Source organism: Helicobacter pylori SA37A (assembly GCF_000476015.1).
Classification (GTDB): domain Bacteria; phylum Campylobacterota; class Campylobacteria; order Campylobacterales; family Helicobacteraceae; genus Helicobacter; species Helicobacter pylori_DB.
Map to the genome: position 1 here is coordinate 1 of NZ_CBOO010000006.1, position 57,671 is coordinate 57,671.

The 57,671-nt window shown below is 39.7% G+C and carries 58 protein-coding genes and 2 pseudogenes (1 of these 60 running past the window's edge); 22 read left to right on the top strand and 38 right to left on the bottom strand.

Annotated elements, in window-relative coordinates:
• Positions 1-780 (bottom strand): hypothetical protein, encoded by a 780-nt coding sequence (locus QT76_RS03930; protein ID WP_033616679.1) that lies wholly within the window; start codon positions 778-780, stop codon positions 1-3.
• 123 nt (positions 781-903) lie between these two features.
• Between QT76_RS03930 and QT76_RS03935 the strand changes: the two genes are divergently transcribed.
• The 13 genes from QT76_RS03935 to QT76_RS03995 all read left to right on the top strand — a co-directional run bounded on the left by QT76_RS03935 (position 904) and on the right by QT76_RS03995 (position 10,993).
• Positions 904-1,392, top strand: coding sequence for a peptidylprolyl isomerase (locus QT76_RS03935; protein WP_033616680.1), 489 nt, complete (start codon positions 904-906; stop codon positions 1,390-1,392).
• 17 nt (positions 1,393-1,409) lie between these two features.
• Positions 1,410-1,640, top strand: a complete 231-nt coding sequence (locus tag QT76_RS03940; protein WP_000906444.1) for a carbon storage regulator — start codon at positions 1,410-1,412, stop codon at positions 1,638-1,640.
• Positions 1,640-2,443 (top strand): 4-(cytidine 5'-diphospho)-2-C-methyl-D-erythritol kinase, encoded by an 804-nt coding sequence (locus QT76_RS03945; protein ID WP_033616681.1) that lies wholly within the window; start codon positions 1,640-1,642, stop codon positions 2,441-2,443. Before QT76_RS03940 ends, QT76_RS03945 begins: the two co-directional genes overlap by 1 nt.
• The gene (gene smpB / locus QT76_RS03950) at positions 2,440-2,898 is read left to right on the top strand and encodes an SsrA-binding protein (protein WP_000766473.1); all 459 of its coding nucleotides are present in this window, start codon (positions 2,440-2,442) and stop codon (positions 2,896-2,898) included. Before QT76_RS03945 ends, smpB begins: the two co-directional genes overlap by 4 nt.
• A gap of 2 nt (positions 2,899-2,900) precedes the next feature.
• Positions 2,901-3,353, top strand: coding sequence for a TonB-system energizer ExbB (gene exbB, locus QT76_RS03955; RefSeq protein ID WP_000661841.1), 453 nt, complete (start codon positions 2,901-2,903; stop codon positions 3,351-3,353).
• Positions 3,354-3,363: 10 nt separating this feature from the next.
• Positions 3,364-3,765 carry an ExbD/TolR family protein gene (locus QT76_RS03960; protein WP_000755082.1) on the top strand — a complete coding sequence of 134 codons (402 nt, stop codon included), beginning with the start codon at positions 3,364-3,366 and terminating at the stop codon, positions 3,763-3,765.
• A 71-nt stretch (positions 3,766-3,836) separates the two neighbouring features.
• Entirely contained in the window at positions 3,837-3,971 is a 135-nt protein-coding gene (gene rpmH, locus QT76_RS03965) for a 50S ribosomal protein L34 (RefSeq protein ID WP_001868466.1), read from the top strand.
• Positions 3,931-4,416 (top strand): ribonuclease P protein component, encoded by a 486-nt coding sequence (gene rnpA, locus QT76_RS03970; RefSeq protein WP_033616682.1) that lies wholly within the window; start codon positions 3,931-3,933, stop codon positions 4,414-4,416. The genes rpmH and rnpA overlap by 41 nt, the downstream gene beginning before the upstream one ends.
• Entirely contained in the window at positions 4,403-4,756 is a 354-nt protein-coding gene (yidD, locus tag QT76_RS03975; RefSeq protein WP_033616683.1) for a membrane protein insertion efficiency factor YidD, read from the top strand. Before rnpA ends, yidD begins: the two co-directional genes overlap by 14 nt.
• A 5-nt stretch (positions 4,757-4,761) precedes the next feature.
• Complete coding sequence (gene yidC / locus QT76_RS03980; protein WP_033616684.1) at positions 4,762-6,402, top strand: membrane protein insertase YidC; 1,641 nt, start codon at positions 4,762-4,764, stop codon at positions 6,400-6,402.
• Complete coding sequence (locus QT76_RS03985) at positions 6,402-7,196, top strand: Jag N-terminal domain-containing protein (RefSeq protein ID WP_033616685.1); 795 nt, start codon at positions 6,402-6,404, stop codon at positions 7,194-7,196. Before yidC ends, QT76_RS03985 begins: the two co-directional genes overlap by 1 nt.
• Positions 7,189-8,541, top strand: coding sequence for a tRNA uridine-5-carboxymethylaminomethyl(34) synthesis GTPase MnmE (gene mnmE / locus QT76_RS03990; RefSeq protein ID WP_033616686.1), 1,353 nt, complete (start codon positions 7,189-7,191; stop codon positions 8,539-8,541). Before QT76_RS03985 ends, mnmE begins: the two co-directional genes overlap by 8 nt.
• 205 nt (positions 8,542-8,746) lie before the next feature.
• The gene (locus tag QT76_RS03995) at positions 8,747-10,993 is read left to right on the top strand and encodes an outer membrane beta-barrel protein (protein WP_033616687.1); all 2,247 of its coding nucleotides are present in this window, start codon (positions 8,747-8,749) and stop codon (positions 10,991-10,993) included.
• 16 nt (positions 10,994-11,009) lie between these two features.
• On the opposite strand, the gene QT76_RS04000 is transcribed toward QT76_RS03995, so the two are convergent.
• The 8 genes and pseudogenes from QT76_RS04000 to dnaE all read right to left on the bottom strand — a co-directional run bounded on the left by QT76_RS04000 (position 11,010) and on the right by dnaE (position 19,398).
• Positions 11,010-11,198: a hypothetical protein gene (locus QT76_RS04000; RefSeq protein ID WP_033616688.1), complete on the bottom strand. Its 189-nt coding sequence runs from the start codon at positions 11,196-11,198 to the stop codon at positions 11,010-11,012.
• Between the two features lie 609 nt (positions 11,199-11,807).
• Entirely contained in the window at positions 11,808-12,719 is a 912-nt protein-coding gene (locus tag QT76_RS04005) for an LPP20 family lipoprotein (RefSeq protein ID WP_033616689.1), read from the bottom strand.
• Between the two features lie 9 nt (positions 12,720-12,728).
• Entirely contained in the window at positions 12,729-13,070 is a 342-nt protein-coding gene (locus tag QT76_RS04010) for a hypothetical protein (RefSeq protein WP_033616690.1), read from the bottom strand.
• Positions 13,071-13,077: 7 nt separating this feature from the next.
• Entirely contained in the window at positions 13,078-13,605 is a 528-nt protein-coding gene (locus tag QT76_RS04015; protein ID WP_000795976.1) for an LPP20 family lipoprotein, read from the bottom strand.
• A 23-nt stretch (positions 13,606-13,628) separates the two neighbouring features.
• Positions 13,629-14,261 (bottom strand): penicillin-binding protein activator LpoB, encoded by a 633-nt coding sequence (gene lpoB / locus QT76_RS04020; RefSeq protein ID WP_000243392.1) that lies wholly within the window; start codon positions 14,259-14,261, stop codon positions 13,629-13,631.
• Positions 14,262-14,623: 362 nt separating this feature from the next.
• The gene (locus tag QT76_RS04025) at positions 14,624-14,938 is read right to left on the bottom strand and encodes a thioredoxin family protein (RefSeq protein WP_000895155.1); all 315 of its coding nucleotides are present in this window, start codon (positions 14,936-14,938) and stop codon (positions 14,624-14,626) included.
• A gap of 55 nt (positions 14,939-14,993) precedes the next feature.
• A pseudogene (locus tag QT76_RS04030) lies at positions 14,994-15,766 on the bottom strand (pseudouridine synthase).
• A complete protein-coding gene (gene dnaE / locus QT76_RS04035) occupies positions 15,763-19,398 on the bottom strand; it encodes a DNA polymerase III subunit alpha (RefSeq protein ID WP_033616691.1) in 3,636 nt (1,211 codons plus the stop codon). Before dnaE ends, QT76_RS04030 begins: the two are co-directional and overlap by 4 nt.
• 158 nt (positions 19,399-19,556) lie before the next feature.
• Here dnaE and QT76_RS04040 point away from each other — a divergent pair, with 158 nt between their 5' ends.
• Complete coding sequence (locus QT76_RS04040; RefSeq protein ID WP_033616692.1) at positions 19,557-20,609, top strand: cytochrome-c peroxidase; 1,053 nt, start codon at positions 19,557-19,559, stop codon at positions 20,607-20,609.
• Between the two features lie 191 nt (positions 20,610-20,800).
• On the opposite strand, the gene QT76_RS04045 is transcribed toward QT76_RS04040, so the two are convergent.
• From QT76_RS04045 to QT76_RS04065, 5 genes are read right to left on the bottom strand one after another with little or no spacing between them, the layout of a single operon-like run.
• Complete coding sequence (locus QT76_RS04045) at positions 20,801-21,388, bottom strand: META domain-containing protein (protein ID WP_033616693.1); 588 nt, start codon at positions 21,386-21,388, stop codon at positions 20,801-20,803.
• An 18-nt stretch (positions 21,389-21,406) separates the two neighbouring features.
• Complete coding sequence (locus QT76_RS04050) at positions 21,407-22,084, bottom strand: hypothetical protein (protein WP_033616695.1); 678 nt, start codon at positions 22,082-22,084, stop codon at positions 21,407-21,409.
• Between the two features lie 2 nt (positions 22,085-22,086).
• The gene (locus QT76_RS04055) at positions 22,087-22,902 is read right to left on the bottom strand and encodes an MlaD family protein (protein WP_000439506.1); all 816 of its coding nucleotides are present in this window, start codon (positions 22,900-22,902) and stop codon (positions 22,087-22,089) included.
• Positions 22,887-23,672 (bottom strand): ABC transporter ATP-binding protein, encoded by a 786-nt coding sequence (locus tag QT76_RS04060; protein WP_000990545.1) that lies wholly within the window; start codon positions 23,670-23,672, stop codon positions 22,887-22,889. The genes QT76_RS04055 and QT76_RS04060 overlap by 16 nt, the downstream gene beginning before the upstream one ends.
• Positions 23,672-24,805 carry an ABC transporter permease gene (locus QT76_RS04065; protein ID WP_033616696.1) on the bottom strand — a complete coding sequence of 378 codons (1,134 nt, stop codon included), beginning with the start codon at positions 24,803-24,805 and terminating at the stop codon, positions 23,672-23,674. The genes QT76_RS04060 and QT76_RS04065 overlap by 1 nt, the downstream gene beginning before the upstream one ends.
• A gap of 133 nt (positions 24,806-24,938) precedes the next feature.
• Between QT76_RS04065 and QT76_RS04070 the strand changes: the two genes are divergently transcribed.
• A complete protein-coding gene (locus tag QT76_RS04070) occupies positions 24,939-25,634 on the top strand; it encodes an outer membrane protein (protein ID WP_033616697.1) in 696 nt (231 codons plus the stop codon).
• A 4-nt stretch (positions 25,635-25,638) separates the two neighbouring features.
• Here QT76_RS04070 and ilvE read toward each other — a convergent pair whose 3' ends face one another.
• From ilvE to QT76_RS04195, 24 genes and pseudogenes are all read right to left on the bottom strand, one after another.
• Positions 25,639-26,661: a branched-chain-amino-acid transaminase gene (ilvE, locus tag QT76_RS04075; protein WP_033616698.1), complete on the bottom strand. Its 1,023-nt coding sequence runs from the start codon at positions 26,659-26,661 to the stop codon at positions 25,639-25,641.
• A gap of 50 nt (positions 26,662-26,711) precedes the next feature.
• Positions 26,712-27,458, bottom strand: coding sequence for an outer membrane protein (locus QT76_RS04080; RefSeq protein WP_033616699.1), 747 nt, complete (start codon positions 27,456-27,458; stop codon positions 26,712-26,714).
• Between the two features lie 114 nt (positions 27,459-27,572).
• A complete protein-coding gene (polA, locus tag QT76_RS04085) occupies positions 27,573-30,236 on the bottom strand; it encodes a DNA polymerase I (RefSeq protein ID WP_033616700.1) in 2,664 nt (887 codons plus the stop codon).
• 65 nt (positions 30,237-30,301) lie between these two features.
• Positions 30,302-31,586 (bottom strand): annotated as a pseudogene (locus QT76_RS08715) (restriction endonuclease subunit S).
• Entirely contained in the window at positions 31,583-33,622 is a 2,040-nt protein-coding gene (locus QT76_RS04100) for an HsdM family class I SAM-dependent methyltransferase (RefSeq protein WP_033616702.1), read from the bottom strand. Before QT76_RS04100 ends, QT76_RS08715 begins: the two are co-directional and overlap by 4 nt.
• Before the next feature lie 32 nt (positions 33,623-33,654).
• A complete protein-coding gene (locus tag QT76_RS04105) occupies positions 33,655-34,230 on the bottom strand; it encodes a ComF family protein (protein WP_033616703.1) in 576 nt (191 codons plus the stop codon).
• On the bottom strand, positions 34,218-34,793 hold the full coding sequence (gene tmk, locus QT76_RS04110) for a dTMP kinase (protein ID WP_033616704.1): 576 nt from the start codon (positions 34,791-34,793) through the stop codon (positions 34,218-34,220). The genes QT76_RS04105 and tmk overlap by 13 nt, the downstream gene beginning before the upstream one ends.
• 1 nt (position 34,794) lies before the next feature.
• Positions 34,795-35,268 carry a pantetheine-phosphate adenylyltransferase gene (gene coaD, locus QT76_RS04115; protein WP_001169276.1) on the bottom strand — a complete coding sequence of 158 codons (474 nt, stop codon included), beginning with the start codon at positions 35,266-35,268 and terminating at the stop codon, positions 34,795-34,797.
• Complete coding sequence (locus QT76_RS04120) at positions 35,268-35,831, bottom strand: UbiX family flavin prenyltransferase (RefSeq protein WP_000780111.1); 564 nt, start codon at positions 35,829-35,831, stop codon at positions 35,268-35,270. The genes coaD and QT76_RS04120 overlap by 1 nt, the downstream gene beginning before the upstream one ends.
• 9 nt (positions 35,832-35,840) lie before the next feature.
• Positions 35,841-36,497 (bottom strand): flagellar basal body P-ring formation chaperone FlgA, encoded by a 657-nt coding sequence (gene flgA / locus QT76_RS04125; RefSeq protein ID WP_033616705.1) that lies wholly within the window; start codon positions 36,495-36,497, stop codon positions 35,841-35,843.
• Positions 36,494-38,548 (bottom strand): DNA helicase UvrD, encoded by a 2,055-nt coding sequence (gene uvrD, locus QT76_RS04130; RefSeq protein ID WP_033616707.1) that lies wholly within the window; start codon positions 38,546-38,548, stop codon positions 36,494-36,496. Before uvrD ends, flgA begins: the two co-directional genes overlap by 4 nt.
• Entirely contained in the window at positions 38,548-41,082 is a 2,535-nt protein-coding gene (locus QT76_RS04135; protein ID WP_033616708.1) for a tetratricopeptide repeat protein, read from the bottom strand. The genes uvrD and QT76_RS04135 overlap by 1 nt, the downstream gene beginning before the upstream one ends.
• A gap of 9 nt (positions 41,083-41,091) precedes the next feature.
• The gene (serS, locus tag QT76_RS04140; RefSeq protein WP_033616709.1) at positions 41,092-42,339 is read right to left on the bottom strand and encodes a serine--tRNA ligase; all 1,248 of its coding nucleotides are present in this window, start codon (positions 42,337-42,339) and stop codon (positions 41,092-41,094) included.
• Positions 42,340-43,137: a carbon-nitrogen hydrolase family protein gene (locus QT76_RS04145; RefSeq protein ID WP_080242415.1), complete on the bottom strand. Its 798-nt coding sequence runs from the start codon at positions 43,135-43,137 to the stop codon at positions 42,340-42,342.
• Between the two features lie 3 nt (positions 43,138-43,140).
• The gene (locus QT76_RS04150) at positions 43,141-43,410 is read right to left on the bottom strand and encodes an exodeoxyribonuclease VII small subunit (protein ID WP_033616710.1); all 270 of its coding nucleotides are present in this window, start codon (positions 43,408-43,410) and stop codon (positions 43,141-43,143) included.
• 9 nt (positions 43,411-43,419) lie between these two features.
• Entirely contained in the window at positions 43,420-44,160 is a 741-nt protein-coding gene (ubiE, locus tag QT76_RS04155) for a bifunctional demethylmenaquinone methyltransferase/2-methoxy-6-polyprenyl-1,4-benzoquinol methylase UbiE (RefSeq protein ID WP_033616711.1), read from the bottom strand.
• Between the two features lie 43 nt (positions 44,161-44,203).
• Positions 44,204-44,650 carry a protoporphyrinogen oxidase HemJ gene (gene hemJ / locus QT76_RS04160; RefSeq protein WP_033616712.1) on the bottom strand — a complete coding sequence of 149 codons (447 nt, stop codon included), beginning with the start codon at positions 44,648-44,650 and terminating at the stop codon, positions 44,204-44,206.
• A gap of 10 nt (positions 44,651-44,660) precedes the next feature.
• Positions 44,661-45,233 carry a YigZ family protein gene (locus QT76_RS04165; RefSeq protein ID WP_033616713.1) on the bottom strand — a complete coding sequence of 191 codons (573 nt, stop codon included), beginning with the start codon at positions 45,231-45,233 and terminating at the stop codon, positions 44,661-44,663.
• Positions 45,220-46,350, bottom strand: a complete 1,131-nt coding sequence (locus QT76_RS04170) for an ABC transporter permease (protein WP_001008850.1) — start codon at positions 46,348-46,350, stop codon at positions 45,220-45,222. Before QT76_RS04170 ends, QT76_RS04165 begins: the two co-directional genes overlap by 14 nt.
• The gene (locus QT76_RS04175) at positions 46,347-47,444 is read right to left on the bottom strand and encodes an ABC transporter permease (RefSeq protein WP_033616714.1); all 1,098 of its coding nucleotides are present in this window, start codon (positions 47,442-47,444) and stop codon (positions 46,347-46,349) included. The genes QT76_RS04170 and QT76_RS04175 overlap by 4 nt, the downstream gene beginning before the upstream one ends.
• Positions 47,445-47,455: 11 nt before the next feature.
• Positions 47,456-48,445 carry an HlyD family secretion protein gene (locus QT76_RS04180; protein ID WP_000071817.1) on the bottom strand — a complete coding sequence of 330 codons (990 nt, stop codon included), beginning with the start codon at positions 48,443-48,445 and terminating at the stop codon, positions 47,456-47,458.
• Between the two features lie 11 nt (positions 48,446-48,456).
• Positions 48,457-49,989: a TolC family protein gene (locus tag QT76_RS04185; RefSeq protein ID WP_033616715.1), complete on the bottom strand. Its 1,533-nt coding sequence runs from the start codon at positions 49,987-49,989 to the stop codon at positions 48,457-48,459.
• Positions 49,986-51,335 carry a hemolysin family protein gene (locus tag QT76_RS04190; protein WP_033616716.1) on the bottom strand — a complete coding sequence of 450 codons (1,350 nt, stop codon included), beginning with the start codon at positions 51,333-51,335 and terminating at the stop codon, positions 49,986-49,988. The genes QT76_RS04185 and QT76_RS04190 overlap by 4 nt, the downstream gene beginning before the upstream one ends.
• 103 nt (positions 51,336-51,438) lie before the next feature.
• A complete protein-coding gene (locus QT76_RS04195) occupies positions 51,439-53,040 on the bottom strand; it encodes an inorganic phosphate transporter (RefSeq protein ID WP_033616717.1) in 1,602 nt (533 codons plus the stop codon).
• Positions 53,041-53,180: 140 nt separating this feature from the next.
• Between QT76_RS04195 and QT76_RS04200 the strand changes: the two genes are divergently transcribed.
• The 7 genes in view from QT76_RS04200 to QT76_RS04230 are tightly spaced (at most 54 nt apart) and all read left to right on the top strand, a layout consistent with a single transcriptional unit that may run on beyond the window.
• Entirely contained in the window at positions 53,181-53,450 is a 270-nt protein-coding gene (locus QT76_RS04200; RefSeq protein WP_000569296.1) for a NifU family protein, read from the top strand.
• Positions 53,451-53,461: 11 nt separating this feature from the next.
• Positions 53,462-54,073 (top strand): hypothetical protein, encoded by a 612-nt coding sequence (locus QT76_RS04205; protein WP_001168590.1) that lies wholly within the window; start codon positions 53,462-53,464, stop codon positions 54,071-54,073.
• A gap of 3 nt (positions 54,074-54,076) precedes the next feature.
• Complete coding sequence (locus QT76_RS04210) at positions 54,077-55,420, top strand: UDP-N-acetylmuramoyl-L-alanyl-D-glutamate--2,6-diaminopimelate ligase (protein ID WP_033616718.1); 1,344 nt, start codon at positions 54,077-54,079, stop codon at positions 55,418-55,420.
• A gap of 3 nt (positions 55,421-55,423) precedes the next feature.
• Positions 55,424-56,374, top strand: coding sequence for a transaldolase (gene tal, locus QT76_RS04215; RefSeq protein ID WP_033616719.1), 951 nt, complete (start codon positions 55,424-55,426; stop codon positions 56,372-56,374).
• 54 nt (positions 56,375-56,428) lie between these two features.
• Positions 56,429-56,965 (top strand): 50S ribosomal protein L25/general stress protein Ctc, encoded by a 537-nt coding sequence (locus tag QT76_RS04220; RefSeq protein WP_000889316.1) that lies wholly within the window; start codon positions 56,429-56,431, stop codon positions 56,963-56,965.
• A 9-nt stretch (positions 56,966-56,974) separates the two neighbouring features.
• Positions 56,975-57,535 (top strand): aminoacyl-tRNA hydrolase, encoded by a 561-nt coding sequence (pth, locus tag QT76_RS04225; RefSeq protein ID WP_033616721.1) that lies wholly within the window; start codon positions 56,975-56,977, stop codon positions 57,533-57,535.
• Between the two features lie 54 nt (positions 57,536-57,589).
• On the top strand, positions 57,590-57,671 hold the start of the coding sequence (locus QT76_RS04230) for an LptF/LptG family permease (protein ID WP_001236153.1). It continues 986 nt past the right edge of the window; 82 of the gene's 1,068 nt are visible here — the first part of the coding sequence; its start codon is at positions 57,590-57,592; its stop codon lies off the right edge, out of view.

The following is a 57,671-nucleotide window of genomic DNA, read 5'->3' on the forward strand; positions in this document are numbered from 1 at the left end:
CTAGGGAATGTTTGGGAAAATATTTTGATTTTTTAGAGCGCTTAAAAATTGCACGATCTTTTCTTTAGGGATAATCACTAAACTTTCGTGGTTTTCTAAAGTGCTGCTAGCCATTCCCATAAACTCCCCCACTTCGCTAAAATAAGGTCTCCCTCCCCACAACACGCTCCCCTTTTTAAAAGAACTATCAAGCGAAAGAAACTTTTTAGATTTCAAAAGTTCAGCCACAGAAATATCCGTTGTCTGTATAGAAAAAGAATTCCCCTCATTTAACGCTGGGTAGTAGAGATCAGAATTGGGTGCTTTTTGATTGGTATAGGGATTTGAATGAAAAGTTTGAGCGTATTTGGTATAAATCCTTGCATGATAATAGCTCTCTTCTCTTTTATGGCAATAATCGTCTCTAAAATCGGCGGTTTTTAAAAGCGAAAGCCCTTGATCCCTATCCATCGCTTCAAGGTGCAAGCTGGCTATACAAATCAGTTCTTTAGCGCTGCTGTCTTGCATTTTGGCTAAAATCATTTTAGGGTACAAGCCATTAGAATAAAGCGTTTCAGAAGAAGCGATATAACGCCCGTTTTTGAGCAAAGTCGCATAGCCTTCTTTATAAGTCCCATCGCTAAAATACACTTTCAATAACGCAACAGAATAAACCCATGCAGGGAGCGTTGGATCAAGGGGCGGATCGTCTCTGACGATTTGAATGCTATTAGCGTTCATCATGCATGAAAATAAAACGATACAACAACTAACCGCTAATCTTTTATGCCAAAACGCCATTATCCAACTTACCGCTTAAATTTCAAAAGTATCCTACAGTACTATCGGCTAAAATACCATTTGTTTTAATTTGTTGCTATAATAGAGCATTTGAATGACAAAAGCTTATCGCAAAGGTTTATGATGGATCCAATTAAAACTTATGAAATTAAAGAAGAAGAGCTTGCAAAAACCGCTTACGCCACAATCAAAACCAATAAAGGCAATATCGCTCTAGAGCTTTTTTACAAAGACGCGCCCCAAGCGGTCAGTAACTTTGTAACTTTGGCTAAAGAGGGTTTTTATGATGGGCTTAACTTCCATCGTGTGATCGCCGGCTTTGTGGCTCAAGGAGGCTGCCCTTATGGCACAGGCACAGGCGGGCCAGGACACCGCATTAAATGCGAAGTGGCCCATAACCCCAACAAGCACAAAAGAGGCTCTATTTCTATGGCACATGCCGGAAGAGACACAGGGGGGAGTCAGTTTTTCTTGTGTTTTGTGGATTTGCCCCATTTAGATGGCGAGCACACCGTGTTTGGTAAAATCACCAACGCAGAAGGCCTTAATGTATTGGACAAGATCAAGCAGGGCGATATGATAGAGAGCGTTGTGTTTAGCCCTTCTCTATAAGGAATAAGAGATTAAACATGCTCATACTCAGCCGCAAAGTTAATGAAGGGATTGTCATTGATGATAATATCCACATTAAAGTCATTTCCATAGATAGAGGGAGCGTGCGTTTAGGGTTTGAAGCGCCTGAAAGCACCCTTATTTTGCGCGCTGAACTCAAAGAGGCCATTGTGAGCGAAAACCAAAAAGCTTCTGCGTCCGTAGATGAAAGCTTGTTAGAGAACATCAAAAAGGTCATTAAGCCTTGATGCATGTTTTTGAAGTTTATCCTAAAGTCAATATTTTTTTAAAAATCCTTCACAAAGAAGGGGCTTATCATAAGCTTATTTCTCGCATGTGTTTGGTCAAAGACAAGCTCAAAGACATTATCAGCGTCAAAAATGCCTTATCTTTCTCATTAAAAGGGGATTTTGACTGCCCTTTAGAAGAAAACTCGCTCTTTAAAGCCCTCCAAGTTTTAAAAAATTTTTTAAAATCAAAAAATTTCTCTCATTCTGCCATCAAATCCCTAGACACCCTAGCGATTGAAGTGGAAAAAAACATCCCCACTCAAGCCGGATTAGGCGGTGGGAGCGCTGATGCTGGGGGGCTGTTGTATCATTTAAATCAAATATTTGACTGGCGTTTGAGTTTAGAAGAGCTTTATACTATGGGATCTTTAGTGGGCGCGGACACCAATTTTTTCATCTCGCAATACAAAAGCGCTAACGCCACTTCTTATGGCGAAGTCATTGAAAATTTTGAAGAAGAGCCTTTAGAAAATCGCCTAGAAATCTATGCACCAAATCATGTTTTTTGCAGCACCAAAGCCGTTTATCAAGCTTATAAACCTGAAACTTGCTTTCCTCAAGCTAAAGAGTGGCTTAAAAAGCCGAGTTTAGAATGCCTAAAAACTTATGATAGAAACGGATTAAACGATCTTTTAAAACCGGCTTTACTCACTAACCAAGCTTTAAGAGGTATAGAAAGCGAACTAGGCAAGGAGTGGTTTTTTAGCGGGAGCGGGAGCGCGTTTTTTAGGCTAAAGCCTGCGCAAAAAGGGGGCGAATGAAACTCATTGCCAGCAATAAAAAAGCCTATTTTGATTATGAAATTTTGGAGACTTTAGAAGCAGGATTAGCGCTTTTAGGCTCTGAAGTGAAGGCTTTGAGACAAACTAGGGTGAATTTAAAAGATAATTTTGTTAAAATAATCAAAGGAGAAGCTTTTTTATTTGGTGTTCATATATCCTATTTAGATACAATCCATGCGTATTACAAGCCCAATGAAAGGCGAGAGCGTAAGTTGCTTTTACATAAAAAGCAATTATTGAAATGGCAGATTGAAGCGTCTAAAGAACGCTTGAGTATCGTAGGATTGAAATTGTATTTTAACCAAAAAAATAGAGCTAAAATCCAAATTGCTTTAGTGAAAGGAAAAAGATTGCACGACAAAAGACAAAGTCTTAAAGAAAAAGCGCTCAATAAAGAAATTCTTGCTGATTTAAAACACCACTTTAAAGGATAATAATGAAAGAAATGGTAGATTATGGGATTATAGGGTTTTTGATCTTCCTATCAGTCATCGTTATAGCGATCGCAATAGAAAGGTTGTGGTTTTTTGCCACTCTTCGTGTAGATGACTACACAGACAGGCGTAAATTAGAGCTAGCCCTACACAAACGACTGACTTTAGTGGCCACGATTGGCTCAAACGCCCCTTATATCGGTCTTTTAGGGACGGTTATGGGGATCATGCTCACTTTTATGGATTTAGGCTCAGCTTCTGGCATTGACACTAAGGCGATCATGACTAATTTAGCCCTTGCTTTAAAAGCGACCGGCATGGGGTTATTGGTAGCGATCCCTGCGATTGTGATTTATAACTTGTTAGTGAGAAAAAGCGAGATTTTAGTTACCAAATGGGATATTTTCCACCATCCGGTTGATACACAATCCCATGAGGTTTATAACAAAGCCTAAGGATTGAGCGGTGAAAAAAGTAGAATCCATGAATGTGGTGCCTTTCATTGACATCATGCTTGTGTTGTTAGTGATCGTGCTTACAACGGCGTCTTTTGTGCAAACTTCAAAGCTTCCTATTAGCATTCCTCAAGTGGATAAAGACAGCACTGATTCTAAAGATGTGTTGGACAAAAAACAAGTTACAATCGCTATTTCTAATAAGGGTTCTTTTTATTTTGACGATAAAGAAATCAGCTTTGAAAATTTAAAACACAAGGTTTCCACTTTGGCTAAAGACACCCCTATTGTCTTGCAAGGCGATAAGAAAAGCAATTTGGATAACTTTATCAAAGTGGTGGATTTATTGCAAACTAACAATCTGAAGCAACTTTACATTCTTGTTGAAGATAAAAAGAATCAAAAAAATTAGTTTTAGTCAATTTTTAGCATTCTTTAGCTAAAATCTGTGTTTATGTTTAATTTTTATCAAGGGAGTTTTAAATGAAACGCACTTACCAACCACACAACACACCAAGAAAGCGAACCCATGGCTTTCTTGTGAGAATGAAAACCAAAAACGGGTGCAAGGTGATTAATGCCAGACGAGCTAAGGGCAGAAAAAAGCTTTCCGTCTAAACCCTATGACTCTTTAAAAAACAAGAGTGAGTTTGATAGGGTTTATCAAAAGGGTTTCAAAAAACATAACCCTTTTTTTTCGCTCTTTGTTTTGGATTTGTCAAAAGAGCCGCCAAAAGAAAAAGCGGGCTTTAAAGATCCGCTCTTTTGTAGGCTTAAAGACAAAAAAACGCTTTATTTATTAGGCTTGAGCGTGTCCAAAAAAGTCGGCAACGCCGTGAAACGAAACCTTATCAAACGCCGTTTGCGTTCGCTTACATCAAAGCATGCCGCTCTTTGTCAAGGGCTTGCTTTGGTGTTTGTGCCTAGAAGCGATTGTTACCATTTGGATTTTTGGGCTTTAGAAAAACATTTTTTAGAAATGCTAACTTCCATTAAAAACTATATGAACAAAGCCTTAAAAGACTTGAAAAAAGGAATAACTCATACCTATGCGAAACAATAAAACGCCTTTTTTGAGCGCGATTTTTACGGCATCAATTAGGGGTTACCAACGCTTTTTTTCGGCTTTCACCCCTTCAAGCTGCCGGTTTTACCCCACTTGCTCTAACTACGCTCTATGGTTGCTTTATTTTGAAAACCCTTTGAGCGCTATGGGTAAAATCGCTATAAGGATACTCTCATGCAACCCTTTTTGCTCTGGGGGCATTGCTTACCCTATCACTCGCTTGAAACGCCCTAGTTTGCTCCAATCTCATAAAGATTCTAATCGCAATTTTAAAACCATCACTTTTTGGCTCGTTCCCACAAAAAGCCACGCAACTTACTACATCATTAAGGTTTAATCACAATGGATAGAAACAACAATAATAATCTCCGCTTGATTTTAGCGATCGCTCTGTCTTTCTTGTTTATCGCTCTTTATAGCTATTTTTTCCAAAAACCAAACAAAACAACAACCCAAACCACAAAGCAAGAAACAACCAACAACCACACAACAACAAGTCCTAACGCGCCCAACGCTTTTAGCGCTACTCAAACAACCCCACAAGAGAATTTGTTAAGCACGATTTCTTTTGAGCATGCCAGGATTGAAATTGATTCTTTAGGGCGCATCAAACAGGTTTATCTCAAGGATAAAAAATACCTAACCCCCAAACAAAAGGGCTTTTTAGAGCATGTGGGCCATCTTTTTAGCTCCAAAGAAAACGCGCAACCCCCCCTAAAAGAGCTCCCCCTTTTAGCGGCCGATAAACTCAAGCCTTTAGAAGTGCGTTTTTTAGACCCCACGCTCAATAACAAAGCGTTCAACACCCCTTATAGCGCTTCAAAAACCACTCTTGGGCCTAACGAACAGCTTGTTTTAACCCAAGATTTAGGCGCTCTTACCATCATTAAAACCCTGACTTTCTATGATGATTTGCATTATGATTTAAAAATCGCCTTCAAATCGCCCAATAACCTTATCCCTAGCTATGTGATCACCAATGGTTACAGGCCGGTGGCTGATTTGGACAGCTACACCTTTTCAGGCGTGCTTTTAGAAAATAACGACAAAAAAATTGAAAAAATTGAAGATAAAGACGCTAAAGAGATCAAACGCTTTTCTAACACCCTCTTTTTATCCAGCGTGGATAGGTATTTCACCACCTTGCTTTTCACTAAAGATCCTCAAGGTTTTGAAGCCTTAATCGATTCAGAAATCGGCACTAAAAACCCCTTAGGGTTCATTTCCCTTAAAAATGAAGCGAATTTGCATGGCTATATTGGCCCTAAAGATTACCGCTCTTTGAAAGCGATTTCACCCATGCTTACGGATGTGATAGAGTATGGTTTAATCACTTTCTTTGCGAAAGGCGTGTTTGTTTTACTGGATTATTTGTATCAATTTGTGGGCAATTGGGGTTGGGCTATCATTCTTTTAACGATTATCGTGCGCATCATCCTTTATCCTTTAAGCTATAAGGGCATGGTGAGCATGCAAAAGCTCAAAGAATTAGCCCCTAAAATGAAAGAGCTCCAAGAAAAATACAAGGGCGAACCCCAAAAGTTACAAGCCCACATGATGCAGCTTTACAAAAAACATGGGGCTAACCCGCTAGGGGGTTGTCTGCCCTTAATCTTACAAATCCCGGTGTTTTTTGCCATTTATAGGGTGCTTTATAACGCTGTGGAATTGAAAAGCTCAGAGTGGATTCTATGGATTCATGATTTATCTATCATGGATCCGTATTTTATTTTACCGCTTCTTATGGGAGCGTCTATGTATTGGCACCAAAGCGTTACGCCAAACACCATGACCGATCCCATGCAAGCGAAGATTTTTAAACTCCTACCCCTATTATTCACAATCTTTTTAATCACTTTCCCTGCAGGGTTAGTCTTGTATTGGACCACGAACAACATCCTTTCGGTGTTGCAACAACTCATCATTAATAAAGTCTTAGAGAATAAAAAACGAGCGCACGCGCAAAACAAAAAGGAACATTGATGCAAAATCCTATTGAAATCAAAGCCAAAACCTTAGAAGAAGCCCTTATTCAGGCTTCTATCGCCTTGAATTGCCCCATTATTAATTTGCAATATGAAGTCATTCAAACGCCCTCTAAAGGGTTTTTAAGCATTGGTAAAAAAGAAGCCATTATTTTAGTGGGCGTTAAAGAAAGCGTTAAAGAGGTTAAAGAAGAGAGCGTTAAAGAAACCAACACGAAAGAAATCCATCAAAACGCAGAAGAAAAAAAACAAAACTTAGAAACAGAAACACCGCAAGAAGAAAAAATCACCCCTAAACCCCCTAAAAAAAACCTTAAAGAAGAATCTCATGGCGAAGACAAACTCCATGAAATTAAGCAAGAATTGAAAGACTTATTCTCTCATTTGCCTTATAAAATCAATAAGGTGGAGGTGAGTCTTTATGAACCGGGGGTGTTATTGATTGATATTGATGGCGAAGATTCCGCTCTTTTAATTGGCGAAAAAGGTTATCGCTACAAAGCCCTTTCTTACTTGCTCTTTAACTGGATCCACCCTACTTATGGCTATAGTATCCGCTTAGAAATCTCCACCTTTTTACAAAACCAAGAAAAGGTTATGGAAGCGCAACTCCAAAGCGTGATCATGACCGTGCATGAAGTGGGTAAGGGGCAGATGAAAGCCCCTGATGGCGTTTTAACCTATATCGCTTTAAAGAAATTACGAAAAGCGTTCCCTAACAAATACGTCTCTATCAAAACCAATTTAAACGATGAAAAATACATCGTCATCAACGACTTTAACAATGAATAACACCATCGCCGCTATCGCCACCCCTTTAGGCAAGGGAGCGATTAGCATCATTAAAATCAGCGGCCATAACGCTCTAAACATCCTCAAACAACTCACCCAAAAACAAGACTTCACCCCCAGATACGCTTACGTGCGCGATATTTTTTCTGATGGTGTTTTATTAGACAAAGCGTTAGTCATTTATTTCAAAGCCCCTTATAGTTTCACTGGTGAAGACGTGTGCGAAATCCAATGCCATGGAAGCCCCCTTTTAGCACAAAATATCTTACAAGCTTGTTTGAATTTAGGATCTAGGCTCGCTAAAGCGGGGGAATTTAGCAAAAAAGCCTTTTTAAACCATAAAATGGATTTGAGCGAGATTGAAGCGAGCGTTCAACTCATCCTTTGTGAAGATGAAAGCGTTTTAAACGCTCTAGCCAGGCAGCTTAAGGGCGAGTTGAAAATTTTTATTGAAGAGGCTAGGAATAGTCTTTTAAAGCTTTTAGCCAGCTCAGAAGTTTTGATTGATTATAGCGAAGAAGACATTCCTAGCGATTTTTTAAAGGAAGTGTCTCTTAATTTAGAAAAACAAATCGCCTCTTTTAAAGACTTATTGGATTTTTCTAACGCGCAAAAACAAAGGAATAAGGGGCATGCCTTAAGCATTGTTGGCAAACCCAATGCTGGCAAAAGTTCTTTATTAAACGCCATGCTTTTAGAAGAAAGGGCTTTAGTGAGCGATATTAAAGGCACGACAAGAGACACTATAGAAGAAGTCATTGAATTACAAGGGCATAAGGTGCGCTTGATTGACACCGCTGGCATTAGAGAGAGCGCGGATAAAATAGAGCGTTTAGGGATTGAAAAAAGCCTTAAAAGTTTAGAAAATTGCGACATTATTTTGGGCGTGTTCGATCTTTCTAAACCCCTAGAAAAAGAAGATTTTACTATCATTGATGCCCTTAATCGCGCTAAAAAGCCTTGCATTGTTGTTTTGAATAAAAACGATTTAGCGCCCAAGCTAGAGCTTGAAATTTTAAAATCCCATCTTCAAATCCCCTACTTTTTGCTAAAGACCAACACCCTAAATTCCAAAGCCTGCCTGAAAGACTTGAGCCAACAAATCAGCGCCTTTTTCCCCAAATTAGACACTCAAAACAAGCTCTTGCTCACTTCCCTAGCCCAAAAAAACGCCCTAGAAAACGCCATTATTGAATTGCAAAACGCTAAAAACCATTTAGAAACTTTAGAGCTTTTTTCTTACCACATTTTAAGCGCGATAGAAAATTTGAACTTGCTCACCCGCCCTTATGAAACCAGCCAAATGCTTGATAGCATGTTCAGCGAGTTTTGTTTGGGGAAATGAAACGCTTTAAAAAGGGATTAAAAAAACCTCTCTTTAGCGCTACTTTTTAAGACTTTTTTACCCATTAGCGCGATTTAATACCTGTATTTACAAAAAAACCATGCTGCAATTTTTCAAAAAGGGGTAAAATAGGTCAGTTTAAAATATATACACACTATCAACTACTTTTGAGTAAAAATGTTAAAAAAGACAATAAGGAGATTTCATGTTAAAACTCGCCAGCAAAACGATTTGTTTGTCCCTAATCGGATCATTCACCGCTGTAGAAGCCTTTCAAAAACACCAAAAAGACGGCTTTTTTGTAGAAGCCGGCTTTGAAACCGGGCTATTACAAGGCACACAAACTCAAGAACAAACCATCGCCACCACTCAAGAAAAACCCAAACCCAAACCCAAACCCAAACCAAAACCCAAACCCATTACCCCTCAAAGCACCTATGGGAAATACTACATCTCCCAAAGCACCGTTTTAAAGAATGCGACTGAGTTGTTTGCAGAGGACAATATCACCAACTTAACCTTTTATTCTTTAAACCCTGTGTATGTAACCGCTTATAACCAAGAAAGTGCTGAAATAGCAGGCTATGGCAATAACAGCGTGGTCGTGATACAAAACTTCCTACCTTATAATTTAAACAATATTGAGCTGAGTTTTACAGACGCTCAAGGCAATGTAGTCAGTTTGGGCGTGATAGAGACTATCCCTAAACAATCTCAAATCATTCTGCCCGCAAGCTTGTTTAACGATCCGCAACTTAACGCTGATGACTTCCAGCAACTCCAAACCACCACCACAAAATTTTCTGATGCCAGCACGCAGAATCTGTTTAACAAGCTCAGTAAGGTTACGACCAATCTTCAAATGACTTATATCAATTACAACCAATTTTCTAGCGGTAACGGCACTGGTTCTAAACCCCCATGCCCTCCATACGAAAATCAAGAAAATTGTACGGCTAAAGTGCCGCCTTTCACCTCTCAAGACGCTAAGAATTTGACCAATTTAATGCTGAACATGATGGCGGTGTTTGATTCTAAATCTTGGGAAGATGCCGTTAAAAACGCTCCTTTCCAATTCAGCGACAACAACCTGTCAAAGCCATGTTATTCTAATTATTCTACATGCGTGAATCCTTACAACGATGGGCTTGTTGATCCTAAATTGATCGCTAAAAACGCTGGAGATGAATACAATATAGAAAACGGGCAAACAGGATCAGTGATATTAACGCCGCAAGATGTCATCTATAGCTATAGAGTTACGAATAATCTTTATGTGAATCTCTTGCCCCCAAGAGGAGGGGATTTAGGGCTAGGGTCTCAATATGGCGGCCCCAATGGCCCAGGCGATGATGGCACCAATTTTGGCGCTTTAGGGATATTGTCTCCTTTCTTAGACCCTGAAATACTCTTTGGCAAAGAATTGAATAAAGTCGCCATCATGCAATTAAGAGACATTATCCATGAATATGGGCACACTTTAGGCTATACGCATAATGGGAACATGACTTATCAAAGAGTGCGCATGTGTGAAGAAAACAATGGGCCAGAAGAGCGCTGTCAGGGCGGGAGGATAGAGCAAGTGGATGGGAAAGAAGTGCAAGTGTTTGACAACGGGCATGAAGTGCGAGACACCGATGGCTCTACCTATGACGTGTGTTCTCGTTTTAAAGATAAGCCCTATACAGCGGGCAGCTATCCTAATTCCATTTATACCGATTGCTCTCAAGTCCCCGCCGGGCTTATAGGCGTTACCAGCGCTGTTTGGCAACAACTCATTGATCAAAACGCCCTACCGGTGGATTTTACTAATTTGAGCAGCCAAACCAACTATTTAAACGCTAGTTTGAACACGCAAGATTTTGCGACCACTATGCTTAGCGCGATCAGTCAAAGCCTTTCATCTACTAAATCTAGCGCCACTACCTATCGCGCTTCAAAAACCTCACGGCCCTTTGGAGCCCCCCTATTAGGCGTTAACCTTAAAATGGGCTATCAAAAATATTTTAATGATTACCTAGGGTTGTCTTCTTATGGCATCATCAAATACAACTACGCTCAAGCCAATAACGAAAAAATCCAACAATTAAGCTATGGTGTGGGAATGGATGTGCTGTTTGATTTTATCACCAATTACACTAACGAAAAGAACCCTAAAAACAATCTAACCAAGAAAGTTTTCACTTCCTCTCTTGGGGTGTTTGGGGGGTTAAGGGGCTTATACAACAGCTATTATTTGTTGAACCAATACAAAGGGAGCGGTAATTTAAATGTGACCGGTGGGTTGAATTACCGCTACAAGCATTCTAAATATTCTATAGGCATTAGCGTTCCTTTAGTCCAGTTGAAATCTAGAGTCGTTTCTAGCGATGGCACAACCACCAATTCTATCACCCTGAATGAAGGGGGCAGTCATTTTAAAGTGTTTTTCAACTATGGGTGGATTTTTTAGGGGTTAAAAATTGGCTTTAACTCTCTATTGACTCTAAAACGCTCTTTTTAGGCTCTCTTGTAGGCGTTTTTAGTTCTGTTTTGCGCGTGAGCGTTATAGATCGCTCTTTTTGTTCTCGCATCGCTTGCGTGATTTCTTTAAGCTTACTGAAGCTTTTTTCTGTCTCATTGTTTGTCTCATGTTTTTGTTCTCCTTTCGCATTCAAACGCCCCTTTTTAGGCGTTTGTTTGGTTTAAAATTGCGTTAGTTTTTAAAAAAGTTTGTTAAGTTTGTGGGGCAAAAAGATAGACCCTAGCTTAGGGGTTTGAAAGCCCAAAGTCATTTGGTTTTTTCAAACAATCTCGCTTGTATAGGCTCGTGAAGCACCCAAACGCTAAAGCGATTGGGCTTCCTAGGCTGATGTTGGGGGAAAGTTTGGTTCTCACTCTGTGCCCCTAATCATAGGGATTTTACAGAGTTTGATCTCCAACGCATTCCCTACAGGTCTCACACATCATATCTATAAAGGCGTAACTTTGTGCACTTCCTACGCTAGATACAAATGTATGGGGGTATTATACTACAAAGATGTTTGGGATTTCTGCTTGGGTGGTTTTAAAAAGATTTTGGTTTTTGTTAATTTTAGTTTTTAGCAGGTGTGGTTTTAAATGAGTTTGTGGAATAAAGAGTGTTGAATGATATTTAGTTTATTTGGCGAGAACAAAAGCCATGAATTTTTAGAGGGTTATTTTAAGGGGGGCAAAACGCCACGCTAAACAAAATAATGACACTACAAAACTGAATGAATAAGCATAAAGCAAGATTAATATCCTGCTTATAGCCCCGTATTGCCCTGCCCTTCTTTATTGGCATAATCTTTCAATTCTTTATAAAGCAAAGATTGCAAGCGCGTGATAGCAAAATTCTTATTCTTTTCATCCACTTCAAGGCTTCTATTCAATACGGGCGTGCCTTGACAATCGCTCGCGCTAACAACCACTCTAATGCGTGTGGTGCCATTAGCACTGTCTGTGAAAACTTCATTTTTGATTTGATAGAGTTTTTCTTCATCGCTAGGGGTTAGCACTCTAGCATAAGCGCTTATGAGAGCGTTTTTAATCTCTGTATCGCTGTTGTTATCAAAAGTGATTTGCACTTTAGGTTTGAAAGCGTTTTGATAATAGATTTTTTCATAATTTTCTAACGAACTCACCGGGACAGAATACGCCTTTAAAATCCTTTCCATAGGCATCGCTTTAGCCAATAAATCCCCCATGCTTTTGGATTGCTGTAAAAAAACCCCTTTGCAAACCTTAGGCATTAAGGTGGAAAACTGCCCATAAAGAGCGTTATACTTATCCCTTAAACCCTGCAAAAACAAGTTTTGATTAATCCTTACTCTGGTGTAGTAGATCCCTTTTTGCGCTTCTTGATTGACAATTTCTACATTATTCAATTCCAAGTCATCGGTTTTTAAGTTAATCGTTTGCGAATCACTGGATTTTAACTTATTATCCACACGACTTTTTTGAATGTGGATTTGGGAATTAACCACCACGCTAATAGACGCCACTAAATCCGCTAACGCTTTTTGTTTAGAAGCCTCTTTAGAAGTGGCTGAACCACTCCCATAAAGATAGCCTTTTTGGGTGTTTGTTTTGTTATAGGCCTTGCTATACCACTTAGGCTCTGCGCTTAAATTGGCACCCATAAAAGCCATAAGGCATGCAAGAATAATCTTTTTCATTATTAATCCTTACTCATTCATTAAAGCGACATGCTTCTTAGTGATTCTTAGAAGCACATAAACTTTATCCGCATCAATAAAAGTGGCCTTTAGCTCACTAGCCTTAATCTCTATTTTATCCCCCTTGAAAGCTTCCATCACTTTCTCTAAGGCGTTTTGTCTGGCTGAGGACAAGCTATAATCTATATCTGAAAGCAATATATCGCTCATCCCACACACTAAAATTTTTTCGTCTTTGGTTTGGGTCTTTTCAATCTGCACTTCTTTTGAGCAATCCCTAGCCCACTTAGGCAAGGACTTCCCCCACGCCACTCCCAACACCAAAACAAGCGCAATAGCAAGGCGTTTCATTAAAACCCTACTTTTTAACCATGCCCAACTCTTCGCGCACTTTATCCACAATTTGCTTATCCAAGCCCACTAAAACAAAAACCCTATCTTTACCGACATAGCGGGCAAGCATTTTAGAAGCGATCAATTCCTTATCCACTAATTGAGAAATTTTTTCAGTATCAGTGCCGCTGATGGACCTTTTACCAGAAGCGTCTACCGTTCTAGTTTTTTCATTTTCCAAATCTTTTTGTAAAGTGGATTTTAGATTCGCCGCTAAATTAGCCCTAGCTTTCGCTGTAGCCTGATTCGTAGAATAATCCACATCATTATTGGTGATCAAATCCTCAGCCCTTCCTAAAAAGACCCCTGAATATTTTTCATACTTCGCCACTTTTTCTAAATCCCCTACTACCCAATCAGGAGCGCCTTTAGTCGCTTCTTTGTATGCCTTATTGCTTTTGCTGATACCTGATTTTGGGGCATGGCTACAACCTACGATCACCATCGTTGCTATCACACTCATCCCTAAAATTTTTTTAACTTGATTTTTCATCGCTCATCCTTTCAAATATAAATTTAAAACATACGCTTATTGCTAGCATTTTTCACAATAGGCTTAACATCGCTCCATACCTCTTCACCCGTTTTCCTATTGGTAAGGCTTAGGGTGAAGTCGTAGTCTAAGCGCTGCCTAGAACTACTAATAGAGGCTGCGATACTGGATACTTTACCACTTAAAGATAAATCAGCGGCTTTTAAAGTGCCTTTTTCTACAGTGGTGTCTTGATTATACTCTTCGCTCTCTCGTTCTTTTTCGCGCTGTTTCACCATTCGGCTATCCGCTGCAATGCCACTTCCTCCACTCGCTCTTGTGATATTGAACCTCCCATTAGATCGCAACCGCAACTGCCGCGCGATTTCAGTCGTCAAAAGATTCATATCCAAATTGGGCTGCGTGGTGTCGTTAATCACATCTGAAACTTCAATCAAATGCTTGCCCTTGAGTTGCTCAAAATTAGGGTCGCTAAACATGGAATCTAACATCGCGTTAGCAGTTAGCAATAAATCCGTGCTATTAATACTTGCAGTCGTATTTTTAGTGGCATCATTCACATTTTGATAAGTTGCCATTTCGCTTGAGCAACCCACCCACAATAAAGCACTCAAAATCACCGAGCTTATAATTTTTAATTTTGTTTTCAATACCATAGTGATAGAAACTCCCTATTCAAAATTTAAAACAGATACTTCCGTTCCTGATTTTAAACTTCTAATCTAAACACACAGTGTTTTTGCGGATTTTAGCATTTTATGCATCTTTTTTTTCACATTTTACAAGTTTTAGCCCTACAAATTTCACACTGCAAGCACTAATACCACAAATTCGCTCATTTTTAACTTAATTAAAGAAACTTTTTTAACAAACATGCTGATTTAAAAACGATAAAAACGATTTTTTGAGATAAAGAAATAACATAAAAGCTATTTGAAGTTAGCCCCTTTATAGAAAAAAAGGCTAAAAAAGATTTCTATGAGTTCTTATTTTAATAACAAGACTCTTTAAGCGTCTTTTATAATAACGCTTTTAGAGCGTCTTCAATCGGTTTTTGAGAGCTAGGTTCTACAAGCCTTTCACCCACTTCTTTGGCGTTTTTGTAAAAAATCAAAGTAGGGATCTTACGAATGCCTAAACTCTCTTTTAAATCCTGGCTTTCATCAAAAGAAACCTTAAAAAATTCCACCTTGCCTTTGTAAGTTTTGGCTAAATTTTCCATAATCGGCTCAATCTTCCTGCAATCCGGACACCAGCTCGCCCCCACATTGACCACTACCGCTTGATGAGCGGTTTTTTCTGCGTAATTCTTCCCGTTAATCACTTCTAACATGATAATCCTTAATTTTTATTTCCCCCAACCGCCGAAGTATAGCATATTTCAAGCGCTAATCCCCTTTAGTATTAGCCCTATTAGCCATAAACGCATGCAATTCGTTGTATTCTTGGCGGTTTAAAAACCGCATTTTCCCTACCGGCAAGGCATTCAAATTCACAAAACCATAACGAACGCGCCTTAAATCCAACACCCCAGCGTTAAAAAACGCAAAAAAACGCCTTAATTCTCTGTTTTTCCCCTCATTGATGATGACTCTCAGTTTAGAATATTTGGCATGGTTTTTGATGATTTCATAACCAATAAAGGGGGCAAATTCCATGCTTTTAATGGGGGTTTTTTGGTGCGCTCCCTTAGTGGCGTTTTCTAATTTCAAGCCCTCTTGCATGGCGTTTTCCATCTCTCTTGTAACAAAACCTTGAATTTTAATGAGATATTCTTTTTCTAAATTCGCATGCATTAAAGCGCTCACCACCTCCTTACTATCGCTTAATAATAGCACCCCCTCGCTCGCAAAATCCAAACGCCCCACCGGTGCGAAATGGGCGTATTTTTTCTCCAAGCTTTCATAAATCACGCGCCGTTTTAAGGGATCGTTTTTACTCACTAATTCGCCCTTTGGCTTGTGATAGACCAGCACGCTGAATTTTTTGTTTTTAAGGGTTTAATGAGTCGTTTGTCTAAAAACACCTTGTCGTTTTCTTTAACCACGCTAGCGAGTTTGGCATGCTCATGGTTGATTTTCACCCGCCCTTCTAAAACCAATTTTTCAGCCTCTCTTCTTGAATGCTTGGTGTAGTGGGCTAAAAACTGGTTGATCCTCAAGCTAAATCCCTCCACTCTAATTCTTTAAAATCATCCTTAATCTTTTCATTTACCATTAGATCGCTTTGGATTTTGAATTGCTTATCCTTATCTTTGATGATCAAATACAAGGGGCGTTTGCCCTGGTGTTTTAAAGCGCTCTCTTTGATTTGTCTTAAAAACTCTTTTTTCACATCGTTTTCTAACACGATCGCCAAAGAGCAAGAGCTAGAAGCGAGCATTTCAATGGGGGGGATTTCGCGCACATCTTCTTTTTGCTTGTCAGGGTCTTTATAGCGGGCTTTAGGGATTTTAACCTCTCTAGCACTCTCTAAATCCAAGATTTCAAAAAGCCTCAATCGCGCCACTTCTTCTTGCTCTTCAATCTTGCATTTAAACACTAAAGGCTTATTAATACCCAACTCTTCTAAAGCGTTCAATTGCTTTTCAAACAGCATGAGTTCAAACTTGCCGTATCGATCCAAAATGTCCGCTGTGCCATAAGGCTTACCGCTTCGTTTGCCAATTTTCTTTTTAACTTCCATGATTTTACCCAGCAAATAAGCCTGCGAGCCGATTTCTAACTCTTCAATATCAATGCTTTTGACTAAATTTTTAAAGCCCTTAATCTCTTCTTTAAACTCGTCTAAAGGGTTGCCTGAAACATGGATTCCTAAAGTTTCATACTCGCATTCTAAAAGCGTTTTAGCGTCATGCTCGCCCAAATCAACCATGTCCAAAATAACCTGCTCTTTAATTCCGCCTTCCATGGCTCCAAAAAGAGAATTACCCCCTTGCATCATTTCATTAGCCTTGTCTTTAGCGCGCCCCGCATCGCAGATCAAATCCAAGTTAGCGAGCATGGTTTTTCTAGTGTAGCCTAAATTATCCAAGCTCCCTGATTTCACTAATGGCTCTAAAGATTTTTTAGTGAGTTTAGAAAAATCCACCCGTGAAATAAAATCTTCCAAACTCTTATAATCCCCTTTAGCCCTTTCTTCAATGATGTTTTTAATCGGCTCACCCCCAACCCCTTTAATCGCCCCTAAACCGAACACGATTTTCTTTTCCAATTCGCCCTTTTGATTTTTAAACTCCGCCACGCTGAAATCTTGCATAGAAGAATTGATGTGCGGAGGCATCACTTCAATTTCTAAAGCTCTGACCTCATCAATATAGCGTGCCACGGATTCAATCTTATTGGATTCGCTAGTAAGCATCGCTGCCATGAACTCATGCTTGTAATAAGTCTTTAAATACGCCGTTTGGAAAGTGATCATCGCATAAGCGGCTGAATGCGATTTGTTGAAACCATAGCCGGCAAATTTAACGATCAAATCCCACAAATTAGCCGCCTTTTGGCCATCATGCCCTAAATTTTTAGCGCCTTCTACAAACTTAGCCTTATTATCTGCCATGATTTGAGCGTCTTTTTTCCCCATAGCGCGGCGGATGAGATCCGCTTCACCCAAACTAAAACCGCCGATAGTTTGCACGATTTGCATCACCTGCTCTTGATAGACGATCGTGCCGTAAGTGGGCTTTAAAATCGGCTCTAATTCTTTAAACGCATAAGCGATAGGCTCAACGCCATGCTTTCTATTCACAAAATCATCTACCATGCCTGATTCCATAGGCCCTGGTCTCCCTAGCGCGATAATGGCGATAATGTCTTCAAAGCTTGAAGGCCTTAAGCGCTTGTTAAGCCCTTGAAACATTCCGGATTCAATTTGGAAGATCCCCACCGTATCCCCGCTTTGGATCGTTTTATACACTTTTGGATCGTCCATATCCAACGATAAAAAATCCACATCAATGTTATGTTGTGTTTTAATGATTTTAAGCGCATCATCAATCACGGTCAAGGTTTTAAGCCCCAAGAAGTCAAACTTGATCAAATCCACCGGCTCTAAATACTTCATGGAATACTGCGTAACGATACCGCCGGTTTTTTCAGAGGCAAACAAAGGGGTTTTGTGCCACAACTCTTTTTGGCTATCCACCACTAAGGCTGCGGCATGCACGCCTGCATTGCGATTCAAATTCTCTAAATTGAGCGAATACTCCCACACTTGTTTGGCTAATTCATTACTCTCTACTAATTCCTTGATTTTAGGCTCTAATTCCCACGCTCCCTCTATGAACTCACCATTTTTTTCATAGCCCTTAAGCGTGATGCCTAAGCGGTTGGGTATGAGTTTGGCAAAATCATCAGCCTCCTTATAGGGCATGTCCAAAACCCTTGCGACATCTCTGATCACGCCTTTAGCCAACATTTTATTAAAGGTGATGACTTGAGCCACATTGTATTTGCCGTATTTTTCAATCATGTATTCTATGATTTCCTTACGCCGGCGCTGGCAAAAATCCGTATCAATATCAGGCATGCTGACTCTTTCAGGGTTTAAAAACCTCTCAAAGAGCAAATCGTATTTCAAAGGGTCAATATCGGTGATTTTTAAGGCAAAAGCCACCAAACTCCCGGCCGCACTCCCCCTACCAGGCCCTACAGGAATACCCATTTCTTTAGCGTAACGGATAAAATCCCACACAATCAGCATATACCCTGGGAATTTCATGTTCGTGATGACTTCAATTTCTTTTTCTAAGCGTTCTTGGTATTGATCATGCTTTTCTTCTGGCACTAAGATTAAGCGTTCTTTCAAGCCTTCTCTGGCCTTATGGGCGAAATAAGAAGCGTCATCTTCAAAATTCAGCCCCTCATTTTGAGCGTAAGCTTTAGTGAATTTGAAGCTTGGGGGGGTTGGGGGGTTCTTTTTATCGTCTTTTAAATCAATCTCTAAAACGCATTTATCAGCGATTTCTTGGGTGTTTTCTAAAGCTTCTGGAATATCTGCAAAGAGCTTTGCCATTTCTTCGGGGGATTTAATGTAAAACTCATGCACGGAGTGTTTCAAGCGCCCCTTATCGTTTAGGGTTTTACCCATCGCTACGCACATCGCTATTTCTTGAGCCTTGGCGTCATTAGGCATGGTGTAGTGGGTGTCGTTGGTGGCAATGATTTTTAACCCTGTTTCTAAAGACATTTTAATGACTTGTTCATCAATGAATCGCTGATCTAAAATGCCATGGCGCATGATTTCTAAATAAAAATCGTCTTCAAAAATCTCTTGGTATTCGCAAGCGATTCTTTTAGCTTCATCATAGCCTTTAGCCCCATACTTGCGGTTTCTCTCATTATTAGTATTTAAATGGTAATTGACTTCCCCTTGCAAGCACGCGCTAGAAGCGATAATGCCTTTAGAATGCTCCCTTAGAAGCTTTTTATTGATGCGCGGGAAATAATAAAACCCTTCTAAATACGCCATAGAGCTTAAGAACATCAAATTTTCATAGCCCTCTTGGTTTTTAGCGAACAGGCACAAATGGAAACGCTGCTTGGTTTCTTTGCTAGAAAGGTTGTCATCGTTATGGATATACGCTTCCATGCCGATGATAGGCTTAATGCCTTCTTTTTTCATGCTCGTATAAAAATCAATCGCTCCAAACATGTTCCCATGATCAGTTACGCTCACGCTTTTCATGCCCAATTCTTTAACGCGTTTGGCTAGAATTTTAATCTTGTTCGCCCCGTCTAAAAGCGAATATTCTGTGTGCAAGTGCAAATGCGTGAAGGCTTTATTCTCTTTCATTGTATAACCCCTATTTGGATTTAATGCCATTATACCTATCGCTCTTTAAAAAACTCTTTATTAGATTATTTAGTGGTGAATTATTTTAAAATGGTGGTTATAATAAGAAAGTTTTTATTATTTTTAATGCTGTTTTAATGCTATTTTAGGAGTTCATCATGAAAAAATCCATTTTGTTGGGCGTTTGCTTGGTCTTTTCTTGTGCTCATGCCTTGAACGATTTAGAATTGATCAAAAAAGCGAGGGAAAGCCAATTAGAGCCTATGCCTATGGGCAAAGCGCTCAAAGAATACCAAATCAAAAAAACCAGAGATGTGGGTATTGGCGCTAAAAACAGCGAAATCATGACCTCCGCTCAAGTGGAATTGGGCAAAATGCTCTATTTTGACCCTAGGATCTCCACTTCCTATCTCGTGTCTTGCAACACATGCCATAATTTGGGCTTAGGCGGGGTGGATTTAGTCCCAAGCGCAGTAGGCTCTCAATGGAAGAAAAACCCCCACCTTTTAAGTTCCCCAACGGTGTATAACTCTGTGTTTAACGATGTGCAGTTTTGGGATGGTAGGGTTACGCATCTAAACGAACAAGCGCAAGGGCCCATCCAGTCTTCTTTTGAAATGGGGGCTGATCCTAAAGTGGTGGTAGAAAAAATCAATTCCATGCCAGGCTATGTCAAGCTCTTTAGAAAAGCCTATGGCTCTAAAGTCAAAATTGATTTTAAATTGATCGCTGATAGTATCGCTATGTTTGAAGCCACGCTTATTACCCCAAGCCGTTACGATGATTTTTTAAGGGGCAATCCTAAAGCGCTCAGCAAAGCCGAAAAAGAGGGGCTGGATTTATTCATTTCTAAAGGCTGTGTGGCTTGCCATAACGGCATCAATCTTGGGGGAACGATGCAGCCTTTTGGGGTGGTCAAACCTTATAAATTCGCTAATGTGGGCGATTTCAAAGGCGATAAAAACGGGCTTGTGAAAGTGCCTACTTTAAGGAATATCACCGAAACGATGCCCTATTTCCATAACGGGCAATTTTGGGATGTTAAAGATGCGATTAAAGAAATGGGCTCTATCCAGTTAGGCATTGAAATCAGCGATGAAGAAGCGAAAAAAATTGAAACCTTCTTTGAAGCCTTAAAGGGTAAAAAACCTAAAATACTCTATCCAGAACTCCCCATAATGACAGACAAAACCCCTAAACCCTCTTTTTGATTTTAAAAAGTCCTTTTTAAGGGGGCTTTTGGCGCTAAATCTAAAAAACGCTCAAAGCATCAGCATCTTTTGCGATCAATAATACAAAAGCTTGCGAAAAGCCAAGCGGTAATCTCTTAAAAAAGCGCTTAAAAATTTCTTTTTAACCCCTAATTTAGTGATCTTAGATTGTTTTGAAACCAAAAACCCACTCAAGGTGTTTTCAAATAAATTTTCATTTTTTGGTTGTCTAAAATGAGCGTGTCTTTGCCTTTAGTTACCGTAAAATTACCCTTAAAATTCTCCATAAATTCCAATTCAAACGCCATCAAATGCTCATCTCTACACACTTTTCTTGAAATCCCGCTATCTTCAATTGCGATGTGCCTATCGCCTTGCCATGTGTAGCTGGCAAAATACCGGTTGCAATAGCCTTTCCCATAAATACGATTTTCTTTTTGATCAAACACAAACTCTCCCATAGAGCTTTTAGGCTTTGGCTTCTTTTTAAAAAGCTCATACCAATGTTTCCTTTTTTCTTTTTGCTCTTGCTCTTTAGCTTCAATCGCTGTTTTATCTTCAGGCAAAGCGGTATTTAGAGAGGAATCTTGCTCTTCTTCATGCTCTCTAAAAGTGCTATCAGCGAGCATGGTTTCAATGTCATAGACTTGATGGTTCATTTCTACTTTTTGGATATGCCAATCATTGCTAGAAAGTTTTTTATCAAACATTTTTAAAAAAAAACACCCCGAAAAGACACAAGCCGTTAAAACGCTTGCTCCAGCCAATCGTAAATTCAAACAATTCCTCCTTATTTTTTATTTTTTTAATGGGCTTACGCTTTGCGTTTCAATGGCTTTTTTAATCAAAGAAATCGCTTCTTGCATCGCTTGCGTGCTGACATGTTGGAGGGATTGTATCGCGCTTTCTTGAAAATCTTGATTGCCATTTTTACTCGTTTTGGTCGTTTTATTTTCCAAGCTAGAAATATTTTCATGCTTAATGATCACTCCAGAATGCGAATCGCCTTTCACGCTAATGTCATAGCCTAGCGCGAATTCCGCCCTATAGGTAGAATTTTCTTTTTCTAAAAGAGAAAACGATAAAATCGTAAAGCGCACCGCATAAGTGGGCGCGCCCGCGCCATAAGGGGGCAAAGCCACGCCTAAGCATGCTTTTTGCGCTTCTTGCATGAACATGGTTTTTAACATGTTGCGAGGCAAGTCTATCCATTTTTGGTGCTTCCCATGCGTGATCTGCCCGTCTTGCGCCTTAAAAACAATCTCTTTAGTGTTGAATAAATCCGCGCTCAAAATACTAATGAGTCTCACTTCAGTCAAAGGTTTAGGGCATTGCGTGATTTCAAAAGAACTCGCATTCAAATCATAAGTTCTGATTTCTGGTAGCATTTGTTTTAAATTGATACTCAAGCAACCCTGAAGCAAGAACGCTAATGCTGATGAGAGTGAAAAGATTTTTATCGCCGTAGCTCTCATGATTATTTCCTTTCTCCAAAAATCGTTTTATAGGGGTTAGCGTCAAATTTGTCTATCAAAGCAGAGCCTTTTTCCACAAAATTATCAATGTTTCTTAAGCTCAACTGCGCTTGCATGATTAAAGGAGTGAACATCGCCTTAAAGTCGTATTGCCCCTGTTTGACGCGTTTATCCACATCTAAAGCCACATTATTGACATTAGAAACAAGGTTGTTAGCGTTGTTGATCAAAGAATCAAATTGAGTCTTTCTTGAATCCAAGTTAGCGATGAGATCATCCACTGAAGCGAGAATGTGCTTGAATTTTTCCACATTTTCATCGTCTAAAATCCTATTCACATTCCTAATCGCTTTCATCACTTCTTGCACCACTTGATTAGCATCACCGCTCAAGCGATCCATAAGCCCTTCTTTAAAGATTAAAATCCGCTCCCCTTTATCGCCACTACCATAAAATTCTTCATTGTGGCTTTGCTCTAAGGCTAAAAATTTTAACCCCATAAACCCTCTAGAAGAAACCGCCACTTTGGAATCTTTACGGATCTTAACGCTGGATTTAATCATCAAATCCAAACGGACCACCCCCACTTTATCCTTTGCAAAACCCACTTTGATGACATTACCCACTTGAATCCCTTTGTAATTAATGGGCGAGTTGGTCGCAATGCCTCCCAAGTCTTTGTCCGTATAGACCACGTATTCATAATATTTTCCGTCATCTAAGCCCAAATGACCTAGCCATAAAATAAAGCCTACCATGCACACTAAGCATAAAAAGAAGAGCCCGCCGATTAAAGTGTAATTCACATGCCTTTCCAAAATTTCTCTCCTCGTGTTGAATTGAATAAATTGCCTTCATCTAGCCCTTGAGTTTGAGCCTTTTTAATAAAATCCTTTAAATCCCCATTAAACTCTAATAGCCCGTCTTTGAGCATGATAAATCGATCCACGCAATCATGCACGGAGTCTAAATCATGCGTGATCATCACCACCGTAAGCTGTAAGCTCTCTTTGAGTGTCATAATCAGTTCGTCAAATTTGCCCGCGCTATAAGGATCTAGCCCGCTTGTTGGCTCATCTAAAAATAAGATTTCCGGATTAGTCGCCATAGCCCTAGCTATACCCACGCGCTTTTTCATCCCCCCACTCAATTCATAGGGGTAAAGGTGGTAAGCCCTAGGGGGCAAACCCACTTTTTCAATCCACATTTTAGAAATTTCTTCAACAATTTTTTTAGAATAAGCGCCGTATTGCTCTAGCATGACACCCACATTTTCTAAAACCGTTAAAGAGCTATAGAGTGCGCCAAACTGGAAGCAAATCCCACAGCGGTTAAAAATCTTTTGCTGCTCTCTTTCTTTGAGTTTCCATATATCTTCCCCAAAAAGCAACACTTCCCCTTTTGTGGGGCGATTGAGCAAGATCATGCACCTTAAAAGCGTGCTTTTACCGCTCCCTGAACCCCCTAAAATCGCCATCACTTCGCCCTTATGCACGCTAAAACTCACGCCCCTATGGATAATGGTGCTTCCAAAAGCGCTATGGAGATCCTTCACTTCAATTAAGACTTGATTGTTAGCAGCGTTCATTATATGTTCAACTTAGAAAAGAGAATAGAAAAAATAGCGTCTAAGAAAATGATCCAAAACAAAGCGTTCACGACGCTAATGGTGGTCAAACGCCCAATGCTCTCAGTATCCCCCTTGACTTCAAACCCGCGCATGCACCCCACCATCGCAATCGCAAACCCCCAAAAAGGGGCTTTGACAATCCCTACCAAAAAATGATTCCAACCCACTGTGTCATGCAGTCTGTCTATATAACTCGGGAAACCCAAATCCAATTGGTACTTAATCGCAAACATGCCCCCAAGAATGGCGAACGCATCGGCAATAAACACCAATAAAGGCAAAACAATCACTAAGGCTAACACCCTAGGCAACACTAAAAATTCAAAAGGGTTAAAGCCCATGGTTTTCATCGCGTCCAATTCCTCAGTGATCTTCATCACCCCAATTTGTGCGGTAAAACTGCTCGCGCTCCTCCCGGCCACCACAAGGGTTAAAATAAAAGGACCGATTTCTCTTAAAGCGAGTTTAGCCGTCATTTCAACCGACATTAAAGGCGCGCCCATGTCTTGTAATTGTAAAGCCCCTTGTAAAGCAACGGCAAACCCCACGATAAACACCGTTAAAATACTCACCGGCAAAACCTTAAACCCGGATTCATTAATATGATAGAGCAAAGGAGTGATGCAAAAGCGTTTGGGGTTGAAAACGCTTTTAATGAAGTAAAATAAAATCATGCCGCAAAAATTGAATGCGTTTAAAAAGGTGTTATAAGTCTCTACAAGACTCTTACCCAATTTAGTGATCATGAGTTCGTATTTTTTGCCCGCTTTTTTAGATTCCAAATCGTCTTCTTTTTCAAGCCAGTCTTTAACCATTTTCAAAGCGCAAGCGTTATTCTCGCTCACATTACACAATTCAATGTTTAAAGAACGCTCCTTGATGAGATCAAATAAAAACATGCCAAAAACAAAATCTATTTTTTGACACCCTGAAAAATCCATTTTTAAAGACCCTTGATGATCTAGTAAATTTTTTTTCAACTCATCTAAACGAAACACGCTCGTTTTAAAATCCCAATCCCCTCTTAAAATCAGCACAGAGTTCGCCCCATCTTTACGCATCTCTAAAAATTTTTGTTTCTCTGTCTTCATTAAAATATATTCTCTCTCAGATTAGGTAAAATCTATTAACAAAATTTTGTTTGTTAAAATGGCTATTTTAACACAATGATAAAACAAAAGGTTAAACAATATTCTGTTTAATAAAGGATTAGTTATTTTTAAAATGTTTAAAAAAATCATTTTTTTTGGCGTTTTCTTAATGGGGGGATTTGTTATTCCGCCCCTTGATGCCATGCCTATTTTGCACGATAAAACCCCCAAAAAAAATTACCAAGAAGCCCATGAAAAGCTCTATAGAAGCATCATTAACCGCCAAAAGCTCACACGCAAAAAAAGCGGGTGGTATTTTTTAGGAGGGTTTGGCGCTGTAGAGGCCATTAAGGACTATCAAGGCAAGGAAATGAAAGATTGGATTGCAACGCTCAATTTAAAAACCGGCGTGCAAAGTTTTTTTAAAAAATACATTGGGATCAGGGGGGTTTTTGCATGGGATCTTGGGTCAGGAAAAGTGAATTACCAAAGCCATAAAGATCCTACCAACTCTTTTTTTACCATGCTTGCGGTGGGTTTGGATGTGATTATGGAATTCCCTTTAGGGAGTTATAAGCATTATTTAGGGGCGTTTGGGGGAGCTAGGGGGGCTTTAGTCGTTTATACAGACAAGCAAAATTTCAAGTTTTTTAAACATTCGGTGGTTTCAGGGGGTTTAGCGATTAATGGGGGGGTTATGCTCACGCTTTTTTTAAGACACCGCATTGAATTAGGGTTTAAAATCTTACCCACCGCCAGATTGCTTTCTAGCTCCAAACGCTTTGAGACTTCACCCTTATTTTATGCGGCATACAGCTATAAATTTTAACCTTTTAGCCAACTTCAAAAATCCAATCTTTAGGGGCTTCTTGTTCGCCTTGTTGGATGGATAAAAGCAAATCATAGAGTTGTTTAGTAACATGGCCCGGCGCTTCAAAAAAATAAGACTTGTTATTATGCGTGATTTCTTTAATGGGCGTAATGATTGCAGCTGTCCCGCACGCTCCAGCTTCTTTAAACGCACCCAACTCATCCATTAAGATTTCCCTCTCTTCTACTTTGAGATTCAAATATTCTTTAGCCAAAACCATTAAGCTTTTTTTGGTAATGCTTGGCAGAATGCTTGGCGAATGCGGGGTGATAAAGGCATCATCATGCGTGATGCCAAAAAAATTCGCCGCCCCCACTTCTTCAATTTTAGTGTGCGTGGTGGGGTCTAAATAAATGCAATCATCATAGCCTTGCTCTGTGGCCATTTTGTGGGCTAACAGGCTTGCGGCATAATTCCCCCCCACTTTCACCCCACCGGTGCCTTTAGGCGCGGCTCTATCAAACGCCGTAGTGATAAACCTAGCCCCCCCTTTTTCTATACCCCCCTTAAAATACACCCCCACCGGCGCGCAAAACACGATAAAAAGGTATTCACTGGCTGGCTTTACCCCCAAATTATCCCCCACGCCTATGACAAAAGGGCGCAAATACAAACTCGCCCCGCTCTTGTAAGGAGCGAGCCATTTTTGATTCGCTTCAATCACTTCAGCGCATGCCCTTAAAAACAACTCTTCGCTCACTTTGGGCATGAGCAGTCTTTCGCATGAAGTTTGCAAGCGTTTGGCGTTTTCTAAAGGGCGGAAGAGTAAAGCCTTCCCCTTTTGAGAGCGGTAAGCCTTCAAGCCTTCAAAACAAGCCTGCCCGTAGTGCAAGACCGGTGAGCCTTCGCTGAGCTGTAACGCATTTTCGCTAACCAATCCGCCTTGCGACCACGAGCCGTTTTTATAAGTAGCGATGAAGCGAAAATCCGTTTTAATGTAGCTAAAGCCTAAATTTTTCCAGTCTAAATTTTCTAAATCTGCCATTTCACACCTTTAAATGGATAGTTTCAGGTGCGATTGTATCTAAAAAGGGGTTAAAAATCCCTCAAATAACTGATTTGAAACGCATAAACTCGGCGCACATCAGCTTGTAAGGTGTATCCCTTTTCGTTGGTAAGAGAGAAAAGCTGGTGCGTGATCGTAGGCACTTTAATCCCTAATTCTAGGCTATTGTGTTTAGCGATATGGGTGCGGACCCCAAATTTCCATAAAAACTGGAAATTAGCCGGGCTGTAACTGGAATTGCTGTGGTGTTTTGCATAATGAGCGATCTCTTTACTGATGCTCGTTGCCCAACTATCCCCAGCTAATTGGATTCCCACCACAAAACCAAAAACCATGTTTTCTTTATTCACAAAATTCCACAGCGTATCCAACCCTACACCATAAGTGAACAAATTGACATAATATTGCCCTTGATAGGAATCCCTTTCGGTTAAAGTCGTCCCACCAAAACTAAAGCTATTGTAAATAAACCCGCTCTCGCCCACCGGGATACCCTTTTTCATCACGCCAAAGCGGTTGTGCGCGTAGTCAAAAAACCCATAATAACGCATGCCAAACCATTTTTTCTTGCCAAAAAATTGCTTATAGCCCACTTCAAAACCCGCTCCTGCATAAGGCGGGAACTTTATCAAAGGTTTTTGCAAGCCGTTTTCATTCACCATTTTAGTCTGATTTTGTATCATGCTCACCTGGTAATTGACTCCCACAAAAGCCGCGCTCTCTTCAGCACTCGCTAAAACACCCAAAGCCCCTAACAATACAATTCTTTTCAACATTCAGTCTTTTCCCTTTATTCTTTGATAATGACTTTATATTATATTAGCTTAAAATGGCTAAGTATTACTTATAAAGAAATAATAATATATTTTTTCTTAAACTCAATTAAAAAACTAACCTTTTAATTCATTCCAACGCTTAGCGATAAACGCGCTCGTTTCTAACGGCACCCTCAAAGGATACACTTCATCATTGAGAATGCGTTGGATTTCTTGCTGCAACTCTGGGGCGTTTTTTTCTTCAATCTCAAAAATCAATTCGTCATGCACTTGCAAAAGCAGCCTCACTGAAGGGTTATTTTTGAAACGCTCGCTCACTTTGAGCATGCCTAATTTCAATAAATCGCTGGCACTCCCTTGAAAAATCGCATTCACGCCCTCTCGCAAATAATTGCCCTTAACATAGTCATTCACTCCATTAAAATCAAACACCCGATAACGCCCAAGCAAAGTAAAAGCTTTAGAAGTTTTTAAAATCTCTTCTTTCATGCCATTTAGATAATCTTTAATGCTAGGGAATCGTTTGAAATACGCTTCTATGTAACTTTTAGCCTCACTTAAAGGGATGTTTAAAGTTTCGCTCAATTTCTTACTCCCCATGCCATACACCAGCCCAAAATTAATGCTTTTAGCGATGGATCGTTTTTCTTTGGCTAAATCTCCACCAAACAACGCCTTAGAAGTTTCTAAATGGATGTCTCGCCCCTTTAAAAACGCCTCCATTAAATCCTTATCCTGGCTGAAATGGGCTAACAAGCGCAATTCAATCTGCGAATAATCCACCCCTAACAAACAATATTCTTTAGAGCTAGCGATAAAGCCCTTACGAATGAGTAAGCCTTTAGGCGATCGCACCGGGATATTTTGCAAATTAGGCGAATGCGAGCTTAAACGCCCGGTAGCTGTGCCGGTTTGGATGAAAGTGGTATGGATTTTATCGTCTTTGTCTTTTAAGCGCAATAAGGGGGTGGTATAAGTGTTAAAAAGCTTATTCAATTCCCTGTATTCTAAAATCAAAGGGATGCTTGGGTGCTTGTCTAGGATTTTTAACAAATTTTTTTCATCGGTAGAATGGCTTTTATTTTTAGGAAGCCCTAATTTTTCATACAAGACTTCGCTAAGTTGTTTGGGCGAATTGAGGTTAAAATCCACGCCGATTAGATCCAAAATCTGGCGCTCTAAAACATGCAATTCGTTCTTAAACTCCTGCTCTAAGCGCTTGAAATAAGGCGCATCAATCTTAAAGCCTTGAAATTCCATGCCCATTAAAACTTTCACAAACGGCGTTTCAACTTCTCTAGCCAAAGCAAGCAAGTTTTCTTCCAATCCCCCTTTTTCAAAATACTCGCACAAACGCTTTAAAGCGTTTAATTCCATATCCAATTGCTCTAATTTTTCCACCTTACTTTTAGTCTTAAAATCTTTGATTTTTTCATGCGGAATCAATTCTTCTTTTAAATATTCCTTTAAAACTTCATCAAACCCCACTTTTTCCGGATTTTTTAAAAACGCTAAAATTTGAGTGTCTTGGATGCGGATGTTTTCCAAAGACACCTGGTATTTGGCTTTTAAAAAGCTTAACAAGGGTTTTAAATCATGCCCAATGATTCTCGCATGCTGTAAGATTTGAGAAAAAGCGTTTTGCAAAAACTCCAAAGAAAAGGGCGAAAATAACGCCTCTTCTAAAGGTAAAAAATAGCCTTGATCCTCATATAAAAACGCTAGGGCCAGAACTTTTTTGTCTTTATTTAACACCAAACGCACAAAAACCCTAGCGTTAGGATTTTTTAATTTTTCTAAAAACATGCTCAAAGGCTCAGCGCTTTCCAAAACAATCATGCTTGATTTTGTAGGGGCGTTGTCTAAGGCGGAGGCGTTGTCTAAAATTAAAGGCGTAGAGAAATTTTCTAAATCCCTTAAAGTAGAAATGAAACCATATTCTTTCAGTTCGTCTTTAATTTTCAATAAGGGGTTTTCGCTAGGAAAAGCGCAACTCAAAAAATCAAATTCCTTAATACACCCTCTTTCTAAAGTGGCTAATTCTTTGCTTAAAAACGCGCTCTCTTTATCTTGTATGAGGGCTTGATACATTTTAGGGCTGAGTAAATTTTTCGCCAAGTCTAAATTTTCATAGATTTTTTCCAAACTCCCTAACCGCTGCAACAATTCCTTAGCGTTCTTGCTCCCAATGCCTTTAACCCCCTTGTAATTATCGCTGCTATCCCCCACAATGCCCTGATAATCCGTGAATTGACTCGGCAAAATCCCGTATTTTTCCACGCAATCCTTCGCCAAAAACTCCGTTTTGCCATCAAAAAGCGCGATTTTATCGCTCAAAAGCTGGTTAAAATCCTTATCTTTAGAATAAATGCGGGTTTTATAAGGGCTTAGCGTGGCTAGAGTGGCGATCACATCATCGGCTTCAAACCCTCCCACCTCCACGCAAGTAAAACCCATTTTTTGCAACCATTCTAAGGCGATAGGGATTTGTAAAAGCATCTCTTTAGGGGCGTCTTTACGATTTTGTTTGTATTCGCCTAATTTTTCGGCTCTTTTGGTTTTAGTCTGGCTTTCTAGGGCGAACACGATAAAAGGCATGTTTTTTCGGTCTTTATAAAATTTTTTAACCATGCCCACAAGCCCCGTTAAAAGCCCCGTAGGAAAGCCCTTGTTATTCGTTAAAGGCTTATTTTTAGCGCTCATGTAATAGCTTCTAAACAAATACGCAAAAGTATCAATTAAAGCTAAAGTCCCTTCTTTAATGACTGGCTGCTCCATGATTCAACCCTCTTCAATCAAGCGAATTTTAAGTTTATTGTAACACAAGCTGGACCTCATCTATTTCAAAATAACGAGTCTTTTTGAACGGGCGTTTCTTGACTGATAATTTCTTTTGTGGCTTGGATTTTAGCACCGCAGTATTGAGCCACGCCTTGAATGGTTTGTTTCATCATGGCGTTGATTAGGGTGCGCATGAAATCAAAATCAATATCCTCAAGGGTTTGAGTGTTAGCGGTGGGTTTTAGGGGTAGTTGGATTTTTTGCTCCCTAAAAGTTTTATCAATATCCCTAACCAATACACTCAATAAAGGGCGTTTTAAGGCGTTTAAAAGCGTTGTGAAATAGTGGGCTGTGTGCGAATTAATTTTATTTTTGATTTCAGCTTTTGGCGTGATTTTTCGCATGAATTGTCCCGCATACCATGACTTTTTGCGATAGAAAAAATCCATTTGCAAAAGCCCTAAACTCCAAGTAAATGGTGGGTTTAAATTTTCTGCATTGACAAATCCTGTGGTTTGCAAAACGCCTTGATTTTGCGAAGTCCTTGTAATATAATCATAATCTTCTCCTTGCATTAAAGCGTCTTTATTAAAGCTTAAGGTTTTTTCAATTTCAAACAAATCCCCCAATTTGAAGTGTTGCCATGTTAAGCCGCATGGGGTATTACCCCCCCCCAGAATGGTTGCCGTTGAAAACGTTAAGGGCGTTTTCTTCATCGCTAGAAAGGGTGGTGTTTTCTAACCCTGTAGCTTTTAAATAAGCCTCAAGTTCGGCGAGCCGACACTGCTCAAGTTCGGCGAGCCGACACTGCTCAAGTTCGGCTATGAATTTTTCCATGAAAATAAAATCAATATCCTCAAGGGTTTGAGTTTTAGCGGTGGGTTTTAGGGGTAGAGAAATTAACTCGTTTTTAACTTTATTCCAACTCGCTTTATTTTCATAACTAAATTTTAGTTTAATAGCTTTATAAATACAAGGCGTAAAAAATAATAGCGTTTCTCTTGTTGGCGTGAATTTTGGTTTTATTAAATAGGCGTTATAAAGAACTCCTGTTTTAAGGGGTTGTGGATAAACATTTGCGGTTGAAACTGCCCCATCATTGACAATATCAATTGTCATTTCTGCACTTTCAAAATCGCTTGACCTACCATAATACATAATTCCATTATCACCATTTTTAGCATTGACAAGAGGTAAATCAAACTCGCTCGTTTGGACTTTTGAAATATCCTTTTGCTTATTAAAGATTTTTTTCTTAAACTTTAAGTCTAATTTTCCAAACAAATCCCCTAGTTTGAACTCGCCCCACTTAATAGTGTTGAGTTGGCTACTAAGGGGGCCAATCACTTTGGGGGCGTTTGGTTTTTTAAAATCAAGCCCACTTCATAAGAAAGGTAATCGGCTATCGTTCTTTTAAAATCCTCTAATTCGGGTTTGGTGTCGTTCTTTTGGTGGGCTTCAAAATTAAAGTCTTTAGCATGCTTATTTTCGCACGGCTTAGCGATAAAGTCTTCAATATAGATCGTTTCTAAAGCGCCCCACAGCTCTTTAGAAACTTGAGCGTTTAAGCCGGCTTTGTAAATTTTAATGATTTCTTCGTAGCGTTTGGTGGGGTTAGAGGTTTCATTTAAGCCTCTTTTGGTGCGTTTGAAGCCGTCGTTTCTAAAGTCTATGAATTTAACGGGCTTTTCATAGTCGTGCGGCTCATGGGCTTTAAAAATATAGACGCTCGTTTGCACCCCGGCTTGAGGCATGAATAAATCGGTGGGCATTTTAACGCTCGCTAAAAGCGAATGCTTTTTTAAAATTTCAACATTGGATTTTAACGCTTGCCCGCTTCCTGCGCTATCTTGGATAATGATCGCGCCTAAACCACCTTTTTGCATGTGCTCTAACCCGAACTTGATAAAAGGCATGCCGTTTTCTTCGTAGCTAAAAGGAGGGTTTAATAAAAGGATATTGGGCTTGAAATCTTCATAAATCTTTTTACTGGTTTCAAAAGTGTTGCCTTTGATGATCAAGCTTGAGCCATCGCCTCTTAAAATCATGTTAGTGGTGGCTAGCGAAAACATTTCAGCGTTAAGCTCCACGCCTAAAAGCTGCGTGGTTTTCATGCTCTTGATTTTTTCATTCGCTTTAGTGGTGTTTTTACCATAGGTTTTTTCAATGTCTTCAATCATTAGCACCATAGAAGAAATTAAAAAGCCCGCGCTCCCTGCGGCCAAATCCATTACAAAGGATTTCGCATTAACCCCTAAAAGTTCGCTCATCATTTTAGTTACATAAGGTGGGGTTAAAACAATGCCTAATTCCTTACCATCCCCTAAAGCGTATTTTAAAAATTCGCTATAAAGTTCGCCCATGATGTCTAAATGACCGGTATTGTCGCTTTCATTAATGGGCTTATGGACAAACTCATAAAGAAAAGTAAAAATTTGCTTGGTGATGCTTGAATCTTTTTCTAAAAGCATGCTTATGGCTTTATCCAGACTCGTTTCTTTATCGCGCTGTGGGTCTTTACTGATTTCTTTAAAACTGGCGAGCATGAGATCTCGTTTTTCTTCGCTCAAGTTTTTGGTTTTCAAAAATTCGCTGATTTGGTTAAACACTAAAACGCCATCACGACTAGTGTCGGTTATTTCGCCTTTTAAATCGCTTGGTTTTAAGCCCCCTTTTTTGCCCTTAATTTCTTGCATGGACAAAAGCATGCCGCTCACGTATAGCACGCGCTGAGGCGCGGTGATGTTGTGGTTATGCATCAGGCGGTTGAGTTTTTTAGCGGTTTCGTTCAACTCGGCTTTGGTTTTGATTAAGATGAGATGCTTTTCTTCTTCAGTGAGCGTGCATTCTTTATAAAAAGCGTTAAATGATTCTTGATTTTCTAAAAAATGCAAGTTTTTTGTATTAGTGAGCTTGTGCGAATTGATCCCGCTCGCAAAAACGTAATACACTTCTATCAAAAGGTGTTCTTCATCATCGCCGGCGATGCCTATGGCGATGCATTCTTTATATTTTTCTTTGTCCCTTAGGATGTTTTGAGCGTAATGTAAAGCCCCATTCACGGCGAATTTTGAAATGGAATGATCATCGTTTTGCAACGCGCTGTTTTTGAGCTTTTTCAAATTTTTAGCGTAGAGTTTGTTTTCTATGATTACAGGGATAACGCTCCCTTTATTTTTTGGGTGCGTGTATTTTTCTAAGCTGAAATCTGGCTCGCCATAAGAAGTTTTATCTTTGGTTTTACTCGCATTCAAAAGAGCGTTTTTAAGGCTAGGACTCATTTGGCTTTTAACATTAAAATCCGTATTTTTCATAAGCCCTAAATTAATCAATTCTTTTTTGACATAGTCATCAACATCATCTTCTAACCGAAAAGCTTGCATATTTTTATCCTTTTAAAAAATAAAATTATAACTCATTCATCCGCGCTGCAAAGCGCGATCGCAAAGTGCGCTTTAATGTTTAAAGCTTTAAGGTATTTTAGGGCTTCTTTTAGGGTGGTGCCGGTGGTAATAATATCATCTAATAAAAAATAATCTAAATTCTCATCGCCTTTGAAAATGAAATCCCGTGGGTTGTTAGCGCGAAATTCCAGGCTTTTCCCGGCATACGAAATAGTATTTGTGGCTCTTAAAGTCCCATAAGTGGGCTTTAAATTGCCTTGACAAAAGCCTTTTAAAAGCGCGGCGGAATGCGAGTAAAAGGATTTGATTTTATCATCAATGGCGATGCCATAAAGGGGGATATTCAAACCCTGTTCTTGTAAAATTCTCACAAATTCCGCACCGGCTTTTTGAGAAAGCAAGGGCAAAATGCGAGAGCCAATCAGCGCATATTTGCTTTTAATGAGCTCTTCTATTTCGCTATAAGCGTAAAAACTATACACGCTCACGCCCTCTAAAACCCTTACTTTTAAGCTTAAGGGCAGATCGTTTAGACAATTTGGGCAAAGGGGCTTAAAAGAAAGCTTCAAACAAGTTAAACAACGCATTTTATAAAAGCGGTGATTTGCTCGTGCAAGTTTTTAACACTTTCTTTAGCGTTTAGTTCCAAAACTTCGCACCCGAATTTTTCTCTTAGTGCATAAGCGTGAGTTTTGAGCTTTTGCTGGATGGTGAGTAATTTTTCTGTGCCTTGGTTTTCTATTTTGTCTAAACTTTTAAGGCTTAAGCGCTGTTTTAAATTCTCTTTGTCTATCACTAAAAGAATGATTTTTTCAGGCAAGATGCTTTGAGTGGCAAGCAGGTTTAATTCCAAGCTTGAAAATTGGCTATAAGCCATGCCAGAGATCAAACTCCTGTCGCTAATGATGAGCTTTTTTTCTTTCAATGCCGGTTTGATCACGCTTTCTACATGCTCAGCCCTATCGCTTAAGAATAAAAACGCTCTAGCCAATTCGCTGATATTTTCATTCAAAGCGATATGCCTTAAACTCTCGCCTATTTTTGTCCCCCCTGGCTCTTTGGTAAAAAGGGCGTTTTTAAACCTGGTTTTTAATAATTCTACTTGAGTGCTTTTTCCCGCGCCATCAACGCCTTCTAACACCACATACATTTTAAACCTTTGAAATCAAAGGATAAATTTCTTTAGGCACTAAATGGCTCGCATCGCCCTTATGCGCGATAATGGATCGCACGATAGAAGAGCTAATAAACGCGTTTTGTAAAGTGGGCATGAAATACAAGGTTTCTAATTCGTGATTTAAGGATTTGTTCGCATAGCCCATTTGCAATTCGTATTCAAAATCGCTCACCACCCTTAAGCCCCTAACTAACACTTTACAATGGTATTCTTTAGCCAGATTGGCTAACAGCCCTTCAAACGCCACGCATTCTACATTTTTAAAACTTTTAGTGGCGAGTTGCATCATTTTTAAGCGCTCTTTTAAACTGAACATAGGGTTTTTAGCGCTTGAATGCGCCACAGCGACAATGAGCTTTTCAAACAATTCGCTAGAGCGGTGGATAATATCTATATGCCCGTTAGTGACCGGATCAAAAGTGCCCGGGTAAATGCCGATTTTTTGCATCAGTTCATTCCCCATCGTGGGTATAAGTCATTTTCTATCCCTAAGCTATCAAACCACTTCCCCACTAAAAAATCCTGCATCGCTTCTAAAGTCTTGCTCTGGGTGTAATAAGTCATCATCGGCGGTGCGATGATCGCATTAGAATGGGCGAGTTTGAGCAAATTTTCTAACATGATAGCGCTTAAGGGCATTTCTCTAGGGGCAATGAGTAAGGGGCGCTTTTCTTTAAGCATGACAGACGCACTCCTAGAGATCAAATCCCCCCCAAAGCCATGCGCGATTTTAGCCACCATGTCCATGCTCGCTGGAATGATCGCCATTTTATGGATACCATAACTCCCTGATGCGATGCTCGCATGGATGTCTTGCTCGTTGAAAAAAGTCGCGCTGGGCCGTAAGTCTTTCATGGCGTTTTTAAGGTTGATATTCGATTCTTCTAACGCCACGACATGTGCGTTTTTAGACGCCACGACAAAAACTTCAATTTCTTTGGGTAATTTTTCTAAAAACCGCAAGGCTAGGGGTATCCCGCTCGCCCCGCTGATGCCTAAAACTAATTTCATGAATATCCTTTATAAGATTTGCGCTTTAGAGCTGCTCAACACTTTCGCTTTTAAGATTTTATTGCTTTCTAAATTCTTCGCTTGAATGATTTGATTGAGCGCGCCATTTTCTAGGGCTTTTAGGCTTATTTCTATGCTGATTTGCCCCTCTTCATACACCCCGGTGATGATGTCGTTTTTACGCACGATGATTAAAGCTTGGGTTTTATCCATGCTTAAAAGCGTGTCAGGGGGGATAAAATGTTTCGCGCTCACTTTATCAATCGTGCCCTCTAATAAGGGGTTAGAAAGCGCGCCAAACGAAATGCGCTCTTTTTTGGTGTTGTTAGTGGTGATGTTTTCATCTTTTTTGATCGCGCTAGCGCTTTTAAAAGCCTGCATGCTGCCTATCACGCTATAACGCACCGGTAGGCGTAAATTAGGCTCATTTTCCAATCTTAAAAACACGACCCCATCTTTTTTAAACTTATTGGAAGCGTTTAATTCATAGCTTAAAATGGAAGCGTTAGAAAAGCGCTCTGGGATTTCTAAGTTAATGGTTTCAATTTCTAATTTTAAGTCTTTGTATTCTTTAAGGTAAGCTTCTTTAATCTCTGCTTTAAGCGCGTTTGAATCTAGGGCGAAGAGCGCGTTTAAACTTATCAAAAAAAGGGTTAAAATTTTCAAAACCCGTTATCCACTTTTTCTACAAATTTTTCTGAGATTTTATCATAGACATTCCCTCCGCAATTGATTTTCAAGCACAAACCGCTCAAGCCTTTTTCTACGCCTAAAACCCTACCGGTGCCAAAAATCTTATGTTTGATCAAATCCCCCACTTTAATGGGCGCGTTTTTTTGGTGATTTTGTTTAGTTTGTTTAGGGGTTTGATCGCTTTGGAGCAGCTTGGCTTCTTCTAAAAACACAGAGGGCGAGCAAGAAATTTTCCTCCCAAAATACGAACGCTCTTTGACATAAGAGAGCTGTAATTCTTCTTTAGCCCTAGTGATTGCCACATAAGCCAAGCGCCTTTCTTCTTCCAAATCGCTTTCTTGATTGAACCCCCTATGCGGGAAAAACCCTTCTTCTAACCCGATCACAAACACATGCTTAAACTCTAAGCCCTTACTCATATGCACGCTCATGCAGCTCACTTTTTGCGCGTTTTCTGTATTATGGACATCTAACACGCTTTCATTCAAAAAATCCAGTAAAGAATGCGTGGGGTTAGTTTTAAAATGCTCTTTCACTAAACTTAAAAGCTCTTTAACAAAACCCTCTCTCTCTTCGTAATTGTCTTCTTTTTCATAGCTTTTTAAAAGGTTAGTCTCTTCTAAAAACCGCTCGTAAAACTTCTCTACTGAAATTTCAAAAGCCTCCCTTAATCGCGCTATCATGGCCATGAATTTCTTTAAAGCGTATTCGTTTTTAGGGTTTAGTTTGTCTTTAAACGCTTCAAGTTTTAGCGCTTCTTCTAAATTCAAATCCTCCTCATCTAAAAGAGAAAAAATCAATTCTTGAGTGATCTTGCCAAGGCCTCTTGGGGGCTTGTTTAAAACGCGCTTGATAAAAAAGCGATCGTCTTTTTTAGCCACTGCATGCATGAACGCCAAAGCATCTTTAACCTCCGCTCTTTCATAGAAACTCACCGCCCCAATAAGCCTATAAGGGATATTCAAGGCGTTCAAACTCTCTTCAATGCTGCGGCTAAGCCCATTTAAGCGATACAAAATAGCGATATTTTCTAAATTTTCGCCCTTCTTTAAAAGGGCTTTGATTTGATAAGCCACATCTAAGCTCTCTTCTTTTTGCGTCAAATATTCTTTACAAATAACGCTTTTATGCGATCCTTTAAAACTTTGGAGCGTTTTAATATGGCGGTGTTGGTTGTGGCTAATGAGGGCGTTAGCGCATTCTAAAATTTCAGCGCTAGAACGGTAGTTAGTTTCTAATTTCACCACTTTAGCCCCCTTAAAATGCTTGGAAAAATTTAAAATATTAGAAATATCCGCTCCCCTAAAACCATAAATGCTTTGATCGTCATCGCCCACCACGCACAAATTATGGTGCGTGAAACTCAATTGTTTTAAAAACTCCAATTGTAAGGCGTTCGTGTCTTGATACTCATCTACCATAATATAATAATAGCGTTCGCTAACCTCTTTGGCGAGTTTTTCATTATCTTGTAAAACCTTAAGGCTTAAACAAAGCAAATCGTCAAAATCCACTAAATTGTCTTTTTTGAGCGCGTTTTGATAAAGCTCATACGCTTTATAACATTCGCTATCTTGCGCGCTCAAATCCATCATGCCGTTTTTGATTTGAGAAATATTGGCTCTAAAGTTTGAAATTTTGAGCTGTTTGCACAGCGTTTTGACTTCATCGCTATCTAGCACCGAAAAATCGCACGCTCTTTTTAAAAGGTTCATGTGTTGCCTTAAAAACAGCAAACCAAAACGATGGAAAGTGCAAAGCAAGGGGGGGATAAACGCTTGATTGTTCAATAATTTCAAAGCCCTTTCTTGCATTTCTTTACTCGCTTTATTGGTGAAAGTGAGCGTTAAAGTGTTTTCGCTAGGCACACCACAAGCGCCAATCAAATACGCCAAACGGCTCGTTAAAGTCTTAGTCTTGCCGCTCCCAGCTCCCGCTAAAATCAACAAAGGCCCTTGAATGTGGCTTGCAGCGATTTTTTGCGCATCATTTAAATTGTCTAAAATGCTTTTTTCAAAACCCATTATTCTAAAAACTCGCCCTTTTCTTCTTGGTTCAAACGCTCTTTTAAAAGGTTGGTATCAATTTCAAAATCAAAATAAGGCGAAGAAAAATCAGAGGTTTTAATGACTAAAAAATGGTTTAGTGCTGATTTCAAGTCCCCTTTTCTTTGATACAACAACCCTAAAGCGTAACGGATATTTTCATTATTCGGATCGTCTAATTTCCCAAGCTCTAGCCATAAAGCGGCGTTATTGTAATTATTCTGCGCGATATAAGTCAAACCCGCTAGGATTTTTAAACGCACCTCATTGTCCTTAAGCCCGCTAATTAAGTTTTGATACAACGCGATCGCTTTTTCATACTGGCCTTGAAACAAACTCACTAGCGCTAAATTTTCTAACCAATCGTTAGGGGCTTCGCCCTCTTCTAAACTGACGATTTTTTGCTCTAATAATCTTTCTTGATGATCCAAATCATTGACCATAAATCCCATGTAAGTGTAGAAATGACGCCCCAAAATGGGTCCTTGCATGGTTTGATCCCAGCTGATTTTACGCGAATCTAAAAGGGTGTAAATGCTTAAAGTGTGCCGGATGCTCGCATCATAATACGAAACGATTTCATAAAAAATATTAGAGATGAGATCTTTAGGGAGCATTTTTTTTAAATTCCCAAAAGATTGCACCATCAATTTTTTATCCTTGCTCTCTTTAGCAAACACCGCTTCTAGCGCGTAATAAAAAGGGAGCTTTTTAGGGGCGTTTTTAAGCCAGTCCATATCCCAATTGGTGCGGTAATTCAAATAAGCGATGAGCGAAGAGAGTAAAGCTTTTTGCGTAGGGCTAGAAAAATCCTGACTATAAAAATTCTCTGTGATTTCTCTTAAAAACTCCGTGGTGTCTTCGTGGGTGAAATGCGAGGCTAAAATCGCAAAAACCGCGCTCAAATAATCCGCAGAGTTTAAATGAAAAGCCCTTAAAAAATGGAAATAGGCTTTGTGGTAATTTTCCAATTGCGCATAAATCAAGCCCGTATTATAATGGAGGAGCGCGTTATTGGGGCTATTTTTTAAAGACAAATCAAAAAAAGCAAGGGCTTTTTTTAAGCGCTTGTTTTCTAAGGCTTTCAACCCTTTGAGCGCGTTTTTATCCGCTATCGCCATCAAACGCCCCCTTTTAAAAGCAAGGCTTGCCCCCTCTAAATCCTTTTGTGCATCAGAGTCTAAAAGAAACAGCCCTTCTTCAATCACGCCTAAGGTTTCTTTAGAGTCTAAAACCTTAAAAGGAGCGTAATAAAAGAGCAAGCGGTAGATAAAATCCCTTTTGCCTTCAAAATATTGCGTGTTCCAAAAACGCTCTTTGGCTCTTTCTTTGTCTAAAAAAACAGGGTTTATCGTGGGCTTGATGGGGTAAAAAGAGTTGGCTAGCGCGCTATCTTCTTTGGTGTGGCTGGCTAATTTTAAGGCTTCGCTCGCTTTAAGGGTGTCGCCTTTTTTCAAGCTCACCAATTCCAAAGCCATTAAAGCGTTTAAATCTTTAGGGTAGTTGTGCAAATAATGCTGCAAATGCTCCAAAGCCTGCTTGTAATGGCCTAAACGGGCTTGCAAAAGTCCTAAAGCGAGCTCATCTTGGGCGTTCGCGCTTTTTTGTAATTGCTTGTAAGCGTTCGTTTCATCTTTAAACATCAAAAACAATTTAGACGCTAAGCGTGCGTTAGGCTTTAAAAAAGCGCTGGAATTAGGGTGCATTAAGGGTGAAAGGGCTTCAAAATACTCCCCAGCGTAATAAGATTTGAGCGCGTAAGCGTAGGAATAAAAAGACTTTTTATAGTCTTTATACAAAGTGTCTCTCACAATTTTTAGATAATGATAATACAAATCCTCATCTTGCAAATGATAAGCGCTCACTAACGCATCAATCGCGCTCACGCTCGCATTTTCTTTAGAAGCGATGCTAGAATCAAACAAATCCAACGCCCCGTTAAAATCCTTTTCTTTAAACTTAATCACCCCTAAATTATGGCTCGCAATCCCTTGCGAAAAAGAAGCGGCTTTGTCAAACAGGTGTAAGGCTTCATCTTTTTGCCCTTGCTCATACAAAAGGCTCGCTTTTTTCATGATCGCATCCACTTGATTTTCATCGTTTCGTTTGAGGGAGTCCTTGCCGATTAAATCGGGTAAGTCTAAATTCTCTATTTGCCCCTCGGCTTGTGCGTTGTTAGCGTTGTTGGTGTCGTTAGGCGTTTCGTTATTGGTGGTGGCGGTATTAGTTTGTAAAGAAGTTTGTTTATTTTCTTTTTTATGCCCTAGTAACAAACTCAAAGCCACAATGAGTGCGATGAGTGAAAGCAATATCCCAAGCGCGATATAAAGCTTTTTTTTATTGCGTGAAAGCTGTTTAAAAAACTCTTTAGAGCTTTTGATTTTATTAATCGTCTGCTCCAAAGCCTGCTTCAAAGAGGGGATTTTAGAATGAATGCCCTTTAGGGGGGTTTCTTTTTCGTTTTTGTTTTCGCCCCCTTTTTCTTCTAATGAATTTTGCTCTTCATTCAGCACAAACTAGCCTTAAAGGTATTTTTCTAACGCCTTAGGAATATGAATGCTCCCATCCGCTTGCTGGTGGTTTTCCATTAAAGCGACCATAGTCCTGCCTACCGCTAAAGAAGAGCCGTTTAAGGTGTGCGCTAATTGGTTTTTTTGATTTTCTTTGAAGCGGATTTTAGCGCGCCTGGCTTGAAAATCCCTCGTGTTAGACACGGAGCTGATTTCTCTGTAGCAATTTTGCCCAGGCAGCCACACTTCAATATCTATCGTGTTGCTCGCGCTAAAGCCTAAATCCCCACTGCACAATTGCACGAACCGGTGCGGTAATTCCAAAGCCTTTAAAATTTCACTCGCACTCTCTAGCATATATTCTTGCATGGCATCGCTTTCTTTAGGGTGCGTGATAGCCACTAGCTCTACTTTATCAAACTGGTGCTGTCTTATCATCCCCCTTGTATCCTTGCCCGCGCTCCCTGCTTCGCTCCTGAAACAAGGCGTGTGCGCAGTCATTTTAATGGGGAGATTTTCAACGCTAATAATGGTGTCGTTGTATAGATTAGTGAGCGTTACTTCAGCGGTGGGGATCAAATACAAATTTTCATTTTCTATTTTGAAAACATCTTCTTTGAATTTGGGTAATTGCCCGGTCCCAAAAAGCATTTTTTCATTCACTAACGCCGGCGTGTAGATGATTTCAAAGCCATTTTTTTCATTAAAATCCAACATTAAATAAATGAGCGCGCGATAAATTTTCGCCCCAAAACCCCTAATGACCGAAAAACGGCTTTTAGCGAGTTTCACGCCGCTTTCAAAATCAATCCAGCCGTTTTTTTGGGCGAGTTCAAAATGCTCTTTGGGTTTGAAAGTGAAAACCCTTGGGGTTAGGATTTTTTTAATTTCTATGTTGTCTTCTTCATTCGCGCCTAAAGGGGTTTTTTCATCCACTAGATTGGGGATTATGGAAAGCTTCAAATCAATTTGTTGCTCTGCTTCGCTCACGCTTTTAGAAAGCTCGTTTAATTTGATTTTATTGTTTTCTAGCTCTTTTTTGAGATCGCTTGTATCCACTTTTTGAGCCATTTTGATGCCAAATTCTTTAGAAACCTTGTTTTGAAAGGCTTGCAAGCCTTCTAATTCAATGAGTTGCTTTTTATAATGCGTGATGACTTCGCGCAAACGCTCCAACTCATCACCCATCGCATGGTTACGCTTTTTTAAAGAAAGAGCCACCTTGTCAAAATCTTGCAATAAAAGTTTTCTATCAATCATTCAACCCTCTTTAATCGTTCTAAAATGCCACAATTTAGCCCATTCGTCTATATCGTTTTTATCTATTTGAGCGCTCAAAGCCCCCATTTTACCCTCTAAAGAATCTTCAATAGCGCCATTGGGCAAGGCCACAAAACTATCCCCATAAAATTTCCACAAAAATTCGTTTTTTTGATCTTCTTCTACAAGGATTTGGCGATACGCTCCGATCCTATTAGCCCTAACCACCACGCAAGAAGTGCAAAAAGCGCGCATCTGGCACAAAAGCCGCCACCTTTCATTGGATTCAAAAGTGGCCACGCTGCTTAAAAGCACCACATCCACGCCTTGATTTTTAGCCTGAACCCATATTTCATCAAAATGCGCTTCAAAGCCAAACAAAGGGGCGAATTTCAAGCCGTCTCTTTCAAACACGAGCAATTCTTTAAAAGTGCTTTTTTCATTGTCAAAAAAGCTCTCTTCATCCCAGTGAGGATAGGGGATTAGGCGTTGTTGCGTGTAATACTTCACGCTTTCTTTAGAAATGAGGGCGATTTTTTTATAGATTTTAGAATGTTCTTCTAAAAGCACTGGGGCTGAAACGATCAAGTCTGATTCTTCGCATTTTTGCGATAAAAACTCCATCGCTCGCGCAGACTGCGCGTTGATTTCATTCACATCCAATCCCATGTTATGGTGGAAAAAGGGGTTGATCACGTATTCAGGCAACACCACCACGCTTTGCTTGGGTATGGAGTTAAATAAGGATTGCATGAGGTTTTCTTTAAAAGACTCTAATTGCAAAGCAAACACTCGCATGCTTTAAGCCTTTTTGTCTGGCGTTTGGAGTTTTTCATACTCTAAATAAGCGTTTTCTAAAAGCTTTTGAGCCAAAAACAACTCTTGCATGGCCGTTTTATACAAATCCATCCCGTCTTTTAAGGATAAATTGGGATCATTCAAGCGATCTATGGCTTGCTCTAGAGCATGAACATGCTCTTCAAAGCTTTTTTTAGGGGTGTTTTTAGTATTTTTAGTGTTCTTAGTATTTTTTTGGGGGGCTTTTTCGGTTTCAAATAATTCATCTTGCATAACATTCCTTTAGCTTTTTCTAACAAGCATGGTCGTTGAAATTTGAGCGATAGAATCTTCCGTTCTTACAATCTCAAACCCTGCGTTTTTCAATTCAAATTTCAAACCCTCCAAACTCAAAAATCCCTCAATGGATTGCGGTAAATAAGAATAAGCGCCATAATTCCTACTGATAGCCCCTCCCACTAAAGGCAAAACCTTATTCGTGTAAAACCCTGAGATTTTATCCAGCCATGTAGGATTCTCTTTTTTTAAAAATTCTAAAATCACTAAAACGCCCCTAGGCTTTAACACCCTAAAAAACTCTTTTAAAGCTTCTTGTCTTTCCACGATATTACGCAAGCCATACGCAATGGAGAGAATATCCACGCTGTTATTTTCAACGCCTTTTAAATCTTTGGCTTGAGCTTGGATGAAAGAAGCTTTATTTTCAAGCTCTTCACATTTTTTAATGGCTAATTCAAGCATGTTATTAGAGGGGTCAATCCCCAAACATTCCTTAAACTCTATGCCGCAATTGAGAGCGCTTTTTTGCCAAGCTATGAGCATATCCCCTGTCCCGCATGCCAGATCCACAAGCCTTAACGCTTTTTTATTCTCCAAAAACAAAAACGCATGCTCGCAAGCCCTTTGGCGCCATTTAGCATCTAATCCAAAACTCATCAAGCGGTTGGCTTGATCGTAAGAGCTGGCTATATCATCAAACATGTTGATGATTTTTTCTTGCTTGAGGTGCTTTTCTTTTTTCATGGCTTGTCTTTTTTCATGACTTTTCTTTTTTCATGGCTTGTCTTTAAAAAGGCTTGACAACCACTAAAATCACAATGAGAATCATTAAAATCGTGGGTATTTCATTAAACACACGATAAAACCTTGCGTTTCTTCTTGTAGGGTCTTTTTCCAGCTCGCGCATGCATTTTTTGCAATAAAAATGATAGGCTAAAAGTAAGATCACTAAAGCCAATTTAGCATGCAACCAACCCCCACTTTTAAAGAGCGTGGGCTCTATCAACAACATTAAAATCCCTGTAATCAGCGTGAAACCCATAGCCGGCGAAGCGATAAAGGAATAAAGCTTTTTTTCTTGGATTTGAACCACTCCTACAAACTCTTTTTTATGCGCGTTTTCTGCATGATAGACAAAAAGGCGCGGCAAATAAAATAACGCCGCCATCCACGAAATGACCGCTACCACATGGAAAGCCTTAACCCATAAAAAATACCCATTCAAAAATCCCATACTACTCTCCCTAATTTATCTTATTTTGTTGTAAAAACGCTTGCAAATTTTCTCTTTCGCCGCTGATTTCCACTTCCACGCTTTGGTTTGAAAAATTCTTTTTGCTTAATTGTAAGCTAAATTTCTTAATTTCACGCTGAAGAGCGTCTAATTCTTTGTAAGAATAATGAGCGCTTAAAGTTTCTAACTCCACAAAATCCTTCAAAGCGTCATCTTTTTGAGCGTTTTCTACGCACAATAACGCGCTCTTAGCATAAGCTTTCATCAAGCCCCCCACCCCTAAAAGCGTGCCTCCAAAATAACGCACGCTCACTAATCCTATATTGATTAAATCCTTTCGCTTTAAAACGCTAAGCACAGGCATCCCTGAACTCCCTTTAGGCTCGCCATCATCGCTAAAACCCTCCGTGATTTTGCCCTCTAAAGAATAGCGGAACGCCGTTACAAAATGCGCGGCTTTAAAATGCTCTTTTTTCAATTGCAAAAGGGTTTTTTCAAAGTCATCAAAAGGCATAAGATACCCTAAAAAGCGAGACGCTTTAGTTTGGTGCTTGGAAGTGATGAGGTGTTTAAGCGTTTTCACAAGCTTTCTTTAAAGAGCTGAGTTTGAACACGCACCCTATAAAACTCGCAATAAAAATCGCAATAAGCGCATAAAAATGGATAGAAACATCTATAAATTCCGCATGCATTTGATTCAAGCGCCCCAACAAACTAATCCCATGGTAGGCTGGCACGATTTGAACGAAAACCTGTAAATAAGAGGGCAAGGATTCAAAAGGCCACACAAAACCCATCATAAAAATCAAGGGCAAAGAAGAGATTAAAACGATTTGAGTGGTGTGGGCTTCATTTTTGATCCATGCGCCTAAAAACGACCCCAAACTCAAGGTTGCAAGCATGAAAATCAAGCTATTCAAAAACACCATTAAAGCGCTTCCATGCCGTTCGATCCCATAAAAAGAAAACAGCGCCCCAAAATACCATAAAATAAAAACGCTAAACGCTCCCATAAACACCAAGAGTCTTGCACACAGCCTTAAAGCGATTTGCTTTTTATCTAAAAGGGCTAATTCCAAACGCCTGGAGCTAGTAAACATGCTGCTTGCAATGAGCATCACCTGGTGTAAAATGAAAATAAACACGCTAGAGAGCGCGTAATTCAAATACCCCTCACTAGGGTTATACAAAGCGATAGGCCTGATTTTAATCCCGTCTGTCCCTAATTCAGCTTCTTCTATTTGGGCGTTGCGTTTGAACCTTATTTCATCATTTAAAGCGTTGATGCTCTCCACCACCGCATTCGCTAACGCGCCATAAATCAAAAAGTAATTGGAATTCGCATAAAAATCTATCGTTACAGGCACTTGTTTATGGATATTGGCTTCAAAATGCGAAGGGATGTGCAAGATCCCATAAATTTTTTCTTCTTTTAAAAGCTTTTTGGCTTCCAGCATAGAGGGGCTAAAAAAAGCGATTTCTAACTCGTTGGAGCTTTGCGCCATGAAGGCTAATTGCCTAGAAAGGAAGGAATTGTCTTCATCTACAAGGGCGATTTTTTGCTGCGTTACGATGTCTTTTAAATAAGGCAAAGGGTATAATAAGCCATAGATTAAAGGAGCGCCTATAAGGATTAACAAAACGCCCTTATGAGAAACAATGGCTCTTAATTCCATTAAAAGGATTTTAAAAAAATTCATGCGCTAGCCTTGTCTTTTTTAAAAGAAAAATAAAAAATCAAAAGCCCTAAAGCTAAAAAGATTAAAAAGAACACAAGCGGCATTAGAGAATTTAAAGACTCGGTAAAATCCGTCTTATAATAGGCCTCTTGTAAAAAGAACTTCATAAAATGGCTAATGGGCAAGCAATGGCTCCAAAAATCCCCAAAAATTTCCATGTTGTTTTGCGGGTAAGTAACCCCAGCAAACGCAAAGCTTGGAGCGGTATAGACCCCAATCGCACCCGCGGTTTCAATAACGCTTTTTGAAATGCCATAAACTAGCACCACAAACCCGCTCATAATAAGCGCCATTAAAACTACCGCCAAAAAGACCAACAACAAATGCGCATAATTCCCCTGCATGCCAATGAAATTAAAATAAAACGCCATGCCCATCCCCCAAAAACTAAACACGCACACATTCGCTAAAATACTGATCAAAAGCTCGCGCATGTTAGAGGTTTTTTGAATGAAATTGAGCATGCCAATCGCAATGAAAATAAGCCACATGCAAGGCAGCATCACGCTTAAAAGGTATTGCGTGTAATTGTTTTCTTCATTGTATAGGGCATGCAATTGCAAAACAATAGGCATTGCTTGGGCTTTAGCGGAAATCAAATTGGAATCTCGCACTAAAGCTTTGGTGGCTAAGGTTTTAGCGTCTAAGGTCAAAGCGGTTTGCAAAAAGGCGTTTTTGAGCGTTTTGCCCACTAAAACGTATTCGGCGTTATAATAAAAGGGCAAATCCACTTTTCGCCCCATTTTGATTTTTTTCTCTAAATCTCTAGGCAAAACTAACGCCCCATACGCTTCAGCGGAATTTAAAAAGCGTTTGGCTTCTAAAAGGCTAGCCACTTGGTGTTTGATTTGAAGCGCGCTCGTTGCGCCTAATTCAAACGCTACCTGATGGCTTGTCGTGGTCTTATCCAAATCCACCACCACGATAGGGAGCTGTCTTGGGATTTCTTGTTTAAAGATTTGCGTGCCTAAAACCCCTAAACAAAAAGGCAATATAAAACACACGATAAACAAGAACTTGTCTTGTAAAACCCATGCGCTTATCAATCTGAACAAAACAATCCTTTTTAAGGTTTAATGGTAACTAACACGCTCATCCCTACCCTAAAATTTTCCAACTCTTCTAAGGGTATGGCCTCCACTTCATAGCTTTTCATGTCGTAAGTGTTGGAATTATTCGTCGCTTTCCAGGTCGCAAAATCCCCCATCACGCTCAAATATTTGACCCTGAATTTCGCGCTTTTTTTCAACGCTGGGATATAGCCTTCAAATTCCTTGCCCACCTTAAACTCGTTCAAATACTTTTCAGGCACGCTGATTTTTAACCAACTATCCTTTAAATCTATCATTAAAACCACAGGAAAGCCCTTAGGGCTAAGCTCGCCACCGCTTAAAAGCACATTACTCACTTCCCCATCAATAGGGGCTAGGGCTTTGACATCTTTTAAGTAGGATTCTACTTCATTCACTTGCCCTAAAGCCGCGCTCTCTTTAGCCTTAGCGGCAATCTTGCTTTCAGAGCTCGCCCCCCCTAAAGCCATTTTATACTTTTGGTAAGCCGCGCTCTCGTTGTATTTGGTGCTTTCATAAGCCGCATAGGCTTCATCGCGCTTTTGCAAACTCGCCACGCCATTATCATACAAATCTTGAACGCGCTTATAAGTCTCTTTGGCTAGAGTCGCTTGAGATTTTGCCGCTTGCCAAACATCTCTTGCAGAATTAATCGTTTCGTCTCTTGAGCCTCTTTTGACTTCATCGCTAAGCGCTTTAGCGGCTTTATGCCCGGCCTCAGCTTGAGCGAGCTTGGCTTCTAATTCAGGGCTAGAAATGCTAAAAACCAAATCGCCCTTTTTAATGTGATCGCCTTTTTTAACAAACACCTTTTCAATGCGCCCAGGGACTTTGGAGCTCACGCTGTATTCTCTGGCTTCCAAAAACCCTTGCAACACTTCAGCCTTAGGGCGATAAGCCAAATAAAAAAGCACGATTAGCCCTAATAATAAAGCCCCACCCCCTGTAAGAATCGCTTTATTTTTATCCAACATGCTATTTGACATGATTTTTTCCTTTAATAAACAAATTCATAAAATAAATCAATATGATCGCTTAACGCCATTAAATTCGCTAATGAAACGATGTATTTATAAGCCACGCTTTTTTGCTCCACAATGATAGAAGAAAGCGTGTTCCTCGCATCAATGACTTGAGCGTTGGTGCTTAAGCCTTGCAAAAAAGCCTGCTCTTGGAGTTTTAAATTTTCTTTGGCTAATTCCACGCTAGAAAGCAAGCTTTTGTATTCTTTCAAATAAGAAAGCGTCTCTTTATAAGTCTTATTCACTAACAATTCCATGTTTTTTTTAGCCTGGATTTGTTCGCTATTGACCTGTAATTCCGCTAATTTGCTCGCTTGGTATTTTTGAATGCGCCCTGTGGGAGAAAGAATAGGCATGCGTCCGGCCACGCCCACAAACCAACTAGGGATCATGTCTTCAAACACCGAATTGTTTTGCTTCATGATATAAGAGCCAAAAAAACTCACTTGGGGCAAGAATTTAGCGATCTGTAGTTTCGTGTTTTCTTTAGAAATTTGAACCTGATTTTCTAAAGTCTTTAAAGCCGGGTAGGAATTGAGCGTGGAAGCAACAAAAAAGCTCAAATCGGGCAGATTTTTCTCGGTGTGGATCTCTAATTTGCTTGAAGGCGCTAGATCGTCTTTGCTAGATAAAATGGAATTGAACGAGAGCTGCGAAACTTCTAACACGTCTTTAGCCTTAACGCTAGCGATATGGGCCTTATCATAAGCCACTTGAGCGCCTAAGGTTTCTACCCTAGCGATTTGCCCCACTTTTTGCATTTTCAAAGCGTTTTGGAAATGCTTGTAATGGCCTTTTTCCACCTCTTCTAAAGTTTCAGACACTTCTGCGTTTAACACCATGCCATAATACACGCTCACAAGCTCTTGAAAAGTGGAAAGCTTCTTCAAGCGATACACTTCATTAGCGTCTTTTTGCATCAAATCCGCAATGCGCACCATCGTGAATCTTGCCCCACCCATATAAAGGGGATAAATAATGCTCAAAGCCCCAATCACCACATTTTGCTTAGAAAACAATAAGGGGGCTTCTAAAGTGCTGCTCAAAGCCCCAAAACCTTGCATCACCCCTTGCATGCCCGCTTGGATTTGAGGGGTTAATACTTGAGGGGGGATATTTTGTTGGATGTTTTGCAAGCCTTGATGGATCTGGTTGGTGGCTTTTTGCACGCCCGGTTGTTTTTGACTGGCAAAATCCATTTTAATGGGGTTAGAGAGATACACATAAAAAGCGCTCAAATCAATTTGAGGCAAAAAAGAAAGCTTAGCTGCTAATTTCATTTTACTCGCTCTTTTAATGGCGTATTCTTGCGCATGCAAGCCTTCATGGTTGGATAACACCCTATTCCACGCGTTTTTTAAAGAGAGTTTTTGGGCGTTAGGATTATTCAAAGGCAAGCTATCTTCAGCCAAATTCAAAGAAGAAGGATCGGTTTGAGAAATCCCATCAACAGCATTTAAAAAGTTACTGAATAATAAGCCCAATACAAAGAGGGTTGTTTTTTTCATTCTTCATTTTCTCCCTGATCTTGTTTAACCGCTTTCAAGCGTTTTATCCTGGCCCCATCCACGCTTAAGACTTCAAAAGCATACCCATGCGAAACGATTGTATCCCCCTCCATAGGCATGCGCTCTAACAAGCTAAAAACATAGCCCCCAAGCGTTACTTGCTCGCATTCTTTGTCAAATTCAATGTGAAGCACTTCTTCTACGCTCTCTAAATCCAGCATGCCCTCTAATTCAAACACGCCTTCTTCAAGTTTGTTCACGCCCTCTTGTTTCAAGTCGTATTCGTCGCTAATCTCTCCCATGATTTCTTCAATAATATCTTCCATAGTGAGCAACCCGGCCGTGCCGCCGTATTCATCAATCACCAAAGCGGTATGGATTTGCTCTTTTTTCATTTTAATAAGGATTTGAGAAATGGAAGCGCTCTCAGGGACGATGATCATTTTCCTAACGATTTGATTGAAATCATGCATTTTGGGGGTAAAAATAGAGCGAGAGAGCAAGTCTCTGATATGCACCATGCCGATAATGTTATCCTTAGAACCCTTACAATAAGGGTAGCGCGTGAAATGGCCTTTTAAAACAATGTCTATATTTTCTTCATAGCTGTTTTCTTCGTCCAAACACACCATGTCTTTTCGTGGGGTCATGATTTCTTTAGCGCTCGTGTCAGAAAAATCCACCGCGTTTTTAATGATTTCGCCCTCCACTGAATCAATAATGCCCTCCCTCAAGCTCTCGCCCACAATGATTTTCAACTCTTCTTCAGAATGCGTGCCCTCATGTTCTTTAGGATTGATGCCCACTTTTTTTAAAAAGAAATGAGCGATCACATCAAACAAGCGCACCACCGGATAAAACACCACCCAAAACACATGCAAAGGGCGCGCGGCAAAAAGAGCGGCTTTTTCAGATTTAGCGATCGCTAAAGATTTAGGCACGATCTCGCCTAGCACGACATGCAAAAAAGTGATGCTTAAAAACGCTATGACCACGCTCATTGAATGGATAAAAATAGGATTTTCTCTCAAATCCATAGACTCAAACAGCGCGGCTAACAATTTTGCGATAGCGGGCTCACCCACCCAGCCTAAAGCTAATGAAGAAAGAGTGATGCCTAACTGCGTAGCGCTCAAATAAGTGTCTAGTCTTTGACTCATCTTTAAAGCGAGTTTAGCGTTGGAATTACCGATTTTAACCAGCTCTTCTAAGCGGGTTTTACGCACTTTCACAAGGGCAAACTCTGAAAGCACAAAAAAAGCGTTCAACAACACCAATAAAAAAGCAACCATCAACATCAAAATCGATTCAGACGGATCCAAATAAGCTCCTTGATTCCTCCCCATGATTTAAACCTAAAACCTAACGATAAATATAAAATATATAAAATCTTAGAATTTTAACATAAAAGATTAAGCCTAACTTTAAAAATCAAAGCCTTCAAAAACCCTAGAAATACTTTTCTATAAAACCAAGAGCCACAAAAAGAAGCGCGCCTAAAAGTGCAGAAACCGGCACGGTTACCAACCAAGCGGTAACAATCTTTTTTAAAATGGAGCGTTTGATCACTTCTTCTTTATACACTTTTTTAAGCGACTTTTTTTCTTTCTTTTTCAATTCCAAAGCAATAGCGGTATTCTTGCTTTTTTTCAAGCTCTCTAGCATGAGCGATTTTTCTTTCAAATTGGCTTTATCAAAGCGTTCTAAAAAACCTTCAATTTCTTCTAAATCTTCCCCAAAGTGCGCCGCTACAATGTTATCTCTGATTCTAGCAAAACGCCTTCTTGATTGCTCCCTTAAGCGCTCCCTTAAAAAGCCCACCCCAAACACCGCGCCCACCACAATATGCGTAGAGCTTACCGGTAAGCCTAATTGAGAGGCTAAAAGCACGGTAATGACTGCAGAAAGCGCGATGCAAAAAGCTTGCATTTTGTCTAATTCTGTGATTTCAGACCCCACCGTTTTAATAAGCTTTGGCCCATACAAACTCAAGCCTAAAGCGATCCCAGCTGCCCCTACTACCATAATCCACAACGGCACAGAGCTTAAAGTATTCCCTATAGGGCTATTTGCATCTTCTAAAGTTTGACTGATGGCCGCTAAGGGGCCTATAGCGTTAGCCACGTCATTAGCCCCATGCGCAAAGCTTAAAAGCGCGGCGGCAAAAATCAAAGGGACATTGAAAAGCTCATTAATGCTTTCATGGCTGTTTTCTAATTGCGGGGCTTTCTTTAACACAAATCTTTTAAAAAGGATAAAGATTAAAAGCGCAAGGATACAACCGCAAGCCAGCTGGATTTCAAAATTCAGTGCATAGAGGCGTTTTAAAACCTTAACCATCAAATACCAACTGAATGTTAAGCTCATCAACGCTACCAAATAAGGCACGACCTTTAAAGCCGCGCTCTTTTTATCTTCTTTATAAGCGATAGTCTTTTTAATGAGCATTAAAAAAAACATGGCTATTAAAGCCCCCATTAAAGGCGAAACCACCCAACTAGCCACAATGCCTGATAAAAAATGCCAATTGATTGCAGACATTCCAGCAGCCGCCATTCCAGCCCCCATAATCCCCCCAACTACAGAGTGTGAAGTAGAAACAGGCGCGCCGATTAAAGTGGCCACATGCAACCACAACGCCCCACTCAAAAGGCTTGCTAGCATGACATTAATGAAAATGTGTGCATCATTAATAGATTCAGGCGAAACGATGCGGCCCTTAATCGTAGAAACCACTTCCCCCCCAGCAATAATCGCCCCAAGCATTTCGCAAACCCCAGCGATCAAAATCGCCCCTCCCATGCTAATGGCTTTAGATCCTACAGCAGGGCCGACATTATTAGACACATCATTAGCGCCAATATTCATCGCCATATAGCCCCCAATCACAGCCGCAAAAATGAGCAACAAGCCCTTAGAATTAGCTTGCCCAAAAATAAGAGCGAGCAAAGCAGCGCCAATGAGAAACAAAAGAGCGAGAGCGATCTTTAAAGTGTCTTTTTGGAGTTTTTTGGAAGCTTTTTCAAACTCTTTGATGTTTTTAATTTCCATACCGTCATCAAAACCTTATTCTAATAGTGGCTCTATTCTATCCAATTAGCCCTTGAGCCACTCTTAAAAAGCGTTGTTTGATAAAAATGGCTCATTATATGGTATCTTAAAGTAAAATTTTAAAAATAAGGTTTTTAAAAATGATAGAATTTAGCGATGAAGATTTACAAAAACCGGTGCGTATTGTAATAGAAAAAATCCGCCCTTACTTGCTCAAAGATGGCGGCAATATTGAAGTGCTAGGGGTGAAAAGCATGAAAATTTATGTGGCTTTAGAGGGAGCGTGCAAGACTTGCTCTAGCAGTAAGATCACTTTAAAAAATGTCATTGAAAGGCAGCTTAAAATGGACATTCACCCCAATTTAGAAGTGGTGTGCTTAGAAAACGCTAAGGAGTTTGATAAGCTTTAAGGATTATAGGCATGCAAAAGTTTGATTATGAATTTAAAAAGCGCGCGTTGATTAAAGATGGCTTTTTAGCGTTCAAGCAAGCCCATTACGCTGAAGCGTTACGCCTTTTTTCTGAAGTGTTGTTTTTGGATAAAGACAACCAAAAAGCCAAAGTGGGGGCGTTATTAAGCGACATCGCTAAGGATTTCCCTAAAGAAGCTCATAGCTTTTATGAATTGTATCAAAGCTTGATCGCTATGCAAAAACGGAGTTTAAAAAACCAGGCTGAAGAGCAAATCATCAATTTGATCGCTTCTTTTGATGAGGGACTAAACCAAATGACTGAAAAGATTGATGCTCAAATTTCTCAAAAAGGCGAGGAGTTGAATGGCATTTTGTACGCGGATTTCAAACGCTTGAGCTTGGAGCGCGGCTTTAAGGAAGCGTTTGAAGATTTGATGTTCAGCTCTAGGGTGATTTTTGACAATAAAGAGGATTTTTATGAATTTTTGAAAGAATTGAACCATTATGGCTATTATGAATTAGCGATCAATTACATTGAAAACATGCATGAAGATTCTTTTATTTACGATAAATTTTTGCGTTCTCTTTTAGAAGACGCTCTCAAATCCAATAAGGCTTAAAGAATGAAGCTTAAAAAATCCTTGACTTATCGCAACCATACCTATTCTTTTTTAAGCGATAACACGAATGAAGTTTTAGAAAACCCCAAAGAAATCCTTTTTGTCAAAACGCCTTTAAATGAAAAATACTCTCCTTTAATTGCAGAAAAAAACCTGGCTATTTTAGATTTTAACGAGCTTAAAAACTACTTTGATTTTAAGATTAAAATTGTAGGGATTACTGGCACTAATGGTAAAACGACCACAGCGAGCTTGATGTATTCCTTGCTCTTAGATTTGAATAAAAAGACCGCTCTTTTAGGCACAAGAGGGTTTTTTATCAACGATGAACGCATCAAAGAAAAGGGCTTGACCACGCCCACCCTTTTAGAGCTTTATAGCGATTTAGAAGAAGCGATGCGTTTGGGGTGCGAATACTTTATTATGGAAGTGAGCTCCCATGCGATTGTCCAAAAGCGCATTGCCGGGCTTGATTTTGCCCTTAAAATCTTAACCAATATCACAAGCGATCATTTAGATTTCCACGAAAGCATAGAAAATTACAGAGACGCTAAAAACAGCTTTTTTAAAGATGAGGGCTTGAAAGTGATCAACAGAGATGAAACAAACGCCCTTTTTAACCCCATTAACGCGCACACTTACGCGCTGGATAAAAAAGCGCATTTAAACGTTCAAGCCTTTTCGCTCAACCCCTCCATCAGCGCGTCTTTATGCTACCAACAAAATTTAAGAGATCCTAATCTTAAAGAAACCGCCCTTATGCATTCCCCCCTTTTAGGGCGTTACAACCTTTATAATATTTTAGCGGGCGTTTTGGGGGTCAAATTACTCACTCAATTACCTCTAGAAACGATTGCGCCGTTATTAGAAAACTTTTATGGGGTTAAGGGGCGTTTGGAAGTGGTGCATTCTCAACCTTTAGTGGTCGTAGATTTTGCCCACACCACAGACGGCATGCAACAAGTTTTTGAAAGCTTTAAAAACCAAAAAATCACCGCTCTTTTTGGGGCAGGGGGCGATAGGGATAAAACCAAGCGCCCTGAAATGGGAGCGATAGCGAGTTATTACGCGCATAAAATCGTCTTAACTTCAGACAACCCCAGAAGCGAGAATGAAGAAGACATTATTAAGGATATTCTAAAAGGCATCAATGATTCTTCTAAAGTGGTTATAGAAAAAGACCGAAAAAAAGCCATTTTAAACGCTTTAGAAAATTTAAAAGACGATGAGGTGTTATTGATTTTAGGCAAGGGTGATGAAAACATTCAAATCTTTAAAGACAAAACGATTTTTTTTAGCGACCAGGAAGTCGTTAGAGATTATTATCTCAATTTAAAACAAGGATGAAACATGCAAGAATTCAGTTTGTGGTGCGATTTTATAGAAAGGGATTTTTTAGAAAACGACTTTTTAAAGCTCATTAATAAAGGGGCTATTTGTGGGGCGACGAGTAACCCTAGTTTGTTTTGCGAAGCGATCACAAAAAGCGCGTTTTATCAAGATGAAATCGCTAAACTCAAAGGCCAAAAAGCTAAAGAAATTTATGAAGCTCTAGCACTAAAGGATATTTTACAAGCCTCTAGCGCATTAATGCCTTTATATGAAAAAGACCCTAATAACGGCTACATTAGCCTAGAAATTGACCCTTTTTTAGAAGACGATGCGATTAAAAGCATTGATGAAGCCAAGCGGTTATTCAAAGCATTAAACCGCCCTAATGTGATGATTAAAGTCCCGGCGAGTGAAAGCGCTTTTGAAGTCATTAGCGCTTTAACTCAAGCCTCTATCCCCATTAATGTAACTTTAGTTTTTTCGCCTAAAATTGCCGGTGAAATCGCTCAAATCTTAGCCAAAGAAGCGCAAAAAAGAGCGGTCATTAGCGTGTTTGTTTCACGATTTGACAAAGAAATAGACCCATTAGTGGCACAAAACTTGCAAGCTCAAAGCGGGATTATGAACGCTACCGAGTGCTATTACCAAATCAACCAACATGCTAATAAGCTAATAAGCACCCTTTTTGCGTCCACCGGCGTTAAATCCAACGCTTTAGCTAAAGATTATTACATTAAAGCGCTGTGTTTTAAAAACTCTATCAATACAGCCCCATTAGAGGCTTTAAACGCTTATTTGCTTGACCCAAACACCGAGTATCAAACCCCTTTAAAAATTACAGAAATTGAAGCGTTTAAAAAAGAATTAAAAGCGCACAACATTGATTTAGAAAACACCGCCCAAAAACTCCTTAAAGAAGGCTTGATAGCGTTCAAACAATCCTTTGAAAAGCTTTTAAGCAGTTTTTGATTTTTAAGGGTTTTTTGGATAGAATAAGCCCTTATTTTATTTTAAAGGATTGACATGTTAGAAGGCGTTATTAGAGAGAGTATTACTAAAGCTAACGCTAAAGCTTTAAAAAAAGATGGCTATCTAATCGCAAACGTTTATGGAAAGGGTATTGAAAACGTGAATTGCGCGTTCAAATTAAACCCTTTCATTAAATACCTTAAGGAAAAAAAGCATTTGATTTTTCCGGTGAAATTAGGGGATAAGACTTTTGAAGTCGTGGTTCAAGAATACCAAAAAAACCCCGTTACTAATGAGCTTATCCATGTGGATTTACTCGCTGTTACTAAGGGCGTGAAGTCCAAGTTTAAAGTCCCCATCAAACACCAAGGCACTCCAGTGGGCTTGAAAAATAAAGGGATTTTGATGCTCTCTAAAAAGCGTATCAGCGTGGAATGCGCTCCAGAGCATTTGCCCGATCACTATTTAGTGGATGTAGCCCCTTTAGACGTGAATGAGTCTATTTTGGTGCGCGATTTAGAAAAACACGAGAATGTGAAGATCTTAGATCATGATTCTATCGCTGTGATCGGTGTGATTAAAGCGAAGTGATTTGAAGTTATGACGCTTTTAGTGGGTTTAGGCAACCCTACTTTGCGTTACGCTCACACCAGACACAACGCTGGTTTTGATATTTTGGATTTGCTCGTTGGCGAGTTGGATCTTTCTTTCATTTTTTCTCCCAAACACAACGCTTATTTGCGTATTTATAAGGATTTTATCTTACTCAAGCCCCAAACTTACATGAATTTAAGCGGTGAGAGCGTTTTAAGCGTCAAAAATTTTTACAAACCCAAAGAGCTTTTAATTGTCCATGACGACCTGGATTTACCTTTAGGCGTTGTGAAATTTAAAAATGGCGGAGGGAATGGGGGGCATAATGGCCTAAAATCCATTGATTTATTGTGTTCTAATTCTTATTACCGCTTGAGGGTGGGGATTTCTAAAGGGATCAATATCACTGAGCATGTGCTTTCAAAATTCCACAACAACGAAGAGCCTTTAAAAAACGCTGCGTTTGAACATGCCAAAAACGCCCTAAAATTTTTTATAGAAAGCCATGATTTTAACGCCATGCAAAATCGTTTCACGCTCAAAAACCCTTTAAAAATAGAAAATTAGATGCGCTCTATCCAAAATTTTAAGTTTTTATCATGGTTTGAATAAGGGTTTAAAGTGCGTTTGTTTAGATTTGTAGGGTGGTATTATTTCAAATACTTTTTAATCGTGCTTTTGGCTTTAGAATTGTTTTTTGTAG

Coding starts and splice junctions, on each gene's coding strand:
- QT76_RS03930 (WP_033616679.1), bottom strand. CDS start 780: ATGGCGTTTTGGCATAAAAGATTAGCGGTTAGTTGTTGTATCGTTTTA.
- QT76_RS03935 (WP_033616680.1), top strand. CDS start 904: ATGGATCCAATTAAAACTTATGAAATTAAAGAAGAAGAGCTTGCAAAA.
- QT76_RS03940 (WP_000906444.1), top strand. CDS start 1,410: ATGCTCATACTCAGCCGCAAAGTTAATGAAGGGATTGTCATTGATGAT.
- QT76_RS03945 (WP_033616681.1), top strand. CDS start 1,640: ATGCATGTTTTTGAAGTTTATCCTAAAGTCAATATTTTTTTAAAAATC.
- smpB (WP_000766473.1), top strand. CDS start 2,440: ATGAAACTCATTGCCAGCAATAAAAAAGCCTATTTTGATTATGAAATT.
- exbB (WP_000661841.1), top strand. CDS start 2,901: ATGAAAGAAATGGTAGATTATGGGATTATAGGGTTTTTGATCTTCCTA.
- rpmH (WP_001868466.1), top strand. CDS start 3,837: ATGAAACGCACTTACCAACCACACAACACACCAAGAAAGCGAACCCAT.
- rnpA (WP_033616682.1), top strand. CDS start 3,931: ATGCCAGACGAGCTAAGGGCAGAAAAAAGCTTTCCGTCTAAACCCTAT.
- yidD (WP_033616683.1), top strand. CDS start 4,403: ATGCGAAACAATAAAACGCCTTTTTTGAGCGCGATTTTTACGGCATCA.
- yidC (WP_033616684.1), top strand. CDS start 4,762: ATGGATAGAAACAACAATAATAATCTCCGCTTGATTTTAGCGATCGCT.
- QT76_RS03985 (WP_033616685.1), top strand. CDS start 6,402: ATGCAAAATCCTATTGAAATCAAAGCCAAAACCTTAGAAGAAGCCCTT.
- mnmE (WP_033616686.1), top strand. CDS start 7,189: ATGAATAACACCATCGCCGCTATCGCCACCCCTTTAGGCAAGGGAGCG.
- QT76_RS03995 (WP_033616687.1), top strand. CDS start 8,747: ATGTTAAAACTCGCCAGCAAAACGATTTGTTTGTCCCTAATCGGATCA.
- QT76_RS04005 (WP_033616689.1), bottom strand. CDS start 12,719: ATGAAAAAGATTATTCTTGCATGCCTTATGGCTTTTATGGGTGCCAAT.
- QT76_RS04010 (WP_033616690.1), bottom strand. CDS start 13,070: ATGAAACGCCTTGCTATTGCGCTTGTTTTGGTGTTGGGAGTGGCGTGG.
- QT76_RS04015 (WP_000795976.1), bottom strand. CDS start 13,605: ATGAAAAATCAAGTTAAAAAAATTTTAGGGATGAGTGTGATAGCAACG.
- lpoB (WP_000243392.1), bottom strand. CDS start 14,261: ATGGTATTGAAAACAAAATTAAAAATTATAAGCTCGGTGATTTTGAGT.
- QT76_RS04025 (WP_000895155.1), bottom strand. CDS start 14,938: ATGTTAGAAGTGATTAACGGGAAGAATTACGCAGAAAAAACCGCTCAT.
- dnaE (WP_033616691.1), bottom strand. CDS start 19,398: ATGAAAGAGAATAAAGCCTTCACGCATTTGCACTTGCACACAGAATAT.
- QT76_RS04040 (WP_033616692.1), top strand. CDS start 19,557: ATGAAAAAATCCATTTTGTTGGGCGTTTGCTTGGTCTTTTCTTGTGCT.
- QT76_RS04050 (WP_033616695.1), bottom strand. CDS start 22,084: ATGAGAGCTACGGCGATAAAAATCTTTTCACTCTCATCAGCATTAGCG.
- QT76_RS04060 (WP_000990545.1), bottom strand. CDS start 23,672: ATGAACGCTGCTAACAATCAAGTCTTAATTGAAGTGAAGGATCTCCAT.
- QT76_RS04065 (WP_033616696.1), bottom strand. CDS start 24,805: ATGAAGACAGAGAAACAAAAATTTTTAGAGATGCGTAAAGATGGGGCG.
- QT76_RS04070 (WP_033616697.1), top strand. CDS start 24,939: ATGTTTAAAAAAATCATTTTTTTTGGCGTTTTCTTAATGGGGGGATTT.
- ilvE (WP_033616698.1), bottom strand. CDS start 26,661: ATGGCAGATTTAGAAAATTTAGACTGGAAAAATTTAGGCTTTAGCTAC.
- QT76_RS04080 (WP_033616699.1), bottom strand. CDS start 27,458: ATGTTGAAAAGAATTGTATTGTTAGGGGCTTTGGGTGTTTTAGCGAGT.
- polA (WP_033616700.1), bottom strand. CDS start 30,236: ATGGAGCAGCCAGTCATTAAAGAAGGGACTTTAGCTTTAATTGATACT.
- QT76_RS04100 (WP_033616702.1), bottom strand. CDS start 33,622: ATGCAAGCTTTTCGGTTAGAAGATGATGTTGATGACTATGTCAAAAAA.
- QT76_RS04105 (WP_033616703.1), bottom strand. CDS start 34,230: ATGCGTTGTTTAACTTGTTTGAAGCTTTCTTTTAAGCCCCTTTGCCCA.
- tmk (WP_033616704.1), bottom strand. CDS start 34,793: ATGTATGTGGTGTTAGAAGGCGTTGATGGCGCGGGAAAAAGCACTCAA.
- coaD (WP_001169276.1), bottom strand. CDS start 35,268: ATGCAAAAAATCGGCATTTACCCGGGCACTTTTGATCCGGTCACTAAC.
- QT76_RS04120 (WP_000780111.1), bottom strand. CDS start 35,831: ATGAAATTAGTTTTAGGCATCAGCGGGGCGAGCGGGATACCCCTAGCC.
- uvrD (WP_033616707.1), bottom strand. CDS start 38,548: ATGGGTTTTGAAAAAAGCATTTTAGACAATTTAAATGATGCGCAAAAA.
- serS (WP_033616709.1), bottom strand. CDS start 42,339: ATGATTGATAGAAAACTTTTATTGCAAGATTTTGACAAGGTGGCTCTT.
- QT76_RS04145 (WP_080242415.1), bottom strand. CDS start 43,137: ATGCGAGTGTTTGCTTTGCAATTAGAGTCTTTTAAAGAAAACCTCATG.
- QT76_RS04150 (WP_033616710.1), bottom strand. CDS start 43,410: ATGCAAGATGAATTATTTGAAACCGAAAAAGCCCCCCAAAAAAATACT.
- ubiE (WP_033616711.1), bottom strand. CDS start 44,160: ATGAAAAAAGAAAAGCACCTCAAGCAAGAAAAAATCATCAACATGTTT.
- hemJ (WP_033616712.1), bottom strand. CDS start 44,650: ATGGGATTTTTGAATGGGTATTTTTTATGGGTTAAGGCTTTCCATGTG.
- QT76_RS04170 (WP_001008850.1), bottom strand. CDS start 46,350: ATGAATTTTTTTAAAATCCTTTTAATGGAATTAAGAGCCATTGTTTCT.
- QT76_RS04180 (WP_000071817.1), bottom strand. CDS start 48,445: ATGTCAAATAGCATGTTGGATAAAAATAAAGCGATTCTTACAGGGGGT.
- QT76_RS04185 (WP_033616715.1), bottom strand. CDS start 49,989: ATGAAAAAAACAACCCTCTTTGTATTGGGCTTATTATTCAGTAACTTT.
- QT76_RS04190 (WP_033616716.1), bottom strand. CDS start 51,335: ATGGGGAGGAATCAAGGAGCTTATTTGGATCCGTCTGAATCGATTTTG.
- QT76_RS04195 (WP_033616717.1), bottom strand. CDS start 53,040: ATGGAAATTAAAAACATCAAAGAGTTTGAAAAAGCTTCCAAAAAACTC.
- QT76_RS04200 (WP_000569296.1), top strand. CDS start 53,181: ATGATAGAATTTAGCGATGAAGATTTACAAAAACCGGTGCGTATTGTA.
- QT76_RS04205 (WP_001168590.1), top strand. CDS start 53,462: ATGCAAAAGTTTGATTATGAATTTAAAAAGCGCGCGTTGATTAAAGAT.
- QT76_RS04210 (WP_033616718.1), top strand. CDS start 54,077: ATGAAGCTTAAAAAATCCTTGACTTATCGCAACCATACCTATTCTTTT.
- tal (WP_033616719.1), top strand. CDS start 55,424: ATGCAAGAATTCAGTTTGTGGTGCGATTTTATAGAAAGGGATTTTTTA.
- QT76_RS04220 (WP_000889316.1), top strand. CDS start 56,429: ATGTTAGAAGGCGTTATTAGAGAGAGTATTACTAAAGCTAACGCTAAA.
- pth (WP_033616721.1), top strand. CDS start 56,975: ATGACGCTTTTAGTGGGTTTAGGCAACCCTACTTTGCGTTACGCTCAC.